Below are 44,318 nucleotides of genomic sequence, written 5' to 3' on the forward strand. Positions count from 1 at the left end.
ATCTTGTGGGCTGTAACTTATCGGGTGTTAATGCATTTTTTGTCAGAAAAGATTTGGTTAGTGATCAATTTTTTGCTCCGTTCACGGCTGAAAATCATTATGAACCTGCCAGGTATTATCTCTCGGGATATTTTGCAGGTCATCCTGCCAGCTATCAAACCTTAGCAAAATCTCTGACCATGCGCTCTATTTGAAATTCGCTGAACATCAGCACCCCGCTCTAAAGAGACGGGGCTTTTAGCTTCCCTTTTTAGGTAGCTGACCAGCTATCAGAATTGTTCTTGATCTGAGTTGTCTCTCTATCCTGTGTTTCACAGAAAGTGGAACTTTTGAAATCCCATAAAAATTTTTAAAATTAAGCTTGATTTTTGTTAAAATTTACTATTAAAAATACCAATAAAGTTGATATTTGAGCCGATGAAACTTGCCCGCTTAAACTCAGACAGTCTTATCCCCCGCTTCTACAGGCTTGCGGTCATTAATACTCTCTCCGTAAGTATTCACCGGTCAGTGGTCAGCCGTCAGCTGTCAGTGGTCAGTGGTCAGCCGTCAGCTGTCAGGGGTCAGTGCTCAACAGACGTAACTCAGATTAGACAAATGGTTACCTGTTTTATTCAAAAGCTGAGAGCTGAAAGCTGAGAGCTGAGAGCTGAGAGCTGAGAGCTGAGAGCTGAGAGCTGAGAGCTGAATGCTTACCTCTCTCCAATATCATGATTCCCTTATCGGGCTTAGTCAGCGTGGCTTTCCTGGGACATCTGCCAGAAATTCGTCACTTAGCAGGAGTTGCAGTCGCAACGGTTTTGTTTACCTATCTTTACCGACTTTTACACTTCTTGCGGATGGAACGGGAGCGACGGCTCAAGCTGTAGGCAAAGATGACCGGGAAGCCATGTTATTAGTGGGTTTACGCAATGGATTGATAGGGTTGGTACTGGGTGTATTAATTGTTATTTTACAATATCCTATCGAGAAAATTTGGTTTCTTATACTCGATGCTCCTGATGACGTTAAATCTTCTGGTATTGCTTATTTTAATGCCCGTATTTGGGGTGCTCCCGCAGTGGCACTTAACTTAGTCGTGATCGGTTGGTTATTAGGAAAAGAGATGAGTGGTAAGGTGCTAGTGATAACAATCATTGGCAATTTAGGCAATATAATCTTTGATTATTTTTCCATTATTAAATGGCATTGGGGCAGTATTGGAGCTGGTTTTTATGCTTGTTTGAGTCAATATTTGACCTTATTTGTGGGAATCTTCTTTATCAGTCAGGATGTTCGATTCCAAGAAATTCAGCAGTTAAGTGATTGCATTTGGCAGGGTTCCATTTAGATTAGGATAATATAATCGGGGGTAAGGCCAAAGGAAATAGAGTACAGAAACAAGATACTCTAATAGACCTATGCGCAAAAGTATTTTTCTGATAGTGTTTACCTCAATTCTTGTCCACTGTTCCCTGTTCCCTGTTCCCTGTTCCCTGTTCCCGACAACTGCCGCGAAGTCTAATGTATTTCCGTAGGGATATATCGAGCAAGACTACAATCGAGATCCTCAATGATACTATCGACTGGATCATTAAAGCCGATGGAGAGTCGAATCAGACTATCCGTAATATTTAATGATTTTCTATCCTGGTCGGATAAATAGTAGTAGGTAAAGGGAGCAAGCTGTTCGATATAGGTTTCCGCTGAACCAAAGTTAGAAGCAATATATGGAATTTTTAAGTTGTCAATGAATTCTGATGTCTCACGTTTTGAAAGTTTGAGTTCAAAGGTCACAACACCACCATACCCATTAGTAAAATATTTCTTGGAGAGTTCTCGATGAGGATGAGAATCTAAGCCCAAATAATAGACCTTGGAAACCAAATCATGGGAATTTAAAAACTCAGTCAGTTTTTGCCCTGAAGCATTTAAAGACTCCATTCTCAACTGAAAGGTTTTCAAGTGTTGACCCAATGTAAACACATCCCGAGGGCTAGGAATAACTCCATTGATATTTCTGAAATTTCTAATTTGAGCGATCGCTTCCTTTTTCCCAGCAACACTTCCCAGTACCACATCAGCATGACCATTGAGATATTTAGTACAACTATGAATCACTAAATCTGCCCCCCATAAACAGGGTTGAAAATTATAGGGACTGGCAAAGGTACTATCGACAACCAGAAGCGTATCGGGTTCTAACAACTCTTTGATTTTTTCAATATCTGCCAGGTAAAGATGAGGGTTAGAGGGAAGTTCTAGGAAAAGAATATTAATATCTTGACTGACTTGATCAAGTGTTCTCATCAACTCAGATAGATCCGAATTATCCAAAATCAAAGTTTTGAACCCCAGTTTCTCAAGATTCTCAAAAACACGTCTTGTGTTTTTATAGAGATAGCAAGTTGTTGCGAAACAGCTTTGAGATTTGGCGAATGCCATTAAAGTGCTGTAAATCGCACTCATTCCACTGGGAAATAGTAAGCAATCTTCAGCCTTATCGAGTTGGGCTAAAATTCCCTCTACTTCTTCCCAATTCGGATTATGATACCTGCCATAACGGCCTTTTGTGAGCGATCCTTCGTGTAAGGCTTTAACATAAGTTTCATGATCGTCATAAAAGTAGGCTGTATTTTGATAAATGGGTGTTAGAATTGAGTTGGTGTAGGATTCATGCTTTCTGACTCTGCCCATTCTCTAATCCTCCTGTAATTTCCTGTAATTTTGGACTTCTAGATTAGACTTAGACAACGACTTTATCCAAAAGATTCATAGATTTTATATAAATAAGCAACAATTTCAGAAATGATATCTGTTGTCAGATTTCCATGATGTACAATTATCCGAATAAATGCCGGAAGATTATTAAAACTAGACGAACTGACTTTGATAAAGTCATCCTGGACTACTTGATCATAGATAGCGAGATTAAGTTGATCGATTTTATCAATTTCTGCCGCCGTGTAATCTGTGATGGTTTCCTTCACTTCCATTTCTTCAGGAATAAACCAGAAACAGAGGTTAAAATACTGGGGTTCGACGACATATAAAACCCGATCCGAAAGTTGTTTCCTGAATTCTTTACGATTTTTATAGTATTTTTGAATTAAATTTTGAAAATGTTCAAGACCATGATGTTTGAACATCAACCAAAGCTTAAAGGCATAGGCTTCTCGGGAACATTGTAAAGACTTGATGCTGAGACTATATTTTCTATTCTGGTTGCTGTTAAATGGAGAATTAGGATTATGTGCGATTACTTCATCCACTAAAACAGATTTGTCTTTCACCAGTAAGACTGAGCATAATAGAGGGGCTGAAAGAAATTTATGAAAGTCTAATACAATTGAATCTGACAAAGAACTCAGTTTTCTAGAAAACGCTGCATCTTCACTAAAGTAAACCCCGCCTCCCCAAGCTGCATCAAGATGAATCCAAGGTTGAATCGCGAATTCTTGGAATATTTCCAGTATTTCTTCTACCGGATCGAAAGTTCCCAAGGTAGTCGAACCCAGAACACAAGCAAAGTAAATTAGATTGAGATTATCAGCTTTAATTTTGCTGACTAATTCTCGTAAATGTTCTCGATCAACGACTCCTTTTGTGCTTGTTTTAACATTGATAATATGTTGAATCCCACAAATCTTAGCAGCTTTACTGATAGAGTAATGAGAATGTTCGGAAACCAGAATGACTGATTGTCCTAAATTAACTTTTGCTCTTTGTACTGCTAAGAATACAGATGCCAAATTAGATAAGGTACCACCCGGATAAAAGATACCATCGCCTTCAGGATAACCCACTAACGGCAGGAGAGTTTCTACCATTTCTACTTCACAACGAGTAAAAATTGGCGAACATTCTTCAGTATGAATATTAGAATTAATGTAGTTAGACACGAAATCGGCAAAAACACCGATGGGGTCGGGATAGGAAAATAAGTATTTTAAGTTTTTTGGACTGTAGATATCTGGAGTAATAGACAGGGTAGATTTAACAAATTTGTCAATCCTCTCTAATCTTTCCGGTTCGGATAAACTATAGATGCCATCCAGCATCTTCAAGCATTGATCAATGTCTTGTTCTGTTAGCATCTTAAATGTTTGTACGAAGTTTAGGGTAATTCAGTCTAAGCTGTCTGGATATCGCCAATTCCAATCGTGATCAAGCCACCCAGTGCGCATCAGCGGAGATCGGAGTGGAAAAATTAGCAATTGATACAGATTTTTTGAGGCAGGAAGCCTGAAAAATTTGATACATCAATATTAGAATCTGGCGTTATCACAATAATTACGGAGACAGACCTTTGTATAATACCACATCGAATCACACGGGCAAAAACGAGGAGCTTGATAGCCCCGTGAATGCATTCCGAAAGGCCTATATAAGCCATTTGGTATCTATGGTTATGGTCAGCAATTAGCAAAATCATTATCCTTCAGAAGAGCTTCGCCTACAGCAAATGCGCGTAGCGCACGCTACTTGAGGTGCTATCAACAATTAGCAATTTAATGATGGGGTTATACCGCAGGGTAAGCGCCTTGCGCTTACCCTGTAGATTTTTTTCTCAACTACCATAGATCTCGATCTCAAGGGGAACATCTATAGGAATATCATCTTGCTTTTCCCTCGTACCAATGCCGATCATGATTTTGAACCAAGCGTGAGCCAACTTTTTGTAACCCTCTGGGGTTAGGTGAATACCATCCTCAAGCATGTGTTCAGGGGTGAATATATTGCGGTTATTAATAAATCGAATGTTCTTGTTTTTATAACTTTCTCCAGTCAGCAAATTTGCCAATAGGTTATTGTATTTATCAGCTTTCTGATTCTTGAGAGTACCATCCTTAAGTGCAGAGGGCTTAATGGGGGGAATTGAAGAGACAAACAAATATACCTGATCTGACCAGGCGAGAATTTTATCAATTAGTAAAATCATTTCATTGACTGTATCTTCAGGGCTTTCATTCTGAAAAAGTATGTCGTTTGTGCCAGCCATTAATAAGATAATATCCGGTCTTGCCTGCTTCAGCCAATCTTCTATTTCGGAGTTTAAATCTGACCACGCATTGGATGCTCCAACACCAGCTATGGCAAATCCCCCATGCCCTTGATGCTCTTTGTCAAACACATATGTGTTGTTTTGGCCTAAAACTATTTCGGGATTTTCTGAGGTAGCGCTACCCACAAAATTTACTCTATAGCCATTATCTTTAAACAATGCCCACAGGTCATCTCGATATCCGGCTCGATCCAATGCTTTACCACGAGTGTTTGAGTCTCCTAAAGGCATAATCTTGAGAGACCATTGATCGATGGTGAGCGCCTCTGCGGTGGGAGAAAACTGAAATAGGCTGATGCAATAAGCGGCGATTAAGGTCAATTTTGGGGAGAATTTATGCTTCATACTATAGTTTCCTAGTAAGCTTGAGGTACAGTAACAGCAATGAGCAAACCAATTACGAAGATCATTATTGCTTAGACAATAATTTCCAGACCTGTTGAGATTGCCAAGTTTATGGACACATTCGTATATGTTTGACACCACTGGCAAGATTAGCACTCAGAAAGTTTTAGTGTACATTAGCGACCCGCATCGCGGATGAATCAATTCATCCGTTCGCTTATATCCCCCGACTAAAGTACAGGGGCTTTAGCCATCACACTTGTAAAGCAATCTATATCTTAACAAAGATATGTAACGCAATCATCATAAATTTGATGGTTACTTAACATTTATCAATGATCACCTAAAATTTATCTTAACTATTAGATTCCAGGGATAGTTATTGTGAGACAATTAGTAGTTGATATCAGGCTGTGGGGAGACTCCTCCAGCGATTTCGGCGATTTGTTTTAGTTGTCTATGAGCAGGAGCTGTATGAATGTCTTCAAAGCAATTTACTAAATCCCAGGAAAATAACGATGGCAAGATTTTTACTAGCAACTTAGGGTTTACTGCACTCTGCTTCTTAATCGGTTTAGCTGGATTTGGCTATATTCTCGCCACATTGCCCGGAATCGCAGAATCCCCGACAGACCCTTCTAGAACTTGTATAGTCGATGGTTGGAAACTGGGATTAATTATCACCCACGTGCTGGTTTTTGCCCTCATCCCTCTGGCGATGAGAATTTTTTACAACAGTTTAAAAAATTTAGGACTGACATCAAATATTTTTGCGTCGCAACTGGGGCTAGCTTTTGTGATGGTGGCGATCGCTTCAGAAATTGGTTGGCACGTCACCCAATGCTGGTATTATCAAAACGATTTTACGATGCTGAATTTCATGTTTTACTTTTTCTTGATTTCAGGATTTGCGCTGTGGGCGGATGGGTTAGTGGAGAAGACTACTATCATCACCAATTTAATTAACATTGTGTTTGCCATCAGTCTGTTAGTTGTTTCAATTTTGTACCCTTTAGGTTATCAAGCCGGTAACGATAATTTTAAGATTCCTATCTATATTGTACTTACTCTAGTTTTGGGTGTGTTGACCTATCGAGGCTATACGATACTCCAAGATTGGAAAATTATTCTTTTCCCAATTTTCTCCGTTGGAGTCAATTTAACCTTTGTGTTTCTTCTAGATAAATTTGGAGGGAATCCCTATAGTGATCCGCAAGTGACTTTCAATGCTTTATTTCATATCCTTCACGATTTATTAGGAACCGAAGCTGGATTAGTCATCTTTACCTGGCTTTTCTATAATAAAGGCATTGCTCAAAAAAACTCCAAAGCTACATTAGCGGCAGAAAAAAATTAGTATTTACTAATTTTGATATATACCAGTTTTAAATTTTCCTGGGTAATCCTAGCTATTTAGTATTATTTTTTTTTAAATTATCATTATAAACAAAGTAGTGACAGTGGCGGGGTGAGGAAGTGAGGAGTGAGAAGTGAGGAATGTCGGTTATTAAATTATTGTCAAAAAAAATTTAGATGGCTTTGCCCTGGGGGCTAAAGCCCTGCGTCTCCTTTGCACTAGGGACAAGCAAAGGATCATACCAGTCTTCTAGGATCTGGTATGATTTTTTGTTCACGTTGAACTGCAAGTGTTTGAATTATCTGTTTGTTAGTTTGAGACAAGTGTCAAGGAATCTAAACATCACTATCTGGATATGGTGAGATTTTGTTGCCCAATCAAATTCTGAATATGCTACAAAGATGGTTACCTAAGCTAGGTCAACCTTAATCGAGAGGATAGTTTTACACCGGTGGGAAATTTCAGTCAGCTCTTAGAACCAATTGCTAACCAATTTAGAATTTTAGGTATTCCTGAGCCAGTGGTGCATTGGGGACACCCATTGATGATGGGAATTGTGGTATTGATTATGGGTAGCTTTGTGGGAATAGCAGGATGGCGTGGCCGAGTAGTATCTGATCCTGAAATAGCACTACAGAGTCGCAGTAATCATCGAAAAATAGCACCCTGGATGTTTATTTTTATCGCAGGTGGCTACACGGGTGGGGTTTTGTCTCTGGTAATGCAGTATCAGCCAATTCTAGAAAGCCCCCACTTTTGGACAGGATCAATCGTACTGATTGTGCTGGCTGCTAATGGGGTGATTGCCTTGACTGGCTTTGGCGGAAACAAAGCATTGGTGCGTAGCGTTCATGCCTACTTAGGAAGTACGGCACTTTGCCTGCTATTGCTTCATGTTGTTTTGGGCTTAAAGCTAGGTTTATCGATCTGATGAAGCCTGCCACTGGTACAGTAATAAGTCTTGCTTATATTCTGGGCTTACTGTCTACAGGGATTCTCAACTTACCGACTGGTGAGATTCCCTGGCAAGAGTACAGAGCTTTGGTAACAGGATTAGTTGTCACAGGGATAGTGGCTGCGATCGCATTCCCCAGGTTCTGGCGCACAGGACCAAAACCAAGATTATGGGTAGCAGCAGGACTAATCTCGGCCTTGGCGGTGGTCTATTTTCAATTGCGGGTACCACAACCAGAACTGAATGACATTAGCGAATATGTCCCCTCAACCAATAGCATTGCTCCAGAGCAACTGTTTAAGGTTGAAGGCAAAGTGGAGAGTATGCCTCGCCTGACCCGAACTCAGCGTACACAATTTTGGTTACAAGCTACTCAGTTAACTGAAATTGAAAGTCGCGAAGATGGGGGAGCGATCAGTCAGGGAGTGACAGGCAAGTTGTATGTGACTGTGCCATTACTTCAAGGAACTGGTATCTACCCAGGTCAGATAATTAGCGTAACTGGGGTTTTATATAAACCCAAGCCAGTGACTAATCCCGGAGCCTTCGACTTTGGAGCCTATCTTGCCCGTCAAGGGGCTTTTGCTGGTTTGAGTGGGCGTCAAATAAACTTTGATGAGGAAACTATTGGCAAACCCTGGGGATGGTGGAGACTGCGACAACGTATTATCCGTTCCCAAGTTCGCTTTTTAGGCTCTCCCACAGGTCCGTTAGTCAGTTCAATGGTTTTAGGACGTCGTGCTGTTGATTTGCCCTACGATATCCGGGATCAATTTATTCAGGCTGGGTTAGCCTATACCTTAGCAGCATCTGGATTCCATGTCTCTTTGCTGTTGGGTTTTGTCTTAGCCGTTACCAGGGGTTTAAGCAAGGAAAAGCAGTTCAGTATTAGCTTGAGTGTACTGTTAATTTACGTGGCATTAACTGGACTGCAGCCATCGGTAATGCGGGCGGCTCTGATGGGGGTGGGTGCCCTAATTGCCTTAGTGACGGCACGGAAAGTTAAGCCTTTAGGGTCACTCTTGTTAGCAGCAACACTGTTACTCCTATTTAATCCTTTGTGGATCTGGGATTTGGGATTTCAGCTGAGTTTTCTGGCCACCCTAGGATTACTAATCACTGCACCAGGGATTATCCAACGTTTGGATTGGTTGCCACCTGCGATCGCATCCCTAGTTGCTGTGCCAATTGCAGCAGCAGTTTGGACTCTACCCCTGCAACTGTATGTTTTTCAAGTTGTTGCCAGCTACTCTATACCAGTTAGTGTTATTGCTACACCCCTAATTTCTATTATCACTTTGGGTGGAATTGTCAGTGCCTTGGCAGGACTAATTTGGCCAACAGCAGGAAGTGGACTGGCTTGGTTACTGTATTACCCAACCCATGGACTGATGGGACTAGTGGAATTTTTCAATCAGTTGCCAGGAAGTTCTGTAGCGGTGGGCAAAATTTCCCTAGGGCAACTGTTATTCCTCTACGGGCTAATTGCTCTAGCTTGCTTGATTAAATGGTTACATCCTCGTTGGTGGCTGATTAGTCTAGTTGCTGTCACTGTGGTGGTGTTGCCCCAATGGCAACAAGCGTCAAAATTGTTTCAAGTTACAGTGCTAGCTACAGGAAATAACCAAATTTTAGTGATTCAAGACCAGGGACAAGTCACCTTGGTCAATAGTGGCAACCCTGATACAGTCAGGTTTACAGTGCTGCCTTTTCTGCAAAAGCAAGGTATCAATGATATTAATTGGGCAGTTGCTCTCGACAAGCAGCCCCAACTCAGAAGTGGTTGGGTTCAGCTTCTAGGTAGTTTACCGATCGAGACATTCTACGATAACACTGATTTACAACGACCATTGTCTCAGGGTCAAAATTGGAACGATATTGTCACCCGTAACTCTATCGCTAGTGCAGTAGCCTCTAGGGAGGCTAACTACCAACCAATTCCAGTGGGGGAAATACTCTCTTTTGGGTCTACTTCAATAGAATTAGTCAACACTGAACCACCAGTGTTGCTGATGCGCATCATTGACCAAAATTGGTTACTCTTAGGAGACCTCAAACCAGGCTTCCAAAAACAGTTAGCCAAAACCATCCGTTTCCCTGAGCTACAAGTACTTTGGTGGTCGGGAAAAAGTCTGAGGCCAGAATTCCTCGATGCCCTGCAACCGAAAATTGCGATCGCATCATCCAATGTCGTGGATGCCTACACGGCGAAGCTCATGCGCAATGCTAAGATGACCCTCTATTGGACAGGCCGTGATGGTGCTATCCAGTGGACACCGGATGGTGGTTTTAAGACTACTGTTGAAGATATTGAGATAGACATTGATGTTCCTTGATAGTGATTCCATCATTGAGCACCCAGCAATGCCTGAGTTTTCAACAGCAGGCTTGACAAATTCCACGGTTTTGTGTTCAAATTTCAGATGAAGTCTGGGGTGCGGTTTGACTAGATCATGGAGGGGTGTCCGAGTGGTTTAAGGTGGCAGACTCGAAATCTGTTATGGTGTCAAAGCCATCGGGGGTTCGAATCCCCCCCTCTCCGTATAAAAATTTAACTCAATTTTTGATTAATCTCACTCAGGAATGTGCTAGGTACTGGTAGTAGGTAAGATCAGGTAACTGTCATCCCATAGAATCCCATAGAAGAAATTGGGAAGATCGAAGAAGTTGGGAATATAGGCTTAGAATTAAATTATATTCATATATTGATTCATCTTTATCAGCTCGGGATTTAAGCCAAGTGACTTCTGCTGATTATTCTCCAAAATCGACATTAACTGTTGAACTCTCCCCAAGCTACACACTTCCTATAGTGTTGATTATTGCTGCAGTGACAATAGTGCTCATACAACCCTGGGTGAGTTTAGCGATCGGCGAAGCCGCGCCAAAGGCGATCGCCTTTGGCGCGGCTTCGCCGATCGCTTTGTTGGGATTGTTCTTGTTGTTTCAGGCCGTAACCATACGCCTGCAATTTACTGAAACCGCCTTGGATATTTATCGCTCCGAAACCCTGATCCGGCGTTTTCCTTATCAGGATTGGCAAAACTGGGAAATCTTCTGGACATCAGTACCGATTTTGTTTTATTTTTCAGAAGTCAAAAGCATTCACTTTCTACCAATTATATTTGACCCAAAGCTGCTACGAACTTGCCTAGAAGAACGCTGCCCTAAAGTATAACTGACTTACCTCAAAGTATAGAGTAGAGGTTAGGTAGTTAGTGAATAAGTTATTAATAAATCACTTTAAATGAATTCCGAAGACCCACAAAACCCAGAACAAGAGCAAGATAATAACCAAGCAGTTAAGGGATTAGATAATTCACAGGAGTCAAATTGGCCAGATCAGGATAGGGCTACTCCTAGGGATAACTCTGAAGCTCCCGACCTTCCTCCCATTTCTCTGACCCTATCAGACCATGACAAAGCTAAACCAACACAGTCGATTGATCCGAATCGGAATGATAAAGTTAGTGAAATTCAACTAGGGGAGTCTTCAGATCAAGCAAAAAAAATGGTTAGCTTAGCTCAAACTGTGGCTGAACTTGAGCAAAAAGAACAGGAGTTGAGACAGAGAATTGCCAATCTGCAAAACCATGAAAAGTCACTGGTTTCAAAGGAATTGGGAAGCACCGAAGCAGTTGTAGAGCGGATGGTACTTGAAGGTCTGACCGAACTGGAGCAACGCAAGCAAAAGTTGCAAATTTCTATTGAGCAACTAGAACGCCGCCGGGAACGCATTCGTGAAGAAATGCGCACTAGTTTTGCAGGTGTATCTCAAGAGCTAGCCATTCGAGTTCAAGGCTTTAAAGATTATTTGGTTGGCTCCTTACAAGACCTAGCTGCTGCTGCAGAACAACTCGAACTCTCCCAGCCACCAACCGAAGCACCACGGTCAGAATTAGAAGAAACCCCACCACCCCCGACCAGAGGCAACCCAAAATTTGCTGAACAAGCATTTAAAGACGAAGTCCGACAAATTCGTCAGCTGTTGGATCAATATCGCAAAATGCCAGATTATTATGGTCCTCCCTGGCAACTGCGTCGTACCTTCGAGCCAATTCACGCTGAAAAAGTGTCTCAGTGGTTTTTTTCCCAAGGTGGTCGTGGTGCGTTGCAAACTATGGGCAGCCGCTTACAAAATGTTTTAATTGCCTCAGCGGTTATATCCGTGTTGCGGACACTATATGACAATCGCCTAAGTACTCTTGTGCTGGCCAACACCCCAGAACGACTGGGAGAATGGCGTAGAGGATTACAGGACTGTCTCGGAATCTCCCGCAGTGATTTTGGTCCAGAACGGGGAGTTGTTCTATTTGAAGATCCAATAGCCCTGGTTCAAAAAGCGGAACGACTGATCAAGCGGGATAAGTTAGCGTTAATCATTGTTGACGAAACCGAAGATAAGATCAGTTTGTCATTATTGCAATTTCCCCTATGGTTGGCTTTTGCACCTGATCCTCGGCAGATGTATACCTATGACGATTATTGAATTACTTAGTTTACTGGCTTGAATTTTAGCAAAACAGGCGCGAAACTGCTGCCAATCGGGAGGTTCAGCGAACTGAAAAATCGATGTAGTTGCTCCGACGGGGGTTTCCCCCACTTGCGCTTTACATCAAAACAGTTAGCAATGTTACAGCCGAGCTACCCGTCGCGGTGGTGATCGGGGAATTCTTGCCGGATCTTGTCACAATCTTCAACATGACACCAATGGTACTTAACTTAACTTGGAGTGGGCTACTAGTCATCTCAGCCTATTTATTAGGTTCCCTGCCTACTGGTTACCTAGCAGGACGCTGGCTTAAAGATATTGATATTCGCGAGCATGGCTCTGGATCAACTGGTGCCACCAATATATTGAGAACTGTGGGCAAAGGACCAGCAGTGGTGGTATTACTGATTGATGCCTTGAAAGGAGTAGCGGCTATTAGTCTAGTCAATGGCTTTTATACCCTGACAGACGTTTCCCTACTGCCACTAACCTGGCAACCCTGGTTAGTGGCATTAGCTGCGTTTGCTGCTATCTTTGGTCATAGTAAATCCATTTGGCTAAACTTCACCGGAGGTAAATCCGTTGCCACCAGTATAGGTGTTATCTTCACCATGTCTTGGCCTGTAGGCTTAGGAACCGTAGGTGTATTTGCAGTAGTCTTGGCAATTTCTCGTATTGTCTCTCTCAGTTCCATTGCTGGTGCGATCGCTGTTTCCCTACTGATGTACCTTACCAAAGCTCCTCTTGCCTATGAGTTATTTGGTATTGCTGCTGGCATATATGTCATCATCCGTCACCGCAGTAACATTCAGCGTATAGTTAGAGGTACCGAACCCCAAATCGGGAAACCCCTTTCTCCAGCAGTATCCTTAGAGACTGGAACAGACTAGAACTGTTAAACACAAATCCCTGGTCATGGATTGCTTGAGTAGAAATCTAATAAAGGAGCGGACTTACGCAGCGGTGCGACCCCGGTCGGGTTTACCGACAAGCGTGAACGCGCACCAATAGAGCGAAGCGTGAAAGCCAAGCAAGAGATATCTTTGTATGCTAGGGGTTGAATTGAGACAACAATTCTGGTAAAAGACTCCAGCAATTCTAATTTTTAAACATTAGCTTTGAAAAGCGATTAACCCAAAGTAGTAGCGCTAAGGACAATCGTTTACCTTGGTGATAAAGCATAGATGAGGGAAAACTTGACATAATGATGGACTGTATTAAACTAAGCAATATTCGCTGCTACGGCTACACTGGCTACCTACCCGAAGAACAGACCCTAGGACAGTGGTTTGAAGTAGACCTGACCATGTGGCTAGATCTAAGCCCTGCGGGAGAAAGTGATGACCTTAGCGATACCATGGATTATCGGCAAACTATTGATACTGTCAAGCATTTGGTTAAAACCTCAAAATGTGCCCTGATCGAAAAATTGGCAGTACAAATTGCTAATGCGATCCTAGAATTCGATCAGGTGCAGCAAGTCCAGGTGCAGTTAAGCAAACCTGGTGCCCCAATTCCGGATTTTGGAGGTAAGATCACCCTGGAAGTGACTAGAACCCGTCACAATAGTTAGGAGGATTAATTCAACATCGTGGGTTTTTAGGGGGATCATGACTTTTCGCATACTCAGCTTAGATGGCGGTGGTATTCGGGGCGTTATTGCAGCAGTAATCTTGGCAGAATTGGAAAAAGATATTAACCAGCCCCTCAACAAGTATTTTGATTTAATTGCAGGTACCTCCACTGGTTCAATTTTGGCTGCCGGCATTGCCACTGGCATCCCTAGCCGGGAGATGATTAAACTTTATGAACAGAAAGGGGAAAGAATTTTCCGCTACACCAGCCGTTTTTCACTAAAGCGGCTCAAGGTTATCCTTAAGTATGGTCTTTCTGCTCCTAAACACTCCAATCAGGGGTTAATTGAGGTGATGAAAGAGCAGTTTGGGACGACCAAGCTGTCGGATATCTACGATTCACCTCGGCTGTTGATCACAGCCTATGACACTATGAGTCGGATGCCGATTATATTTAAAAGCTGGCGTGAAGACAAAGATTATTTCCATGTTCCCTTGTGGGAAGCCTGTGTCTGTTCCGCATCTGCCCCCACCTATTTTCCAGCCCATCAGCTCAAGACTCAAAGCAAGACTTACTCAGCGATTGATGGTGGAGTTGGGGCGAATAATCCCTCAAGCTGTGCATTAGCTGAAGCGATCCGGTTAAATCATTCCCTTAAGGAAATTTCTATCATCTCGATTGGCACAGGAGAATCCAACCGCCCCATTCCTTGGGAAAAAGCTAGAGGCTGGGGATTGGGACAATGGGGATGGCAAGGACGATTGATTGAAGTGCTATTTGATGCTCCTTGTGACATTCACCGGTATATTACCAAAGAGTTGATCGGTAGCTTAGAATCTGAGGATGCAACAGTTTCTCGTTACCTGCGTCTACAACCGCAAATCACTAATGACACAATGGATGATGCGACTCGGAGCAATATTGCCCAGTTAAAGCGTGTTGCCAAGAATTACGCCTGGCAAAACCAAGGTTTGTTCCAGAACTTCCTGGAAATAAATTGATGAACCTTTGAGCTCCTGTTCGTCGGTTTACTACTGATAATTCAAGGAACTTGCTTACTTGTTACTGGTTAATTAAACACTAACATTTATGGGATAAACCTGATTAGACGTGATGTAAGCAGTCAGCAGTCAGCAGTCAGCCGTTGGCCGTTGGCAAAGCTAATTGAGGTGCTTTCCGTAACTCAGCATTATTCCAATGCTTACCTCTTTTATTCTAAAGACGTAACTCAGCATTATTCCAATGCTTACCTCTTTTATTATTAACGGTTTCCTACTCAATAAGCTTGCCCATAGCCCATAAGCTGAGAGCTGAGAGCTGATAGCTGTTGGCGTAGCCTGCGCGTAGGGCATATGCTTAACAATTGGGTACTGAATTGAGAAATGCTATAAAATTGGGCAATGACCTTAAAAGCTCGTAAAAAATTTGCTCAACATTGGCTGCGTAGCGAGGAGGCACTGAACCAAATCGTGACAGCTGCTAATTTACAAAAAAGCGATCGCATTCTAGAAATTGGTCCGGGTACTGGCATTCTTACCCAGCGCTTACTGCCTTTTGTTCAGTCTGTAGTGGCCGTAGAAATTGATCGAGACTTGTGCCGATTATTAGTTAAAAAACTCGGTAAAATAGATAATTTTTTACTGCTGCAAGGGGACTTTCTATCCCTAGACTTAGATACCTTGTTAGCTAACTTTTCCAATTTCCAAAAACCTAATAAAGTGGTTGCCAATATCCCCTATAATATTACCGGTCCGATTCTGGAAAAGTTACTAGGTACCATTACTCAGCCAGCTGTGCCAGGGTTTGATTTAATCGTGCTGCTAGTGCAAAAAGAAGTAGCTCAGCGGTTATATGCCAAACCCAGTTCTAGACAATTCGGGGCATTATCAGTGCGGGTGCAGTATCTCGCCGAATGTGAATTGATTTGCGATGTACCTGGGTCGGCCTTCTCTCCTCCCCCCAAGGTCGATTCCGCTGTCGTGCGGTTACATCCGAGCCTAGCCGAACCACCAGCTTCTGACCCCAGATGCTTAGAGACACTATTGAAACTGGGCTTTGGCAGCAAACGTAAAATGTTGCGCAATAATTTAAAATCTGTAATTGAACGCGATCGCATCACCCAATTGCTGGAACAATTAGAAATAAGCCCTCAAGCCCGAGCCGAAGACCTTAGTGTTGCTCAATGGATAGCCCTAGCTAATCAGATCACCATAAAGAATGCATTCTTATTCCCTAAATGCCCCAGCTAAAATCAATCTGTATTTGGAAATCATCGGTGATGCGGGTGATGGTTATCACGAACTCGCAATGATTCTCCAAAGCATCGAATTAGCTGATCAAATCGATATCCGTGCCATTGGTACACAGGAGATTAAAGTCCACTGTCATCATCCCGAAGTGCCAACGGATGAAAGCAACCTCGCTTATAAAGCAGCTGCCTTGATGTGGGAGGAGTTTCCTGAGTATTTTGCTAACTTGGGCGGTGTAGAAATTACTATCCACAAGCGAATTCCTGTAGCCGCTGGACTAGCTGGTGGCTCCACGGATGCAGCGGCTGTGTTAGTAGGAATCGATATGTTGTGGCAATTGGGATTAACCCACCCGGAATTAGAACAATTGGCAGCACAGCTTGGATCGGATGTGCCGTTTTGCCTTGCTGGTGGCACTGCTCTAGCTCTGGGCAGAGGTGAACGGCTGTCTGCCCTACCGGGACTGGATTCTCTATATGTCGTCTTGGGGAAATACCGCAGTCTGATGGTTTCTACTGCTTGGGCTTATCAGACTTATCGGGCTCAGTTTGGGGAAACCTATATCCGGGAGCTTGAGGACTTAGAATCCCGTGCTAATCGTTTTCATAGTGGTCCGATGGTTAAGGAAATCCTCAATAAGGATGGGGGAAAGATCGGAAAACTATTGCGCAATGATTTAGAGAAAGTGGTGTTACCCAATCACCCCCAAGTCTTGGAACTACGGAAAGCCTTTGAGAATAGCGGTGCCATAGGAACCATGATGTCTGGTTCCGGTCCGACGGTATTTGCCCTGTGCGAGTCCCAGGAGCAAGCCCAGGAAATTCAACAGAAAGTAAGCATTGATATTACTGACCCAGATTTGGAATTTTGGGTGACCAAGTTATCGACTCAGGGAATTCAGATAATGTCAACACCTTGAGTCAAGTCGCTTCGCTCCAATTCAAAATTATAAATTCAAAATTCAAAAATACCCCAGGAATTAATTCGGGGGTTTGAAACATCGCTTCGCTCCAATTCAAAAATAGGGGCTTGTATCCGGTGTCAACAATTCAAAATTATCAAGCTATTCATTTTGAATTCAAAAATGGTGGTTAGTCCTGATTCAAAAGTGACTAACCAGAGTTTCAATCACTAATTATGCTTGAAATAAGCCTCCATCACCTGGCGCACAATCGGTCCTGCCACTGAACCTCCACCGCCGCCGGAATGTTCCACAAAAGCAACAACCGCAATCTCGGGTTTATCATAGGGTGCAAAACCACCAAACCAAGCATGAGCTTTGCCAGGAGGAGCCTCTGCTGTTCCACTCTTACCAGCGGCAGGAGGTAACTCTGGCACCCTCAATGCCGCTCCTGTTCCCCCAGTAACCACAGCTCGCAATCCTCGGCGCAGGGTTTGAATCGTTGATGGCTTCATATTAATCGACACTCGCCCTTTGATGGCATCCTGATTGTTCTTGAGCAAGTGAGGTTTAACCCGATAGCCGCCATTGGCAACTACAGAAAACATCACTGAGGATTGTAAGGGTGTTCCTAGGGTAAACCCTTGACCAATAGACATATTGATGGTATCTCCCACGGTCCATCCCCAATTGTAGTTTTTCCGCTTCCAGGCATCATCCACTATCAAACCACGGGATTCCCCAGATAACTCAATACCAGTTTTTTCACCAAAGCCATATCTACGAGCCCATTCAATCAGGGTTTTCCCCCCAACCCCTCGACCGATTTGACCAAAGAAGGTGTTACTGCTCCAAGCCATAGCACCCACAAATCCCATTGGACCAAATCCGGCTCGGTTCCACTCCCCAAAGGCATGACCACCCACATAAAGGTAAGGATAAGTCTGTAAAACAGTTCTGGGAGAATACCGACCAGATTCCATACCCGCCGAAGCCGTGACTACCTTAAATGTACTGGCTGGAGGAAACCCTCGCATTGCCCGGTTGATAAACGGATTCCCTCTGCCTTGTAGCTTTCGCCAGGTTTCTGAGGTGATGCGAGTCGAGAAAATATTCGGGTCAAAGGTTGGACGAGAAACCATTGCGAGGACAGCACCGGTGTTGGGGTCTATAGCCACGACTGCCCCTTTGCGATCGCCTAATGCTGCCTCGGCTGCCTTCTGCACGTCTAGATCGATGCTTATATGGATAGGTTTACCCGGTTTTGCCTGTTTCTGACCCAGAACCCTGACGACTCGTCCAGCACCATCAACTTCTACTTGCTGACCGCCCCATTCTCCCCGTAGCAGATGCTCATAGGACTTCTCCACCCCCATTTTGCCAACCACATCACCGAGGCGGTAGCCGTCCGCTTTACGCCGTTGCAGCTCTTCATAGTCTAACTCTCCAGTATAACCTAGAACATGAGCCGATAGCTTCCCATGGGGATAGTACCGCACTGCATCAATATCCACCTCTATCCCCTGTAATTCATTGCTGTACTCAGCCAAGGCAGTAACTTGAGCGGGAGTAACACCACGGGCAATCCGAAGTAGGTAAGGAGAGTTATAGCCCGCTTGTTCCAGACGCTTTTGAATCTCAGCGTCTGGTATCTTCAAAATTTGGGACAGGCGTTTGCGAGTTTGGGGCCATTGCTCCTGCCTAAGAACCATCGGCCATACAAATACCGAGTGAGACAACCGATAGCTAGCTAATACTCTTCCCTTACGGTCAAAAATATTGCCCCGTATAGGGGGCTTGGGAATCAGACGAATCCGATTATTTTCTGCCAGCTTTTGGTTGCGTTCCCCTTGAACTAGCTGTAAATAAGCTAAACGGGAACCAATTCCCCCCAGCAAGAATAGGCTCATCAGTACCATAATCACTACGGATTGGTATTTGCGTCCGACAGTGCGGGAATTAGATCGATATACTGCAAATGGAGATAAGGAAGGCTGAATTAATGTCATCGTGAGAGGTCTGAGAATGGGGAATCGGACTTGGAGAACACGGGATTGGGCAATTAAGGCGAATAGTCACCTGATCAATGCAGTAACCTATTGGCTTGGATTCCCAATACGTCCCCCTTTTCAATTAAGAATTAAGGATTGACAATTGACAACAAAACAACAGGACTCACGCCCCAAGCTTGTCGGTTAAAACTGGATATGGGGTTTACGGTGACCGGGTGTAGTGAGCAAAATTGGAACATGCCCGATTAATTGCCCACACCGGTTAGCCTACAGCCGCCCCAAATCCTTGATTAAGGAGGCTCTGATTTGCCCCTGTTCAATAGCTCTTACCATTAGCCTAATATCTCCTAGTCAAGCCTAATACCCAGCAATTTACTTCCGCACCTCAGCTACTGGATCAGTGCAGATCTGTTTAGCTACTGCAGGAGTATTTTTAGGTTCGAGGATAAAATAAACCCAAGGAGAGAAACCGTGTTGCACAGATGCAGACAGACGAGGCATGACTCTGGGGGCATCACTACTGCTGAAATAACCACCATGTTTCAAACGACTGTTAAAGAACCACGTCCGACTGCTACGACTACAGCTAAACTTGATGTTGAACTCCGCAAGGTTTTTAAAGTGTTCGACACCGAGACCGTTGTCCGTGGTGTTGACTTAAGTATCCGTCAAGGAGAATTTTTTAGCATTCTTGGTCCGTCTGGCTGTGGCAAAACTACAACCTTGCGTTTAGTAGCAGGATTTGAGATGCCTTCAGCTGGGGAAGTAATGATTCAGGGACGCTCGATGAATCATATTCCACCACACCGCCGACCTGTCAATACGGTCTTTCAAAGTTATGCTCTATTCAATCACCTGAGTGTATCCGAAAATATTGCCTTCGGTCTACGGCTAAAAAAGCTACCCTCATTGGAGGTTGAGGAACGAGTCAAAGCAGCCCTCAAACAAGTGAAACTAGAGGGATTGGCGAATCGGTATCCCCCTCAACTGTCTGGGGGTCAACAGCAACGAGTGGCATTGGCCCGAGCGTTAGTTAATCGACCAGCGGTACTGTTGTTGGATGAACCCTTGGGAGCCCTAGATTTCAAGCTACGCAAACAGATGCAGGTGGAACTTTCAAATCTCCATCAAGACCTGGGGTTAACCTTTGTGATGGTGACCCACGACCAAGACGAAGCCATGAGTCTTTCTGACCGTATCGCTGTGATGCGTGCAGGTAAAATTGAGCAAGTTGGTTCCCCCAGAGAAATCTATGAAAATCCTCGGACAACCTTTGTGGCGGACTTTATCGGTGATACCAATTTATTTAAAGGTCGTCTGCAACGGTCCGATGCCGACTCACTCGAAATTACCACCAAGACTGGTATCAAGATTGTGGTTGAGTCTCCATCCGTTAGAGAAGTCCTGGATAATTCTAATCCTCAGGATATTGTAGTAGGTGTACGACCAGAGAAAATTCGCCTGAGTCTTTCCCCGCCAACAGTAACAACAACTACTACTACTATGAATTGCTTTGAAGGACGTCTCAAACACGCGATGTACCTGGGTACTCATATTCAATGTGTGGTGGAGTTACTCAGTGGCGACTGTCTCAGAGTCATACTTGCCAACACCAATAACAAGTTACCAGACCCTAACACGACAATTTATGCTCGTTGGGCACCCACGGATTGTCGCGTGTTGGCGGAATAATTTAAAGATTTCGGTAGTTTTTGAGCCTAGTTTGCTGGCAAAATAGTGCTCAGGAAAGCCAGATATTTTTAGTTGTTTACTAAATCAATTTTGGTGGATTAATTATCCTATCCATTTTGGGGTAATGGGTAATCGGTAATCGGTTTTGAATAACTTTATTAAACCTACCCTACTTCGGACGCCTGGGCAACAACAAACCTCAACCTTAAACCTTTTCAATCGTGCTTTCTAAGGATCGACAATCATTCCTAAAACGCCCTACAAGGCGCAACTTTTTACAGCTAGCCACTGTCGCTACCCTATCAGGTCTAACCCTGTCTGGATGTGGCTGGACTCTAGCTAAGGTGAAACCAACACCTCCTTCACCAGGTGACAGAAATAAACTATTTATCTACACTTGGACTAACTATACCGATGATGAGCTACTAGACCGCTTTACCGAAATAACTGGAATCAAAGCTTTAGTCGATGTCTTTGATTCCAACGAAGCTATGCTTGCTCGACTTCAGGCTTCTGGGGGCGGAGCCTATAGCATTATCTACCCGTCTGACTACATGGTGCGGAAGATGGTTGAGTTGGATCTGTTGCTCAAACTGGACTTTGAACGCATCATCGGAATGAATCGACTTTTTTCTAAGTTCCTCAATCCTATATATGACCCCAACAATTTGCACAGTATTCCTCTGAGCTGGGGAACAACGGGTTTGATTTACAACTCCAAAAAACTATCTAAAGTACCGGAGGATTGGAGCTATCTTTGGCAAGATAAAGACAAATTATCGAGACGGATGACTTTGCTCAACGATGTGCGAGAAGTGATGGGTGCCACTTTGAAAATGTTGGGTTACTCGTACAACTCTACCAATCCCCAGGAGATTAAAAAAGCCTATGAAACGTTGGTGGACTTAAAACCAAGTATTGCTTCATTTTCTTCTGATGCTTGGCGATCGCAAATTCTGAGTGGGGATTTATGGATTGCGATGTGTTACTCCTCGGATGCTGCTGAAATCATGGCAGAAAACCCAGATTTGCAGTATGTGCTACCGAAAAGCGGTTCTTCCTTGTGGACCGATACCTTGGCAATTCCTAAAACAGCTCCCAATCTTGAGGGTGCCTACGCTTGGATTAACTTTATGTTAGAAGCAGATGTTGCTGCTCAAATTTGTGAACGCTTGAGCTTCGCCACACCAAACCAAAAAGCCTTTAAGCTATTGTCCCGTGAAATCCAAGAGGATCAAAGTTTGTTTCCAGAATCATCAGCGTTAGAACGTTGTGAAGGTCTTGCACCTGTTGACGAAGTTAGCGAACTTTATGACCGCTACTGGACTAAGTTGACCAGTGGTTAGGAGTTAGGAATTAGCCCTTTTTAACACCCTAAAGTTTAGGAAACTAGTACGGAACGGCAGAAATAAACATACCATTCAAAATACCTCTAAAAAAGAGCGTAACGCTATTGATAATTGCTAGAGATAACAAATAACATTCCAAGAATTAGAGTGATAAAATCCTAAAGAATCAAGCACATTTTGAATAGTTTTCAATTTATATATCAAATATACCATTTTTATTAAAAAATGGTATATATCTTGGAATAATGACTAATAACTAATGACTAATAACTAATGATAAATAACACTGAAAGCGTTACTGATAACATTGCTGAGTCCCCAGTTATGCAAGATAAGAGACACTTACGATGGCAGTGGTTAGAACCCCTAGGATTGCTCAGTCCAGCAGGTATATGGTTAGCTTTGTTGTTGGTGCTGCCAACCCTAGTCATTTTTGAACTAAGTTTGGTACCCAACATTAGACCAGGAGATGTGGTCAATCCCTCTGGTATTGATAATTATTTGCGGGTATTTGATCCAGTAATCTTGCAAGTGATAGGGCGATCGCTTTTTTTGGCCATGGGAACCACTGTGATTTGTCTTCTGCTAGGATTTCCTGTGGCTTATTGGATTGCTCAGCTAGCACCCAAGCGGTGGCAAAATTTACTGCTGCTTGGTTTTATCTTACCGTTGTGGACATCTTCTCTACTGCGTTCTTATGCCTGGATTACCATTCTGCGACCGACTGGGGTTCTCAATACAGTCCTGACTAGTCTTGGACTACCAGGGTTGGATTTGCTCAATCGTAGTGCTGCTGTATTGATTGCCATGGCTTACAGCTTTCTGCCATATATGGTGTTGATTCTCTATGCGTCTATAGAAAAATTAGACAAACGTTTGTTAGAAGCGGCGGCAGATTTAGGGGCAAATCCCTATCAAACGTTTTGGAAGGTAACCGTACCCCAAACTCTACCAGGAATTGCTGCAGGTTCTTTGCTGGTATTTATCTCTGGATTAGGGGATTTTGTTAATCCGGAATTGCTAGGGGGAGCATCGAGTATGACTGGAGCAAGATTGATTTATAACCAGTTTTTAGGAGCTACTCAAAACTGGGGATTTGGGTCAGCTTTGAGTATGATGTTAATTTTGGTGGTGAGTATAGCGATCGCACTTTTGATTAAGTATGGTGATCCAAAAGCACAGCCCTAGCACTATAGTAAAGGGAGTAGGGAGTAGGGAGTAGGGAGTAGGGAGTAGGGAGTAGGGAGTAGGGAGTAGGGAGTAGGGAGTAGGGAGTAGGGAGTAGGGAGTAGAGAAATTCGGATCAACAATTCTCACAATTCCTACAGGGATCCCTATCAAAAGAAAATGTTTGCATTCATAAAAATGGAAAATTTTAACTATAAACTTAAAATTAATTAACAAGTAACAAGTAACAAGTAACAAGTAACAATTGACGAATAACAATTGACGAATAACAATTGACGAATAACAATTGACGAATAACTAATGACTAATGAACAACTATACCATCAGCAGGAGGAGCTTACCCTAGACATGGTAAACTCTCAACCAAAACTCCGGGTTTCTTGGCAAGGTATTTTCTCCCTGGTGATGTTCTTTTATATGTACCTACCCCTGCTGGTACTGACGTTTTATAGCTTCAATGACTCTAAATACAGCGCCCAGTGGCAGGGATTCACGTTTAAGTGGTACCTAAAACTATGGGAGGACGAGAGTGTAAAGACCGCACTATTCAATAGTCTCACGGTAGCGCTAGTGGCAGTAGGGATTTCTGCGGTATTGGGTACCATGATGGCAGTCGGTTTAGCCCGTTACCACTTTCCAGGGAAACGCTTGTATCGAGGGATATCCTACTTACCCCTGATTATCCCAGATATTGCGATCGCAGTGGCAACTCTCATCTTTTTGGCAGTTATGGCTATTCCTCTGAGTCTGTGGACTATCATAGCAGCTCATATAGTTTTCTGTTTGGCTTATATTGCCATTGTTGTTTCCTCCCGTATCACCCAGCTTGACCCTCACCTAGAAGAAGCAGCCCTCGATTTAGGAGCAACGCCTCTACAAGCTTTTATAAAAATCTTACTACCGGAATTGATGCCAGGGATTATTGCTGGTTGTTTATTGTCTTTTGTCCTAAGTATGGATGATTTTCTGATTTCTAGTTTTACCGCTGGGACTGGTGCAACTACCCTACCCATGGAAATCTTTAGCCGCATCCGCACTGGTGTTAAACCAGATATAAATGCTCTTAGTGTTTTGCTAATCCTGGTATCAGGTGCAGTTGCTTTTATCGCTGAATGGCTCCGTTATCGGAGTGTGGAAAATCGGCAATAATCGGGAATCGGGAATCGGAACCCACCCCTAACCCCTCCCAGGAGGGGAACGGGAATCGGGAATCGGAACCCACCCCTAACCCCTCCCAGGAGGGGAACGGGAATCGGGAATTTTTCACTGATAGAAGGTTACTTGATATCATTACATTCCTTAGTTCAGCAACCCCAAAATTGATAATTCATTCTTGATAAGTCATCCTTGATTTCAATTTATCTAATTTTTCTTCCAATTGAGTGGTAAGTTGCTCGATCCGATGGTCATTACTTAAGTAGGGAGATGTAGTTTGAGCGATTCTGAATAGTTGAGTAGCGATTAATTGTTGTTTTTCACCCCAAAGTGTCTTGACTGAACGCAACTGATCTTGTTTGAGCCAATTAAACCAAAAGTGAGCATAACGGATTGAGGAACGAATTCCCCGTGCTGTTCTAGGATATAAATCCCAAAGAGGCATGATATATTGGGGTTGGTATTTCAAACCAACGGATAAGCACCAATCCTGCCATTTAAATGCCAATATAGTTGGATTAGTGCAGATGGGAATCCAAGGAATTCGTAGGGCATCGGCTACAATGGCTCCATGCATAGCTTCTGTTAGTAAGATGTTGGTTTTGCTGATGGCAGATAATACTTGCTCGACAGGCAAACTAGGGTCAATATACTTAAAGCCGATTTGTTCACAAATTTGATGCCAGGCTTGACCGCCATATCTGGCAGATTTAGCATGGGGCATAACGGCAAATTGATGGATTTTTTGACTGGTTGGATGGAAGAGTCGTCTGACTAGCACTGCTCCATCGGTAACGGCTAATTGAGGGGAAATGTCTAAGGCTTTGGCGGAGAGGGGTCCTCTTACACAGTAAATTGTCCAGGAATCTTGGAGTTTTGGTAACTTTTCATAACCGACTCCGCTACTAAAAATGATGATTCGGCTAGCATTGGGTAAACGCTTGGGGAGTAAATTATTTAGGAGGGTACCGATTCCAACAAAGGCGGTGCTTTCATCCTCATCTAGTAAGTTAGGGATTAACTGTTGCCATAGCCAAGGGTTTAGGTCATCGCCGAAGTTATTGAGACCACCAGGGAATCGTTTCGATGAATATTGGTAGTAGAATAGTTTCATTATTGTTATCCCCTAATATGTCGTATTTTACTTCGGTAGAGCCACTAAAGATTTATGTTCCGGCCTTGACCAGCTGGTCAACAGTTAGTTTTAGTTCTGGGAAAGTTGGTGATTCAATAGATTCACAGCCTGTAAAGGTTTTGCCTTCTTTATATTCATTATCAGCTAACTCGTATATCCAAACTGTAGGAATTTTAGGAGACCCAATGTATCGGGTTCCTCCCAGAGCTTTATAGTCAACAATCCAGTATTCTGGAATGCAAAATTTTTCATATTCAGCCAGTTTGGTTAGATAGTCATCTTGCCAGTTGGTACTAACGACTTCCACGATTAACTTAGCTGATTTACCGATTGAGATACTTGACCTGTCTTGATGCAGTCGCTCATGGGGGGGACCCCCAAGACCGCTTAGGTGCGCTTTCCGTAGGCGAATTAAATTCGCCACGGGTCGCACCTCTGCATCGCTTTTTTCCAGTATGGATCTTCCGCAACAGTTTGTTTATCCAATACAATGATATCTGGTAAATAGCCTTCTCCCTCTTGATAGGGTTTGACAAGACAAGTTCGAGGAATAAAGTAGGGTAGTGAAAGTCTCTCAATGTCAACATCTATCTTTCTGGCGATGAGAGCTGCTACTTGTTCGTGGAAACCGGTGGGACGCATAGCTACAATTCTACCATTCCGAAGTTCATAGTTTCCTCCATCCTCTGGGTACTGTTCTAAGAATTCATCAAAGGTTAATAGTTTTGATACTGCTTGAACCATAGTTGGGACTGGTTAATAAGTAGTATTGGGTTAGTATCTAGTTTAAGTATAGCGTTTTACAATGATAGGTTAAACTATTGGTTGCTAAAAAAGGGCTGCATCTATACTCCCTATTCCCTAAAAACCAGCGGTGTAAGTACATCAGCAAATTGATAAATGTTATATAATAAGGAGATAAAACCCATGTACCAAAATCCATTTGCCATCGACTTTTATATGGAATTGTTGCTAGCCAATAAAACTCTTGTTAGTTTATTTTTAACTCGATTTCCCTGAAAGCCAATATAACCCTGTCCCAAGGTAATCTGTTGAGACCAATGAGATTGATTGCACCAACGATAATAGGCAGGTAAGGCAATAGTTTCTAAGAAATAACGCCACTTCTTGGTAGTACTTGAAGGGGTAATCGCTTTGGCACGAATTCGACCATTATTAACCATAGCGCTACGTAAATTAGGCTCTTCTTTCAACCGCTTAAGGGCTGAAATTAACGCGCTAGGGGTAGCCACTTCCAGATAGTCTAGTGGGCTATAGCGTTCTACTTGATAAGCAGCTTCACATCCGAGAATAGCAGGAACCCCCGCTAGCCAAGCATTGTAGAGTTTGGTAGCTGGTTTGGTCAGGTAATTGCGGTGGAGGCAGCCTGTGTTGCCCTCAAAGCTACGCACAGCCACAATAGCATCAATCTGACTGTAGTCATGCCAGCGATTGTCTAGGTTGCTATAGTCATGCCAACGATTGCTATTGATTACTGGTTGCCAAGATAACCCTAGTGCTTGGAGTTGTTGTTGCCAGGAGGGATGCTTTAACTGTAGCGCGAGATTAAATTCATGACCAAAGAAGGCGATGGTTTTAAAGCGATCGCATCGTGCTGGATGGCGCTGAATTAACCCTGGCTGAGTCCAGTGGGGTAGGTAGTAACTATTGCGCAAATGCATTGTTTCCAGAGGATTTTGTACCACATGGAGTTGAGCATAGGGATAGGGTCTTTGTTCAGCTTTAATACAAATCAGCAATAACTTTGGTCCTGGCTTGAGCTGGTTTTTGTGAGCTCGTAAGCAATTGCGGTGGCTCAGGACAATCCCTTCTCTGGGCAATTCTGCTACTAGTTCGCAAGGGAAACCATCGGCTTTCAGGCGTAGATAGGTTTGTAAAGTCCAGGCATAGATACCAATCCCAAAGCCTTTCCAGTTCTCATCGGCACTTTTGGGCATGGTGTCCGGCCAGAAACCCTGAGGAATGTAGAAGTAAATTGGTGGTAATTTATCGGTCATGTGAGGTACTTTTATTCTTGGTTTTAGGAAACAGGGAGTCGGGAGTCGGGAGCGGTGCGACCCGTGGCGAATTTAATTCGCCTACGGAAAGCGCACCGAGGGAGTCGGGAGCGGTGCTACCCGTGGCGAATTTAATTACGGGTCAAGGGCACCGAGGGAGTATAAAAAAAAATTTTTTTGTGCCTCATTAGACTAGTAATCCTAGCAATAATGATTAGCCATTAGGGATTACCCTGACCCAAAAATCCAGGGACTATTTGATAAGTGATTAACGGAACTTGATCTCAACTTTGGCGTCAGCTATCAGCGTGTCGCGTATCAGCCCAAGGCCAATGGCTGACGGCTGACAGCTGACAGCTGAATGCTTACACTTTGTCTTTATCTTGTGGCCAAAAAAAGCGCAATTTTACCATATCATCTTTTGGAAAAAATTACCCGTTTGGGTACTGCGAACCTAAGGATCTGTATGAGACAATATGGCACAGCTAAGCAAAAGTGTAAGGATGGTGCCTCTATCGAGATATTGGGAAATTTTAAGACTTGATCCTGCTAGTGTTGGGTGTGGTTACAAAAAACTGTTACTACCGCTGGCATGGGAGTTTTTTCAACAGAAGTGTCTAGAATTAGATGCTCCAGAAACGCGAACGCATTTGTCGGTGGAGCAGCATCGGGACATTCAAACCTCCCTATACGCCTGGTTTCACCCTGAGGCGTCTGGGTCACCCATAAGTCGTGCTAGAGCAGGACTTTGTCTTCGTTGCTATGTCTCTTACCCAATCCTGAAAGCTTGCAAGAAACTCGCTAGTTTATATAGCGCTAGTCATCACTTCACCTATCGGGATTTGCTGCCATTTGTGCTTGATGATGATGGTAAAGTACTCATCATCTTAGATCAGGATGGTACAACTCAACTTATCCTGAATGGCGATAGGGAAACCAAAAAAACCGATTACCAATTTTTTACCGTTGAAGTATTACGAAAATATAATCTGAATTCCCCATCCAAGTCTAGGTTAGATGATTGGGTCTACTATCAAACCAAACAAAATCCCAAACTCAAAGACTTCTTATCGGAGCGGGGACTTTGTTTTCTCAGTGACTGGGCGCTGCTGAATCGAGCTAGACCGACACAATTTGAACAACTCTTGCCACGCGATCGCAATATCCTAGAAGCCTTTCATGGGGTGTACCGTAGGGACAGACGCCAACAGCCAACAAAAAAAGCTAGACGTTGTCCGGATCCCACTCAGTCTCAACTTGAAGAAATGAGACACCTCTTGCAGGAAAAATCGGTAATTGTCAACTCTCTAGTACAGCTGAGGGATGAACTCAAACATCTAGCCAGACTGCTACGGCAATATGACATATGGATTCGCAGCGGATTTCCGCCATCGGAACCCCTAGAGGTGTCGGATCCGGATACTGGACGGAACCGAGAGTTACCAGACCGAAATTTTACCAACCCTTTAGATGCGATCGCACGACAAGAATTACAGCAATTCTGTGGTCAGCAACTCATAGCCTGTTTGGATTTGGGGATAGAGCAAGGGCTAACGGACCACATTACCAAGCTACAGCGCAGTCGAAGTTATGCCCGTTTTGCATCAAAGGTTATATCAGGTCTTGAACTGATCTACTGTCGCGGTAAATCTCAAGCCGAGATTGCCTCTATTTTAGGAATGACCAATCAGTCCCAAGTGAGCCGGGTGCTAAATCCAAAGGATCTGCTCAATCGGGTGCGGTTTTGGACAATAGACAAACTTTTCCACATTATCTCCCATGCAGCACATCAGTTTAATCTAGCAAATATGTCTAGGGATCCAGACTATTTTAAAAACCTAATGGAACACCTAGAAGCTTTCGTGGATGCTGAAGTCTTCCAAGAAGCAGCTGCAGAAATCATGACAGGGAAAAACCGTTCTACTAATAGCCTATATACCCAGCGACTATGCCGCTACCTTGAGAAAGCGATCCAGGAAAATCATGACTAGTTATTCTGTTAATTCCACCGACCTCAGGCTTGTGCAACCAGAATGTATTTGGTTAGAGTCCGAACAGTTTGAGCAAGCAGTACAAATGAGCAATCAAGTCATCTCAGAAGCACGCCAATGGCAAACCTATCTGAATGGACTAGGATTACTTAGTTTTACACAATGGTTAGAGGAAAAGTTATCTAATATCCTGATATCTCATAATTGTTGTTCTTTACGACAACCTAAATACGCTAATGTGATTGAAGCGGTATGTAATCTTATCGTAGGCGAATTTAAGATTTGTTTACTTACCAGTGAGAGTTTAATTGATGAAGTAGTCACTGTACCGATAGCCGCCATTGATTTACCAGAATTTGCTGCTCATTTCTATGTTGTAATTGAAGTGCAAGAAGAGCTAGAAACTGCTATTATTCGAGGCTTTATCCGTTACGACGAACTGGTTAATTATCGACAAGTTTGTAATTTACATCCTGAAGTTGATTGGAACTATAGTTTACCTCTATCATTGTTTGATCCTGAGCCAAATCACCTACTCTTTTATTTACGTTTCTTGGATTCCGCTGCCATTGAGCTACCAGTAACTTCCCCTAATTCACTCCCTAGGCTATCTCTGAATCAACCTGACTTGGAAACATTAGAAACATTATTAGATCGCCTACAATATCCTGAGCAAACTCTTTGGCAAACCTTAACTTGGGAGCAAGGGCTGACTATACTCCAAAGTCCTGAATTACTGGATTTGTTATATCAGTGGCAACTAACTTCCCACAGAACAAAGTCCCTTTCGATTCGGATTACAGAAGTATTTACTATCCTAACTCAAAAGGCTATCAATACCCAGGAATGGTTGGAGGGTAAATTAGACGAATTGGCTCAAGGTTTAGGATTGTTTATCCCTGAAACCATTACTGCGAATTCATCGGTATTTCGGTCAATTGATAAATTCGATAATGTGATTAATGAGCTTAGATATCAAGGAATGGACATTCCTCCCGAACCAGGTCGATCCTATCAGGACATTGATTTAGGTGAAATTGCTTTACGACTATGTGCCGTCACCTGGCCGATTGACTCTCCAATTCCTCCCCCAAAATGGTCATTGCTGCTAATTTTAGGAACCCAGCTTGGTACTCCTTTACCTGATGGATTCAAGCTACAAGTTAGCAATCTAAGGTCTATTATACATGAGCCTGTATCAGCGCTTGATGATCCATTTTTGTTTGCCCGTGTGGAAGGACGCTCAGATGAAAAATTTGTTGTAACTATTATCCCACCGGATAGTTCAGCACAGACCTTATCTCCTTATGCATTCGATCCTAGTTAAACAGCATTTTCAGTTATTGATTAAAAATGAAACAGGGAACATCGAATCTGTCAACAGGGAAATTTCATAAAAATATCCGAGGATTATTTTGGGTAATGACTACAGTTTTTGAAATTAAAATTTGGGATAAAAAAGATGATAATTCTTGTTTCTTTTTGCTGCTATGGGATGACAGAAGAAGGCAGCTATCTGCCAGCCTGAACTATTGCCAGGAAATACAAAGATGTTATCAACGGTGGCGACAGCGCTACACTAGGTTTTACGAATTTACGTCAGTGAAACCTATAGGAGATAGTGGCAGAATTAATCCTGGTTCAGGTGACCCATGTTATGATTTGATGGAGGCAGAAAGAGAGTTCCTCAATGCTTTCCAGCGTTGGTTAGGAGAAGGCGAGGTTCGTAAGATTCAACAGCGGATTCGAGACGAATTCACTCGTGTTGCTCACTTGATATCGGAAGACGGCAAGGGGATTGGTACTCACCCCAGTGTTGATATTTTCGTAGCTTGTGACTCTATAGAAATGGAACGGTTACCATGGGAAACTTGGGAACTTGCTCCTGAAGGCACACCCCTGGGGAGGGTTCGCATTTTCAGAAGCGCTATGGATAATCCGGATCCCATTGCTTGTACTAAGCCCCTGACAGCTTGCAGTGCGACCCCGCGCTTTTTCAAAGCGCTAGGGAACGCGCACCTTAGAAAAACCCGCATTCTAGCTATCTTCGGAGATGATCCCAGACTACCGTTGCAGGATGATTGGAAAGCTGTGCGATCGCTTAAGTCTATTGCTGAGGTCGAGCGAGTAACCTGGCAACCCCATGAAAACCATGTCGATATCAAAACCAAAATTGCTAATGCTATCTGTGATCAACGAGGCTGGGATGTGCTGTTCTTTGCTGGACATAGCGATGAAACCACAACCACAGGAGGAAGACTTGCGATCGCTCCGAATATATCCCTGTCGATTAGTGAACTCGAAGAAAAATTAACTCAAGCTAGAGAACATAGATTGCAGCTGGCCATTTTCAACTCCTGCAGTGGTCTGAGCATTGCCAACTCTCTGATTAAACTTGGGTTACAGGTAATAGTGATGCGGGAACCCATTCGCAATGATGTGGCTCAGAGTTTTCTCCAGCAGTTCTGTAAGCCCCTAGCTGACCATAGAGATGTTTACGATGCACTACTCGAAGCCTGTCAACATCTCCAATCCGTAGAGAAATTTGCCTATCCCTCTGCCTATCTGCTGCCCTCTTTATTTAATCCTCCCGGTTTGATTCCCTATCGCATTGAGCGGTTTGATTGGAAGAAAATGCTGCTGCAGTGGTTACCGACAAGACCAGAAGCGATCGCATTGGGAACAGTTTTACTGCTGAGCGTCATCCCAGCTATTCAAGTAGAATTATTGTTCGATATCCGAGCGTTAGTTCAAGCTGTCTATCGTAATTTGACGAATCAAGTACCAAAGCATACCTTAGCGCCTGTTTTGTTAGTTGCCATCGATCAGGAATCTCTAGATCAAGCTGATGAAGCAATAGAAAGCACACAAGGTAAGTTGATTGATTCCGAATACTTAGCCAAGTTGGTAAGACACCTATACGCCTTGAATGCTCAAGTAATCGGCATTTACTACAGTCGGCATATCTACCAACCTAGATACGAAAACCTTGATCAAGCCATTCGCTCTGCTGTGGAAAAGCAGAATACTTGGTTTGTGCTAGCAACAGATAAACAAGATAAAGTCGCTAGTCGCAAATGGAGTTTAGAAGGGTACATAGACTTTGAGCCTTGGACTATTGAACAGCCTCTAGATCCCACCTGTATAGACGAGTCATGTCCGTTTGCCTATCAGCTAGCAGTAGCTCATCTGCTCAATCACCAGTCATCTTCAGATAGTTTACCCCAGCCAACATTAAACAGTACAGTAGATTTTCAGTCCCAAGTCAGTGATTATCTAAAGCCAGGAAAGACTCACAATCAAGGGCTGATTCCTTTCAATCAATCTGCTCCTCCTTTTGGACTAGCTTCCATTATTGACTTTTCTATTCCTCCTAGACAAGTTTACAAATCTATTACAGCTAAGGAACTTCTCAATTTTCCTGTGCCTAATCCAGAACTCCAACACCATGTGATGCAGCAAGTTGTTATCATCACCCATGGTGACTACAATGACACCGAAGATGACTTTTACTTTCCGTCAGTTGCTGGCTATTGGTGCCATTACTATCAACCTGTTGAACAGGATCTAAAGCAGTGCCTCGAAGTATTAACTAGAGGAGAAGTATTTGCTTATATGGTTCACCATATAATCCGGCAGCATCGGGTAGTTTTTATTCCTGATCATTGGGTTATTTTTCTAGGGGCATTCCTAGGAAAATGGACTACTATTATCCTGGTCAAAAAAACATTACTACAGCGACATGAACAGGTATTAACCTTGGGAAGTATAACAGGAATATACGGATTATTTGTATTGCAGGTTTATATCTCAGCATTAGTATTGATTCCGTGGTTTTTACCGTCAATACTAGTTTGGTTTTACTATAGTTTCGCTATCCAAAAATATTATTTAAGGTAGGAGTGATTTTGAATAAGATATATTCCATGACTAAGCTAAGATCAAAACTTACGAATACTAATACCCAAGTGCCAATGACTCAAACAGAAAAACATCCACGAAAAAGACAAAAAAGACCATGGTGGAAGAAGCCCTTAGATAATTCCATTTTTCAAAACATCGTTAACTCGACAGGGAATGAATTCGAACAGGAAGATAGCTTGACATTAAAGTTATTCATGATTTTAATTATCCTTATTAGTTTTTTTATACTCCCTTTTCTAACTCAGTTTCTAGATTTTCAATGAATAACACTAGTGCTGAGGTAAGCATTCAGCATTCAGCTATCAGCTATCAGCTATCAGCTATCAGCTATCAGCTATCAACTATCAGCTATCAGCTATCAGCTATCAGCTTATGGGTTAGGTCCGATGCGTCGAAGCCTGCCCCACAAGGCTGACCACTGACCGCTGACCACTGACCGCTGACCACTGACCGCTGACCACTGACCGCTGACCGCTGACTGCTGTTGGCGTAGCCTGCGCGTAGCGCATATGCTTACAACTCAACACTGACGCCCTCAAATGAACAAGTGATACCAGAACTGGATAGCTAACTGCATAAGCTCAAAGCCGCTACACCTATGGATTGTAGTAGGAACCTGTAGTAGGGACTTGTAGTAGGTACCTGTAGTAGGTACCTGCTCTGTTGCAGATTCGTAACGTTCACATAGGTCTAGAGGATGAATACTCAGGTAAGACAGTTTAACGGTGTTCTCTTACAAGGGGTAGTAGAAGGATTAATGGATGGTGTCTTGATTCTGAACGCTCAGGGAGAGTTAGTTCATAGCAATTGCTATGGTCGCTTTATTTGTGCTCAACTGGCAGTGGATAGGTCAAAATCTAACGTTGTTCCCAAAGAAATCAGGCGTGTTTGCCAAGCTGTGCTCGACAGCTGTGAGTTATATCCAAATCAGTCAATAATTATCGAGTCTGAAATTATTACTGAACCCTCAACATCTTTTCGGATTCGAGCCGTTAAGCTCACCTTAGACTCCTTTGAAAATCCCTGCATTTTAGTAACACTAGAAAATCACGATCAATATGCTGGGAGTTTTGCGATCGCAGAGGTGAATAAATATGACTTGACTCCTCGTGAGGCCGAAGTTTGGTTACTGCGTCGTGCTGATTACAGCTATCAGGAGATTGCTGATGAATTGCTCATTACTCTCAACACGGTTAAGAAGCACTTGAAAAATATTTATGCTAAAATTAAATTTTACCAATTTAAACAGCAATTTTTAGAAGCTAATTAAATTATTTAGTTATAGCAGCCTAGGGAGTCGGGAGTCGGAAGCGGTGCGACCCCGCACTTTTTTAAAGCTAAGCGTGAACGCGCATTCCCTGGGAGTCGGGGTCATAAAAATGTCTTTAACTATACCCAATTATCGAAAACTACTTCTTCGCTCTCCCCACACTAGCCACACTAACCCCTCTCCCCACACTCTCTTCCCTGTTCCCTATTCCCTTTTCCCTTTTCATACATGCCAGCATTTTGTCTTATTATTTATGACTGATTTCCAAAAATCCAATGATAAAATGGACTAAAGAAGCTATTCACAAAAAGTTCCAGTTCGCAAGCTGCTACTAAATCTGTCTTGAGGTGTTGGCGATATCTAATCAGGTGAAGGATAGTCTTGCCCAAATCATTGATTAGGTAAACTAGAATCATGAAAGGCTTTTGCCAATGTTGAAAGCGCAACATGCGAGTGGGATACCGACTTAAGCCCACACCTCGAAATAATTTCAATAAATAGTCTTTTTCCAAACGCCATTTGGGAATTTGATGCTCAATACACATTTGAGGGTTATGCCAAATTTCCCAACCGGCTTTTTGAATATAGGATAAGGTTTCTATATCTTCTCCTTTAGCAGATAGGGATGTCGCACACACCCCCTTGAGCCAAGGCTGTTCAGGAACATTATTTAACCAGGCTTGCTTACGAATCACTAACCCCGCACCCACAGGAAATACCCCTTGACGAGGCTGATAACAAAATGGCTCTTGACCTCGTTCTATGATAGCGATAAAACAAGCAATTCGGTTAAAGTTTTCCGGTGGTTTAACTTCATAGTCTCCATAAATTTGACTACCATAAGCACCAGCTTGGGGATGGGAATTACCAAAATTATAGGCAGCACTAACCCAATCAGGAGTAGGGAGATTATCATCATCTAAAAACCCGACATACTCACCTTTAGACTCCTGGATAGCACGGCGTCGAGCAAATGCTATCCCCTGTTTTGGTTCAAAGTAATATCGGATCGGATAAGCTTCTGGATGGGATTGATACTCCTGAACAATTTTGCTGGTATTATCAGTGCTGTTATTGTCAATAATTATAATTTCCCAAGCAAAATGGTCAGTTTTAATTTGAGACAGTAATCGTTTTAGAACCTTAGGTAGACGAGTTTCGCCGTTATAGGTACAGATAGCAACTGTGAAATCAATCATGGGTAGTCAACCATTAGAGTCCCTTTTGAATTAAGAATGTAGAATTAAGAATTAAGAATTAAGAATTCTGCATTCTGCATTCTACATTCTGCATTCTGACAGACAACCTACCCTACACCGAATCGCCTTGGGCGAACAACCTTCAACTGCTCTGCCTTAAGCAACCAATATAAAAGTCGTAGCAGCATTATCGATCAGGGTTTCAGCCTGCACCTGATTCAGGATTGCTAAGGTTTCATCACCGAAGCTAATCACAGCGTTGTTACTTTCTTGAGTAACCGATAACTGACCAAAGGTTAACCCATCTGCTAAACCGATGAAGTCTTCACTGACTTGGAAATCCCCAATCGTATCAGTTCCTTCACCAGCGGCCAAGATGAAGGTATCACTACCATCACCACCAGAGCCATTATCACCAAATAGGGTATCATTGCCAAGACCGCCTCGCAGTAGGTCATCCCCAGCATCACCCCAGATTTGGTCATCACCTTTCTGACCAAACAGGGAATCATTACCGGCTTTTCCACCAATGCGATCGCTTCCAGCACCCCCGTAAATTACATCATCCCCTCCAAGGGTATTGTCAGAGGAACGGCTGTTGAAGTCACCTCGTAATACATCATCTCCATTCCCCCCAAAGATAGTATCATTACCTAAAGCACCAGCAACTGTATCATTGCCAGCTCGGGCAATGATTGTCTCATCAGCTTCGGTGCCAACTAGTTCATCATCTAATGGGGTTCCCGGACCGGGGTTGACTGAAAAGATAGTAATGGTTTCACTGTCTTCTTGAGCCACTATCAGCAGGGGTTCACCATTGGGGCTGTCTTCCACAGGAATAAATGTTAGCCCCTCAGGCTCACGGTCTACTGGCTCATCTGGATTGCCACCATTATCATTGGGCAGATATTGGACAAATTCAGGAGCCGTGGGATTAGTGACATCGTAGACAATCACCCCGCCTATTCGTTCGAGGCCGATAAACGTGTAAGTGCGATCATTAATGACCCCGGTGACAATTCCTTCCGGTTCTGGTCCTTGATTGTCACTGCGATCGTCAAAGGTATCAGGAGTGCCGCTAGAATTAAATAGTTCAGGAACTTGCTGAGCTGTAATTCGTTCAAAATCATCACCACTATCAAACACTAGGTTGCCAAACTGATCCCAAATTGAGAAAGAGCGCCCACCGTAGGAGAATAGCTGGTCAAAATCACCATCATTATCCAAATCCCCATCAATGGTAGATATTCTCAAACGACCCAGTTGAGACTCTTGTTGCAAGGTTTCAGCATCGGGAAACGCATCTGGGTCGAGGGTCAAGTTTGCAATCCGTTCCTCTTCATCCCTGATATCCCCTTCATTGGCAGTGACGTAGTAGGTTTGACCGTTTGCCTCAAAAGATGCGATCGCATCTGGTTGGTATAGACCGAAAACCGGCCAATTTTGGATGTTGATGGCATCATCCTCATTACTAGCATCCAGGGCATTGTTCTCACCCAGGTCGATCAGACCTAAGACCACAGGAGTTGGATTGGGGTTCAGAGGAACCGAGCCATCCACCGGAATCTTCTGTTCGAGTACTCCAAAGTCATTGTCATTGAGTACAGCCAGTTTGCCATCATCCAGTAGCGCTAGACCTTCTGGTTTATCACCAGCGAGATACCCAATCGAAGGCAGGTTTGTCACTTTTATCTTATTGACCGCCTGAATCCCAAGAGCATCTAGGTCATCCGCACTCAACTGCTCTAGAGTAGAGTCAGTGGGTAGTGTGGGGGCATCCGGAGCAAGCAAATTAGTGGCTTTTGTCAGGTCTATTTGGAAGATAAACTTCTTTGCTTTATCACCAACTGCGGAATCTCGCTCAATGACAAATAATTTTCCATCCTCAGCGTATACCGCATCACCAATCTTATCTACTCGTCCTCCACTACGTAAAGCAGGGTCTTCGAGCAAGTAAACATACTCAGCAACGGCATTACCTGTGGTAGTATCAATTCCGAGAATCCGAATCACATCCGAGCTATTAGACGTAGCACGGTCTGGATTCTGTAAAGGAGTTTGAATAAAGGCGTAGAGGATATTATCGTCTGGATCCAGAGCTACGGCCTCAAAGCCACGGTTACGGCGGCGATTGGCGTACTCCTCAGGTAAGGACTCAGTGCCAAAGGTTCCCGCTGCTGCACCAGCCAAGGCAGCTGTTCCTTGGGCAACAAAGCGGTCAATCAGAACACCATGGGCATCAAAGTGGTAGATAGCTGGACGGTACTCATCCACCATCCAGAAGGTGCCATCCGCAGCGATTACTACCCCTTCCAGGTCAGCACCAAACTCATCTAAGGGCAGCAAATTGCCAGATAAGTCTACTGGTTCTTCATCCACCCCTGCAATATTGGGTAGTCCTGTGATTGGTGTGGTGCTATCTTGACGGGTCAAGAAAATGGTTTCGGTAATGGTGATCTCGCCAGAGCTGGGATTTAACTCAAAGCGGATCACGCGAGCTTGGTAATCCGGTAAGGCAAAGGGTCGTTCTTTACTCCCATCCCCATCCACATCAGTGGGTTCACCATTGGGTCCCCGGTCAGGAACCGTTACAAACTTCAAGTTGCCAGTTGCTGCATCCGTCCCTTCGTAGAATAAGCCAGACAGTCCGCCCAGTTTAATCTCCTGACCCCCTTCGGTAGTACCAAGTACAGGCAAGTCATTGAACTCAAATAGCTCTAGGGTGGGCTGACCTTGGCTGTGGTCTTTCACACCCAGAGGCAGGATATCCACCACTGTAGCGGACTCCAGGTCTAGCACCGCAAAGGCATTGTTTTCCTGGAGGTTGACAAAGGCTGTAGTACCATCGCTTGAGACAGCAATGAATTCTGGTTCCACATCCTCAGCAACAGTCTTGTCTGGGAAAATACGTACACCTTTTGCCCGGAATTCCGCTTCACGACCATTGAAGGCGCTGAAGTCTGCTGTAGCGACATTGTCTTGGGTTAGAGTTGCTAACCCACTCGACACATCAATGATACTGATCGATCCTTCAGGATCAATGCCATCATCCGCTACTCCTTCATTAGCAACCAGTATTTTGGTGCCATCAGGGGTAAACATGAGCATATCGGGTAGGGGCCCCGCTTGCACTACCTTCAGGGCATTGGGGTCAGCGGGATTTGTCCGAAACGCCGCAATATCTATAATTGCTACCTTCCCTGGATCAGTAGAGGTGCTAGCTTCTAAGGCTAGCGCCAGTAAACCATTGCTATAGGCTACGCTATTTGCTCCATCAACGTCAGGTATCAAAGAAGCAATATCAATTGGTGGTATTGCCTGAGTTGGATTGCTCGGATCACTGAGGTCTAGCACTTGCACCTCAGTTCCACCAGATACTACAAATAACTCTTGAGATATGGGGTCGTAGGCGGTAATTTCAGCGCCAATCTCACTAGAAAAGCTACCAATTTTCTCTAATATATCTGCCACAAATTTATCCTAGGTAGTAGACGGCGAGTACCTATATCAGCTATTAGCTATCAACTTATTGAAAGTTTTATAGCAAGAATTATGTACTCATTACCCTGTTCCAAAGGAACCGCTTCGCGAATATTAAAATGCCTAATATTTTCTTGATTATCAAGAATTAAACTAATTTATTAGGACTTAATTATTAGGGTTTTGTTGCTCGATTAAATAGGTAGGTTAGTAGCGTTAGCGCTAAGGTTTTATAGTGTTGACTGTCCTTCAGGTTAATTGTTGAGAATCAACAGTTAAACCTCAGCCTATTACGTTAATTTCCTACCTACTTAGTTAGGGGTTGCGTCTGAACTCTACAGCTAGTGTTAATAATTAACCTTTAACCTGGAGATAGTGTGGCGATGGCTGAATAACGCCAACACTGATAGCATCAATATAACATCAATATAACATCAATATAATAGCAAGCTATCTGTGCTTTATTGAACGTTATTGAATAAGCTATTTGCTCAATCTGATCTGCATTCGCGAACGGAACATCCCATTGAGTGTGAACTAATTCAAAAAGAACAGCCAATGGAATTACCCACTCATACTAGGCTTATGACTAGCATGATGCTACCATGATGATAGCTATCACCTTGACTCCCTTCGGGTATGAGGATTTAACTTGATAATCCAGCCACATCAAGACGGACTTTATTTATCTAGTTACCCATAACCTTGGTCTGGAGTTCAACGGAGTCTACCTAAGCTGATCTTCGATTCATTATCAAGTAGATTTTACCCTTTCCCTGATTTCATTGCAATCACTAGTTCAGCAACACCGACTTAAGGTTTTATTGAATTTTACTGTCTTGGATTTGATACTCTTCGATTAGCAAACTAAATCCAAATCATTGTAAGCATTCAGCCGTCAGCCGTGAGCTTTTAGCTCACGCTATTTGAGGTGCCGTCAGCTTTGTGGCACAGGCTTCTAACCTGTGACTTTCGTTACTATTAAACTAATGCTTACCTGTTTTATTCAAAAGCTGTTCGGTGTAGCGTTCCCATAGCCCATCAGCACATCAAGTAGCGTGCCCATAGCCCATAGCCCATCAGCTGATAGCTGATACGCGACACGCTGATAGCTTACAAATCATTTGTCTTTGATCTAAGCAACTGGGCTATAGATGCCCGCTGGCTAAGCACCGTCTTCAGAGATGACCAAAGGAATCTGGGTAGCTTTAACCTACCAGTAGATGCTATCGGTCAGACTAATTAAGCCATAGGTTACTTGACTTAATATATTTTTGGATTTACGTAAAACTATACTAGAAAAGAGTGTACTATAGTCAACTTTACATAATCTTACAGAATTTGCTCTTTTTGTTACATCAGCTTTACTTAAAATTTACACGAGTAGCTACAGGTTTGGGTTTGGATCCAAATTCGGGTGGGTGTAGGGTCTTACCCTCTTGTGCGAAGATCTTCACACTCACTTTTACGCTTCCTAAGCCTGAGATATTACTCCTTCAATTAAACCCTCTAAAATTTATGATTATAAAGTCATAGCAAAGGTATAGCAGAAGTCAGAAGTCAGAAGTCAGAAGTCAGAAGTAAAACTATTGCTATACTTAGCTTTGAGACTTTTGTCATGTCCTAACTGCCCTGGCGACTGCTATAACAGGGAGCAGGGAGTAGGGAGTAGGCAATATGGAGCAAAAATTATCATATCAAAATTACGACATTAATTGGTACATTATCGATTTATTATATTTTTTATAATTAAATTAATGTTATTAAAATCAAAATTAATAAATATAAAACCACAAAAAAATTAACTTCAACTTATTAAGTTAATCAGTTTTATAGCATTTATAAAATAGTTTAATTACACAATTTTTTGATTTTCGGGAACAGGGAACATGGGGAAAAGTGTGGGAAGTATGGGAAGTATGGGAAGTGTGGGAAGATGCGGAAATGGAACACATTTTTATAGTTTTTCCGATACTTACGAGGTACATTTAATTTTCTTACCCCCACTCCCGACTCCCGACTCCCGACTCCCTATTCCCCTACTTCCTAATTTGAGAATTGCTATAAAATAACGAAATCCCTTTCAGCAAGGGTTGTTACTCCTAACACTACTGCTAGGGTTCCATCTCCAACATTGATAAGAGAATTATTACTATCGGAGGTGATAGAAACTTCACCAAAGCTCAAACCATTGCCTAAACCAATGAAGTCAGTGCCCAGCTCGAAGTCTGTAATGGTGTCAGTACCTTCCCCAATCTCTAGGACAAAGGTATCACTACCACTACCATTAGAGAAGTTATCTCCAGTCAGAGTATCATTACCCAGACCACCACTTAATAGGTCATCCCCAGCATCACCCCAGAGTTGATCATCTCCGAAGCCACCATAGAGGGAGTCATTACCAAATTTACCGCCAATGCGATCGCTTCCTGAACCACCATAGATAATATCATCCCCACCAGCCTTACCATCTGGGGACCTGCTATTGTTATCTCCGCGCAGGATATCATCACCATTGCCACCAAATAAAATATCATTACCTAGTGCCCCAGCAATGGTATCATTTCCACCAAAGCCATTGATCAGATCAGCATCAATAGTCCCAATCAACTGGTCAGCCCCTTGAGTACCGTTAATCTCAGAGGTGGCTTCTACTATTGCTGTCGGAGATTGAATATGATCGAGGTCTAGCCCAAATGCTAGGAATTGGGTAATCTGGCTGTCATTGAAATTGTTATCGCTAGCAACAATTAGGGATTGTCTGCCATCCGGTAAGGTTGGACCAAATGCGATCGCTTCACTATTGTCGAGACGAATACCTAAGTCATCGAAATCCAACAGTAACCGTTTCTCAGCTACTTGCTCAACCTCTAAGAGTCCACTATCTGGGTCAGTGGGGTTGCTCAATAGGTTATCAACATCACTGATATCTGTAGCGTCTTGGAGCCGGACTTCATATAGCCTGAGATTATTTCCGACACCAACTGCAAAGGATCGCTCTAGGGCTAGTAAGGTTCCGGTATTATCTAGCGCTAGTAATTCTACTAAACCATTGTCAGCAAAACTGCCAGGAGGGTCAGGCTGATTGGGAATGGTGTCAGTGATGTAGAGGAATTCTTTAGCAGGTTCCCCAGTTTGTAAATCATACTGTAAAATCCGAACAGGGCTTTCATCTTCTAGTGTCGAAGCCGGACCATCCTGAATCAGAGCATTCTCTACTGCAGTATAAAGGAAGCGCTCATCTGGGCTAATGGTCAGGCTTTCAAAGGCACGATTGTTACGAATGCCCCTGGTTCCATCTGAGGTAGGTAAGAACTTATCTGGTACCGTCAGCTGATTGAACTCTTGTCCTGCTAGAGAGAATTCATTGACGAAGGGATTAAGAAGATTGTTAGCATCCCCTTCAGAGGATATAAACAAGGTTCCAGCACTAGTCAAGGCAATCCCTTCTGGATCAACACCCCGTTCTGGGAAAGGCTCACCGCTAGCATTCCGTAGAGTGGTGACACCTGTAAACCCTACATCACCGTTGTCTAGACTACCATCACTTAAATCAATATCAATAGTATAGAAACGAGCGGGAGCATTTTGGCTGCGGTCATCAGACAGACCATAGTAGACACCATTAGCAGGATCGTAGGCTAAACCAGAGATACCGCCAACTTCTGTATTCTCAAACTGGAATCCAGTATTAAAGCTAACCTCTCCGAGGAAGTTAATACCAGTGACAACTTTGGAGTTACTATCTACCACTGTAGGCTCTACCTCAACATCAACATATACTAGACGGTGGTCAGAACTAGGAAAGGGGAAATCACCCACTAGCTCAAAGGCAGGGTCATCACTTTTCGGCCAGAAAACCGTTGCGTCAGTGATAGTCAGATTTTGAGAAGGCAACACATAATCCACCCGTAGGTTGCCAGGACCACCAAAGTTTTCCTCACCAAAGTCAGCGGTGTCAAAGGCTGGATTACCTCCATGAGTCAGGTTATTCAATCCCTGGCGGTTGCTAGCATCCACCCCTCCCTCACTGGAGGGTGTAACAGAGGTGTTGACTAATGGGTTATCTAGAATTTGCAGGATGGCATTATCAGTACTATCCCCATCAAAGGGGTCAGCATTTTGGTCTCCCATGATCACAAAGCGATCGCTTGCCAACAGACCACCGAAGTTTCCTTGGTCATCATAAATGTAATCCCCAGCTCCGGGAGTGATATAGTCTGACCAGAACCGAATCTCATCGTGATTACGGGTACCGTTGCGGTCTTCTAGACCATCAAACACTGGAGGAGTAGGATGGCTAGCGAGAACATGAACCGTTTCACCGTTGATATTAATGGGAATATCCCAGTGACTCTTGGAAGAGAGGCGGAATACAGCTAATTCTTCCTCAGAGTACCAGGATTCCCCAGTTACTGGATCTACAGGAAGCAACGCATCTGGCATATCTTTCCAGAGGAAGTTTTGAAAGGTGCGTATATTCTCCGTATCAATCGGGTGTTTGGAGAATAGCACCATCCCAAACTGTCCTGGAAAGAACCCGAAGCCAAACGCATCATTACCCCCGCCAACTTCCCCGTTATTATCTAAGTCAAATCCAGAGGGAATCCCGGTGTTAGAAGGTGCGAGATAAACATAGGGAAAGTCAATCGCTGTCGCACCATTCTGACTAACCGAAAGATAGTTATCTTGGAAAAGTTTGGCCGCTTCTCCATTCTCATCGAAATCAAATTCATTGATTAGCAATACATCCGGATTAGCACGCTGAATAATTTCAGCCACTGCCTTGGCTTGGTTATTATCATAAGTAGATAAATCTTGAATTAAATCCCCTTGATTGGAGCGATTCAAAGAAGCGTTAAAGCTAGAAAAGCGAACGTCAAGATTAGACATATTAATTTTTTTTATACCTAAAGTTCGAGCACCTCAGTCATCAACTTAGTTACCTCAATACTGCGTCGGTTTTGGAAGTTCAATTCCTGGAGAT

General features: G+C 43.3%; 36 protein-coding genes, 1 tRNA gene and 2 pseudogenes. 25 read left to right on the top strand and 14 right to left on the bottom strand.

Annotated elements, in window-relative coordinates:
- The 4 genes and pseudogenes from LYNGBM3L_RS46885 to LYNGBM3L_RS01970 all read left to right on the top strand — a co-directional run.
- A pseudogene (locus tag LYNGBM3L_RS46885) lies at positions 1 to 194 on the top strand (hypothetical protein); the annotation flags it as partial.
- Between the two features lie 223 nt (positions 195 to 417).
- Positions 418 to 639, top strand: a complete 222-nt coding sequence (locus tag LYNGBM3L_RS39440; protein WP_131826970.1) for a hypothetical protein — start codon at positions 418 to 420, stop codon at positions 637 to 639.
- Between the two features lie 71 nt (positions 640 to 710).
- Entirely contained in the window at positions 711 to 869 is a 159-nt protein-coding gene (locus tag LYNGBM3L_RS46890; RefSeq protein WP_229414257.1) for a hypothetical protein, read from the top strand.
- Between the two features lie 20 nt (positions 870 to 889).
- Positions 890 to 1,330, top strand: coding sequence for an MATE family efflux transporter (locus LYNGBM3L_RS01970; protein ID WP_229414259.1), 441 nt, complete (start codon positions 890 to 892; stop codon positions 1,328 to 1,330).
- 170 nt (positions 1,331 to 1,500) lie between these two features.
- Here LYNGBM3L_RS01970 and LYNGBM3L_RS01975 read toward each other — a convergent pair whose 3' ends face one another.
- The 3 genes from LYNGBM3L_RS01975 to LYNGBM3L_RS01985 form a co-directional block, all read right to left on the bottom strand.
- On the bottom strand, positions 1,501 to 2,676 hold the full coding sequence (locus LYNGBM3L_RS01975; RefSeq protein ID WP_008178429.1) for a PLP-dependent transferase: 1,176 nt from the start codon (positions 2,674 to 2,676) through the stop codon (positions 1,501 to 1,503).
- Positions 2,677 to 2,738: 62 nt separating this feature from the next.
- Positions 2,739 to 4,076, bottom strand: coding sequence for a pyridoxal phosphate-dependent decarboxylase family protein (locus LYNGBM3L_RS01980; protein WP_008178432.1), 1,338 nt, complete (start codon positions 4,074 to 4,076; stop codon positions 2,739 to 2,741).
- A 473-nt stretch (positions 4,077 to 4,549) separates the two neighbouring features.
- Positions 4,550 to 5,389 carry an SGNH/GDSL hydrolase family protein gene (locus LYNGBM3L_RS01985; RefSeq protein WP_008178434.1) on the bottom strand — a complete coding sequence of 280 codons (840 nt, stop codon included), beginning with the start codon at positions 5,387 to 5,389 and terminating at the stop codon, positions 4,550 to 4,552.
- A gap of 82 nt (positions 5,390 to 5,471) precedes the next feature.
- Here LYNGBM3L_RS01985 and LYNGBM3L_RS39445 point away from each other — a divergent pair.
- The 12 genes and pseudogenes from LYNGBM3L_RS39445 to ispE all read left to right on the top strand — a co-directional run.
- Positions 5,472 to 5,588 (top strand): annotated as a pseudogene (locus LYNGBM3L_RS39445) (IS200/IS605 family transposase); the annotation flags it as partial.
- A 279-nt stretch (positions 5,589 to 5,867) separates the two neighbouring features.
- Positions 5,868 to 6,746: a hypothetical protein gene (locus tag LYNGBM3L_RS01990; protein WP_008178436.1), complete on the top strand. Its 879-nt coding sequence runs from the start codon at positions 5,868 to 5,870 to the stop codon at positions 6,744 to 6,746.
- A gap of 451 nt (positions 6,747 to 7,197) precedes the next feature.
- The gene (locus LYNGBM3L_RS01995) at positions 7,198 to 7,677 is read left to right on the top strand and encodes a DUF4079 domain-containing protein (protein WP_008178438.1); all 480 of its coding nucleotides are present in this window, start codon (positions 7,198 to 7,200) and stop codon (positions 7,675 to 7,677) included.
- Positions 7,677 to 10,037 carry a ComEC/Rec2 family competence protein gene (locus LYNGBM3L_RS02000; protein WP_008178440.1) on the top strand — a complete coding sequence of 787 codons (2,361 nt, stop codon included), beginning with the start codon at positions 7,677 to 7,679 and terminating at the stop codon, positions 10,035 to 10,037. The genes LYNGBM3L_RS01995 and LYNGBM3L_RS02000 overlap by 1 nt, the downstream gene beginning before the upstream one ends.
- A 119-nt stretch (positions 10,038 to 10,156) precedes the next feature.
- Positions 10,157 to 10,243 (top strand) — tRNA-Ser (locus LYNGBM3L_RS02005).
- 198 nt (positions 10,244 to 10,441) lie between these two features.
- Positions 10,442 to 10,879: a DUF3119 family protein gene (locus LYNGBM3L_RS02010; RefSeq protein WP_044492017.1), complete on the top strand. Its 438-nt coding sequence runs from the start codon at positions 10,442 to 10,444 to the stop codon at positions 10,877 to 10,879.
- A gap of 69 nt (positions 10,880 to 10,948) precedes the next feature.
- Complete coding sequence (locus LYNGBM3L_RS02015; protein ID WP_008178445.1) at positions 10,949 to 12,190, top strand: DUF3086 domain-containing protein; 1,242 nt, start codon at positions 10,949 to 10,951, stop codon at positions 12,188 to 12,190.
- Between the two features lie 221 nt (positions 12,191 to 12,411).
- A complete protein-coding gene (gene plsY, locus LYNGBM3L_RS02020; protein ID WP_044492085.1) occupies positions 12,412 to 13,083 on the top strand; it encodes a glycerol-3-phosphate 1-O-acyltransferase PlsY in 672 nt (223 codons plus the stop codon).
- A gap of 317 nt (positions 13,084 to 13,400) precedes the next feature.
- On the top strand, positions 13,401 to 13,766 hold the full coding sequence (folB, locus tag LYNGBM3L_RS02025) for a dihydroneopterin aldolase (protein WP_008178448.1): 366 nt from the start codon (positions 13,401 to 13,403) through the stop codon (positions 13,764 to 13,766).
- 37 nt (positions 13,767 to 13,803) lie between these two features.
- Positions 13,804 to 14,769, top strand: coding sequence for a CBASS cGAMP-activated phospholipase (locus tag LYNGBM3L_RS02030; protein WP_008178450.1), 966 nt, complete (start codon positions 13,804 to 13,806; stop codon positions 14,767 to 14,769).
- A gap of 399 nt (positions 14,770 to 15,168) precedes the next feature.
- Complete coding sequence (gene rsmA, locus LYNGBM3L_RS02035) at positions 15,169 to 16,017, top strand: 16S rRNA (adenine(1518)-N(6)/adenine(1519)-N(6))-dimethyltransferase RsmA (RefSeq protein WP_008178456.1); 849 nt, start codon at positions 15,169 to 15,171, stop codon at positions 16,015 to 16,017.
- Positions 15,986 to 16,936, top strand: coding sequence for a 4-(cytidine 5'-diphospho)-2-C-methyl-D-erythritol kinase (ispE, locus tag LYNGBM3L_RS02040; RefSeq protein WP_008178458.1), 951 nt, complete (start codon positions 15,986 to 15,988; stop codon positions 16,934 to 16,936). The genes rsmA and ispE overlap by 32 nt, the downstream gene beginning before the upstream one ends.
- A 212-nt stretch (positions 16,937 to 17,148) precedes the next feature.
- On the opposite strand, the gene mrdA is transcribed toward ispE, so the two are convergent.
- A complete protein-coding gene (mrdA, locus tag LYNGBM3L_RS02045; protein ID WP_008178460.1) occupies positions 17,149 to 18,927 on the bottom strand; it encodes a penicillin-binding protein 2 in 1,779 nt (592 codons plus the stop codon).
- 375 nt (positions 18,928 to 19,302) lie between these two features.
- The gene (locus tag LYNGBM3L_RS48280) at positions 19,303 to 19,431 is read right to left on the bottom strand and encodes a hypothetical protein (RefSeq protein ID WP_267871969.1); all 129 of its coding nucleotides are present in this window, start codon (positions 19,429 to 19,431) and stop codon (positions 19,303 to 19,305) included.
- Positions 19,432 to 19,467: 36 nt separating this feature from the next.
- Between LYNGBM3L_RS48280 and LYNGBM3L_RS02050 the strand changes: the two genes are divergently transcribed.
- The 4 genes from LYNGBM3L_RS02050 to LYNGBM3L_RS02065 all read left to right on the top strand — a co-directional run bounded on the left by LYNGBM3L_RS02050 (position 19,468) and on the right by LYNGBM3L_RS02065 (position 24,308).
- The gene (locus LYNGBM3L_RS02050) at positions 19,468 to 20,622 is read left to right on the top strand and encodes an ABC transporter ATP-binding protein (protein WP_008178464.1); all 1,155 of its coding nucleotides are present in this window, start codon (positions 19,468 to 19,470) and stop codon (positions 20,620 to 20,622) included.
- A gap of 221 nt (positions 20,623 to 20,843) precedes the next feature.
- The gene (locus tag LYNGBM3L_RS02055; RefSeq protein WP_008178466.1) at positions 20,844 to 21,968 is read left to right on the top strand and encodes an ABC transporter substrate-binding protein; all 1,125 of its coding nucleotides are present in this window, start codon (positions 20,844 to 20,846) and stop codon (positions 21,966 to 21,968) included.
- A gap of 327 nt (positions 21,969 to 22,295) precedes the next feature.
- Complete coding sequence (locus LYNGBM3L_RS02060; RefSeq protein WP_044492088.1) at positions 22,296 to 23,159, top strand: ABC transporter permease; 864 nt, start codon at positions 22,296 to 22,298, stop codon at positions 23,157 to 23,159.
- A 300-nt stretch (positions 23,160 to 23,459) separates the two neighbouring features.
- On the top strand, positions 23,460 to 24,308 hold the full coding sequence (locus tag LYNGBM3L_RS02065; RefSeq protein WP_008178470.1) for an ABC transporter permease: 849 nt from the start codon (positions 23,460 to 23,462) through the stop codon (positions 24,306 to 24,308).
- On the opposite strand, the gene LYNGBM3L_RS39450 is transcribed toward LYNGBM3L_RS02065, so the two are convergent.
- From LYNGBM3L_RS39450 to LYNGBM3L_RS02080, 5 genes are all read right to left on the bottom strand, one after another.
- Entirely contained in the window at positions 24,262 to 24,450 is a 189-nt protein-coding gene (locus LYNGBM3L_RS39450; RefSeq protein WP_131826969.1) for a hypothetical protein, read from the bottom strand. The two genes, LYNGBM3L_RS02065 and LYNGBM3L_RS39450, sit on opposite strands and share 47 nt — an antisense overlap.
- Positions 24,451 to 24,486: 36 nt before the next feature.
- Positions 24,487 to 25,428, bottom strand: a complete 942-nt coding sequence (locus LYNGBM3L_RS02070; RefSeq protein WP_008178472.1) for a polysaccharide pyruvyl transferase family protein — start codon at positions 25,426 to 25,428, stop codon at positions 24,487 to 24,489.
- Between the two features lie 52 nt (positions 25,429 to 25,480).
- The gene (locus LYNGBM3L_RS49280; protein WP_008178474.1) at positions 25,481 to 25,873 is read right to left on the bottom strand and encodes a Uma2 family endonuclease; all 393 of its coding nucleotides are present in this window, start codon (positions 25,871 to 25,873) and stop codon (positions 25,481 to 25,483) included.
- Entirely contained in the window at positions 25,861 to 26,193 is a 333-nt protein-coding gene (locus tag LYNGBM3L_RS49285; RefSeq protein ID WP_008178476.1) for a Uma2 family endonuclease, read from the bottom strand. The genes LYNGBM3L_RS49280 and LYNGBM3L_RS49285 overlap by 13 nt, the downstream gene beginning before the upstream one ends.
- A 212-nt stretch (positions 26,194 to 26,405) precedes the next feature.
- A complete protein-coding gene (locus LYNGBM3L_RS02080) occupies positions 26,406 to 27,467 on the bottom strand; it encodes a hypothetical protein (protein ID WP_008178477.1) in 1,062 nt (353 codons plus the stop codon).
- 476 nt (positions 27,468 to 27,943) lie between these two features.
- Between LYNGBM3L_RS02080 and LYNGBM3L_RS02085 the strand changes: the two genes are divergently transcribed.
- From LYNGBM3L_RS02085 to LYNGBM3L_RS02095, 3 genes are all read left to right on the top strand, one after another.
- Positions 27,944 to 29,458 carry a hypothetical protein gene (locus LYNGBM3L_RS02085; RefSeq protein WP_202799137.1) on the top strand — a complete coding sequence of 505 codons (1,515 nt, stop codon included), beginning with the start codon at positions 27,944 to 27,946 and terminating at the stop codon, positions 29,456 to 29,458.
- Complete coding sequence (locus tag LYNGBM3L_RS02090; protein WP_008178479.1) at positions 29,451 to 30,785, top strand: DUF1822 family protein; 1,335 nt, start codon at positions 29,451 to 29,453, stop codon at positions 30,783 to 30,785. The genes LYNGBM3L_RS02085 and LYNGBM3L_RS02090 overlap by 8 nt, the downstream gene beginning before the upstream one ends.
- A gap of 95 nt (positions 30,786 to 30,880) precedes the next feature.
- Positions 30,881 to 33,358: a CHASE2 domain-containing protein gene (locus LYNGBM3L_RS02095; protein WP_008178480.1), complete on the top strand. Its 2,478-nt coding sequence runs from the start codon at positions 30,881 to 30,883 to the stop codon at positions 33,356 to 33,358.
- A gap of 401 nt (positions 33,359 to 33,759) precedes the next feature.
- On the opposite strand, the gene LYNGBM3L_RS48285 is transcribed toward LYNGBM3L_RS02095, so the two are convergent.
- Complete coding sequence (locus tag LYNGBM3L_RS48285; protein WP_267871970.1) at positions 33,760 to 33,891, bottom strand: hypothetical protein; 132 nt, start codon at positions 33,889 to 33,891, stop codon at positions 33,760 to 33,762.
- A gap of 188 nt (positions 33,892 to 34,079) precedes the next feature.
- Here LYNGBM3L_RS48285 and LYNGBM3L_RS02105 point away from each other — a divergent pair, with 188 nt between their 5' ends.
- Positions 34,080 to 34,652, top strand: coding sequence for a helix-turn-helix transcriptional regulator (locus LYNGBM3L_RS02105; protein WP_008178483.1), 573 nt, complete (start codon positions 34,080 to 34,082; stop codon positions 34,650 to 34,652).
- Positions 34,653 to 34,903: 251 nt separating this feature from the next.
- Here LYNGBM3L_RS02105 and hpsE read toward each other — a convergent pair whose 3' ends face one another.
- Positions 34,904 to 35,851, bottom strand: a complete 948-nt coding sequence (gene hpsE, locus LYNGBM3L_RS02110) for a hormogonium polysaccharide biosynthesis glycosyltransferase HpsE (protein ID WP_008178484.1) — start codon at positions 35,849 to 35,851, stop codon at positions 34,904 to 34,906.
- A 156-nt stretch (positions 35,852 to 36,007) separates the two neighbouring features.
- Positions 36,008 to 39,322, bottom strand: coding sequence for a choice-of-anchor I family protein (locus LYNGBM3L_RS02115; RefSeq protein WP_008178485.1), 3,315 nt, complete (start codon positions 39,320 to 39,322; stop codon positions 36,008 to 36,010).
- A gap of 1,898 nt (positions 39,323 to 41,220) precedes the next feature.
- Between LYNGBM3L_RS02115 and LYNGBM3L_RS39455 the strand changes: the two genes are divergently transcribed.
- Complete coding sequence (locus LYNGBM3L_RS39455; protein ID WP_131826968.1) at positions 41,221 to 41,403, top strand: hypothetical protein; 183 nt, start codon at positions 41,221 to 41,223, stop codon at positions 41,401 to 41,403.
- Here LYNGBM3L_RS39455 and LYNGBM3L_RS02120 read toward each other — a convergent pair.
- A complete protein-coding gene (locus LYNGBM3L_RS02120) occupies positions 41,393 to 44,224 on the bottom strand; it encodes an esterase-like activity of phytase family protein (protein ID WP_008178486.1) in 2,832 nt (943 codons plus the stop codon). The genes LYNGBM3L_RS39455 and LYNGBM3L_RS02120 overlap by 11 nt on opposite strands.
- Positions 44,225 to 44,318 lie beyond the last annotated feature (94 nt).

This window comes from Moorena producens 3L, assembly GCF_000211815.1.
Taxonomy (GTDB): domain Bacteria; phylum Cyanobacteriota; class Cyanobacteriia; order Cyanobacteriales; family Coleofasciculaceae; genus Moorena; species Moorena producens.

Excerpts from the sequence above, each read along its gene's own strand:
- plsY (WP_044492085.1), top strand. The coding sequence starts at position 12,412 with ATGGTACTTAACTTAACTTGGAGTGGGCTACTAGTCATCTCAGCCTAT.
- LYNGBM3L_RS02085 (WP_202799137.1), top strand. The coding sequence starts at position 27,944 with ATGGCACAGCTAAGCAAAAGTGTAAGGATGGTGCCTCTATCGAGATAT.
- LYNGBM3L_RS01970 (WP_229414259.1), top strand. The coding sequence starts at position 890 with ATGTTATTAGTGGGTTTACGCAATGGATTGATAGGGTTGGTACTGGGT.
- ispE (WP_008178458.1), top strand. The coding sequence starts at position 15,986 with ATGCATTCTTATTCCCTAAATGCCCCAGCTAAAATCAATCTGTATTTG.
- LYNGBM3L_RS02060 (WP_044492088.1), top strand. The coding sequence starts at position 22,296 with ATGCAAGATAAGAGACACTTACGATGGCAGTGGTTAGAACCCCTAGGA.
- LYNGBM3L_RS02070 (WP_008178472.1), bottom strand. The coding sequence starts at position 25,428 with ATGAAACTATTCTACTACCAATATTCATCGAAACGATTCCCTGGTGGT.
- LYNGBM3L_RS39450 (WP_131826969.1), bottom strand. The coding sequence starts at position 24,450 with ATGATATCAAGTAACCTTCTATCAGTGAAAAATTCCCGATTCCCGTTC.
- LYNGBM3L_RS02095 (WP_008178480.1), top strand. The coding sequence starts at position 30,881 with ATGACTACAGTTTTTGAAATTAAAATTTGGGATAAAAAAGATGATAAT.
- hpsE (WP_008178484.1), bottom strand. The coding sequence starts at position 35,851 with ATGATTGATTTCACAGTTGCTATCTGTACCTATAACGGCGAAACTCGT.
- LYNGBM3L_RS01975 (WP_008178429.1), bottom strand. The coding sequence starts at position 2,676 with ATGGGCAGAGTCAGAAAGCATGAATCCTACACCAACTCAATTCTAACA.
- LYNGBM3L_RS48285 (WP_267871970.1), bottom strand. The coding sequence starts at position 33,891 with ATGCGCTACGCGCAGGCTACGCCAACAGCAGTCAGCGGTCAGCGGTCA.
- LYNGBM3L_RS02050 (WP_008178464.1), top strand. The coding sequence starts at position 19,468 with ATGTTTCAAACGACTGTTAAAGAACCACGTCCGACTGCTACGACTACA.
- mrdA (WP_008178460.1), bottom strand. The coding sequence starts at position 18,927 with ATGACATTAATTCAGCCTTCCTTATCTCCATTTGCAGTATATCGATCT.
- LYNGBM3L_RS48280 (WP_267871969.1), bottom strand. The coding sequence starts at position 19,431 with ATGCCTCGTCTGTCTGCATCTGTGCAACACGGTTTCTCTCCTTGGGTT.
- LYNGBM3L_RS02000 (WP_008178440.1), top strand. The coding sequence starts at position 7,677 with ATGAAGCCTGCCACTGGTACAGTAATAAGTCTTGCTTATATTCTGGGC.
- LYNGBM3L_RS01985 (WP_008178434.1), bottom strand. The coding sequence starts at position 5,389 with ATGAAGCATAAATTCTCCCCAAAATTGACCTTAATCGCCGCTTATTGC.
- LYNGBM3L_RS02080 (WP_008178477.1), bottom strand. The coding sequence starts at position 27,467 with ATGACCGATAAATTACCACCAATTTACTTCTACATTCCTCAGGGTTTC.
- LYNGBM3L_RS02105 (WP_008178483.1), top strand. The coding sequence starts at position 34,080 with ATGAATACTCAGGTAAGACAGTTTAACGGTGTTCTCTTACAAGGGGTA.
- LYNGBM3L_RS02065 (WP_008178470.1), top strand. The coding sequence starts at position 23,460 with ATGACTAATGAACAACTATACCATCAGCAGGAGGAGCTTACCCTAGAC.
- LYNGBM3L_RS39455 (WP_131826968.1), top strand. The coding sequence starts at position 41,221 with ATGGGGAAAAGTGTGGGAAGTATGGGAAGTATGGGAAGTGTGGGAAGA.
- LYNGBM3L_RS39440 (WP_131826970.1), top strand. The coding sequence starts at position 418 with ATGAAACTTGCCCGCTTAAACTCAGACAGTCTTATCCCCCGCTTCTAC.
- LYNGBM3L_RS01980 (WP_008178432.1), bottom strand. The coding sequence starts at position 4,076 with ATGCTAACAGAACAAGACATTGATCAATGCTTGAAGATGCTGGATGGC.
- LYNGBM3L_RS02030 (WP_008178450.1), top strand. The coding sequence starts at position 13,804 with ATGACTTTTCGCATACTCAGCTTAGATGGCGGTGGTATTCGGGGCGTT.
- LYNGBM3L_RS49285 (WP_008178476.1), bottom strand. The coding sequence starts at position 26,193 with ATGGTTCAAGCAGTATCAAAACTATTAACCTTTGATGAATTCTTAGAA.
- rsmA (WP_008178456.1), top strand. The coding sequence starts at position 15,169 with ATGACCTTAAAAGCTCGTAAAAAATTTGCTCAACATTGGCTGCGTAGC.
- LYNGBM3L_RS02120 (WP_008178486.1), bottom strand. The coding sequence starts at position 44,224 with ATGTCTAATCTTGACGTTCGCTTTTCTAGCTTTAACGCTTCTTTGAAT.
- LYNGBM3L_RS01990 (WP_008178436.1), top strand. The coding sequence starts at position 5,868 with ATGTCTTCAAAGCAATTTACTAAATCCCAGGAAAATAACGATGGCAAG.
- folB (WP_008178448.1), top strand. The coding sequence starts at position 13,401 with ATGGACTGTATTAAACTAAGCAATATTCGCTGCTACGGCTACACTGGC.
- LYNGBM3L_RS02015 (WP_008178445.1), top strand. The coding sequence starts at position 10,949 with ATGAATTCCGAAGACCCACAAAACCCAGAACAAGAGCAAGATAATAAC.
- LYNGBM3L_RS46890 (WP_229414257.1), top strand. The coding sequence starts at position 711 with ATGATTCCCTTATCGGGCTTAGTCAGCGTGGCTTTCCTGGGACATCTG.
- LYNGBM3L_RS02090 (WP_008178479.1), top strand. The coding sequence starts at position 29,451 with ATGACTAGTTATTCTGTTAATTCCACCGACCTCAGGCTTGTGCAACCA.